The sequence below is a fragment of the Arthrobacter sp. GCM10027362 genome, from assembly GCF_042679445.1.
Taxonomy (GTDB): domain Bacteria; phylum Actinomycetota; class Actinomycetes; order Actinomycetales; family Micrococcaceae; genus Crystallibacter.
Window position 1 is genome coordinate 1 of the sequence record NZ_JBHTML010000013.1, and the last position, 45,359, is coordinate 45,359.

Annotated in this window: 42 protein-coding genes, 3 tRNA genes and 2 pseudogenes; 25 read left to right on the forward strand and 22 right to left on the reverse strand. The window is 68.4% G+C overall.

What is annotated here, in order from left to right; genetic code table 11:
* Window positions 1-6: 6 nt before the first annotated feature.
* Genes ACFQ36_RS04105 through ACFQ36_RS04115 form a run of 3 tightly spaced genes read left to right on the forward strand, consistent with a single transcriptional unit; the run spans window position 7 to window position 2,177 of the window.
* Complete coding sequence (locus ACFQ36_RS04105) at window positions 7-141, forward strand: hypothetical protein (protein ID WP_377010988.1); 135 nt, start codon at window positions 7-9, stop codon at window positions 139-141.
* Window positions 141-1,019, forward strand: coding sequence for a carboxylating nicotinate-nucleotide diphosphorylase (nadC, locus tag ACFQ36_RS04110; RefSeq protein ID WP_377010911.1), 879 nt, complete (start codon window positions 141-143; stop codon window positions 1,017-1,019). The genes ACFQ36_RS04105 and nadC overlap by 1 nt, the downstream gene beginning before the upstream one ends.
* A 15-nt stretch (window positions 1,020-1,034) precedes the next feature.
* Window positions 1,035-2,177 (forward strand): cysteine desulfurase family protein, encoded by a 1,143-nt coding sequence (locus ACFQ36_RS04115; protein WP_377010913.1) that lies wholly within the window; start codon window positions 1,035-1,037, stop codon window positions 2,175-2,177.
* A 15-nt stretch (window positions 2,178-2,192) separates the two neighbouring features.
* Here ACFQ36_RS04115 and ACFQ36_RS04120 read toward each other — a convergent pair whose 3' ends face one another.
* Window positions 2,193-2,768, reverse strand: coding sequence for a TetR/AcrR family transcriptional regulator (locus ACFQ36_RS04120; protein ID WP_377010915.1), 576 nt, complete (start codon window positions 2,766-2,768; stop codon window positions 2,193-2,195).
* A gap of 285 nt (window positions 2,769-3,053) precedes the next feature.
* Between ACFQ36_RS04120 and ACFQ36_RS04125 the strand changes: the two genes are divergently transcribed.
* Window positions 3,054-3,860, forward strand: coding sequence for a transglutaminase family protein (locus ACFQ36_RS04125; protein WP_377010917.1), 807 nt, complete (start codon window positions 3,054-3,056; stop codon window positions 3,858-3,860).
* A 40-nt stretch (window positions 3,861-3,900) separates the two neighbouring features.
* Here the strand turns inward: ACFQ36_RS04125 and ACFQ36_RS04130 are convergent, their stop codons facing one another.
* The 6 genes from ACFQ36_RS04130 to ACFQ36_RS04155 all read right to left on the reverse strand — a co-directional run bounded on the left by ACFQ36_RS04130 (window position 3,901) and on the right by ACFQ36_RS04155 (window position 13,194).
* Complete coding sequence (locus ACFQ36_RS04130; protein ID WP_377010919.1) at window positions 3,901-4,365, reverse strand: MarR family winged helix-turn-helix transcriptional regulator; 465 nt, start codon at window positions 4,363-4,365, stop codon at window positions 3,901-3,903.
* Window positions 4,358-5,467 carry an LLM class flavin-dependent oxidoreductase gene (locus ACFQ36_RS04135; RefSeq protein ID WP_377010921.1) on the reverse strand — a complete coding sequence of 370 codons (1,110 nt, stop codon included), beginning with the start codon at window positions 5,465-5,467 and terminating at the stop codon, window positions 4,358-4,360. The genes ACFQ36_RS04130 and ACFQ36_RS04135 overlap by 8 nt, the downstream gene beginning before the upstream one ends.
* Before the next feature lie 87 nt (window positions 5,468-5,554).
* On the reverse strand, window positions 5,555-6,679 hold the full coding sequence (locus ACFQ36_RS04140) for an FUSC family protein (RefSeq protein WP_377010923.1): 1,125 nt from the start codon (window positions 6,677-6,679) through the stop codon (window positions 5,555-5,557).
* Window positions 6,680-6,739: 60 nt separating this feature from the next.
* Entirely contained in the window at window positions 6,740-9,868 is a 3,129-nt protein-coding gene (locus ACFQ36_RS04145; RefSeq protein WP_377010925.1) for an efflux RND transporter permease subunit, read from the reverse strand.
* A 16-nt stretch (window positions 9,869-9,884) separates the two neighbouring features.
* Complete coding sequence (locus tag ACFQ36_RS04150) at window positions 9,885-11,381, reverse strand: malate:quinone oxidoreductase (protein ID WP_377010927.1); 1,497 nt, start codon at window positions 11,379-11,381, stop codon at window positions 9,885-9,887.
* Window positions 11,382-11,520: 139 nt separating this feature from the next.
* On the reverse strand, window positions 11,521-13,194 hold the full coding sequence (locus ACFQ36_RS04155) for an ABC transporter substrate-binding protein (protein WP_377010929.1): 1,674 nt from the start codon (window positions 13,192-13,194) through the stop codon (window positions 11,521-11,523).
* A gap of 409 nt (window positions 13,195-13,603) precedes the next feature.
* On the opposite strand from ACFQ36_RS04155, the gene ACFQ36_RS04160 reads away from it, so the two are divergent.
* The gene (locus ACFQ36_RS04160; RefSeq protein ID WP_377010931.1) at window positions 13,604-13,747 is read left to right on the forward strand and encodes a hypothetical protein; all 144 of its coding nucleotides are present in this window, start codon (window positions 13,604-13,606) and stop codon (window positions 13,745-13,747) included.
* Window positions 13,748-13,816: 69 nt separating this feature from the next.
* The gene (locus ACFQ36_RS04165; protein ID WP_377010933.1) at window positions 13,817-14,074 is read left to right on the forward strand and encodes a hypothetical protein; all 258 of its coding nucleotides are present in this window, start codon (window positions 13,817-13,819) and stop codon (window positions 14,072-14,074) included.
* A 4-nt stretch (window positions 14,075-14,078) separates the two neighbouring features.
* On the opposite strand, the pseudogene ACFQ36_RS04170 reads toward ACFQ36_RS04165, so the two are convergent.
* Window positions 14,079-14,277: pseudogene (locus tag ACFQ36_RS04170) on the reverse strand (hypothetical protein); the annotation flags it as partial.
* Between the two features lie 149 nt (window positions 14,278-14,426).
* Window positions 14,427-14,511: transfer RNA gene (locus tag ACFQ36_RS04175), tRNA-Leu, on the reverse strand.
* 126 nt (window positions 14,512-14,637) lie between these two features.
* Between ACFQ36_RS04175 and ACFQ36_RS04180 the strand changes: the two genes are divergently transcribed.
* The gene (locus ACFQ36_RS04180; protein WP_377010935.1) at window positions 14,638-14,925 is read left to right on the forward strand and encodes a MerR family DNA-binding transcriptional regulator; all 288 of its coding nucleotides are present in this window, start codon (window positions 14,638-14,640) and stop codon (window positions 14,923-14,925) included.
* Window positions 14,926-15,140: 215 nt separating this feature from the next.
* Here ACFQ36_RS04180 and bcp read toward each other — a convergent pair whose 3' ends face one another.
* On the reverse strand, window positions 15,141-15,608 hold the full coding sequence (bcp, locus tag ACFQ36_RS04185) for a thioredoxin-dependent thiol peroxidase (protein WP_377010937.1): 468 nt from the start codon (window positions 15,606-15,608) through the stop codon (window positions 15,141-15,143).
* 153 nt (window positions 15,609-15,761) lie between these two features.
* Here bcp and ACFQ36_RS04190 point away from each other — a divergent pair, with 153 nt between their 5' ends.
* Both ACFQ36_RS04190 and ACFQ36_RS04195 read left to right on the forward strand, forming a co-directional pair.
* Entirely contained in the window at window positions 15,762-16,154 is a 393-nt protein-coding gene (locus ACFQ36_RS04190) for a MarR family winged helix-turn-helix transcriptional regulator (RefSeq protein ID WP_377010939.1), read from the forward strand.
* Window positions 16,155-16,190: 36 nt separating this feature from the next.
* Window positions 16,191-16,641: pseudogene (locus tag ACFQ36_RS04195) on the forward strand (DUF6596 domain-containing protein); the annotation flags it as partial.
* A gap of 165 nt (window positions 16,642-16,806) precedes the next feature.
* Here the strand turns inward: ACFQ36_RS04195 and ACFQ36_RS04200 are convergent.
* The 5 genes from ACFQ36_RS04200 to ACFQ36_RS04220 form a co-directional block, all read right to left on the reverse strand.
* Window positions 16,807-16,932 carry a hypothetical protein gene (locus ACFQ36_RS04200; RefSeq protein WP_377010989.1) on the reverse strand — a complete coding sequence of 42 codons (126 nt, stop codon included), beginning with the start codon at window positions 16,930-16,932 and terminating at the stop codon, window positions 16,807-16,809.
* Window positions 16,933-17,059: 127 nt separating this feature from the next.
* Window positions 17,060-17,132 (reverse strand) — tRNA-Lys (locus ACFQ36_RS04205).
* Between the two features lie 124 nt (window positions 17,133-17,256).
* Window positions 17,257-17,332 (reverse strand) — tRNA-Lys (locus tag ACFQ36_RS04210).
* Window positions 17,333-17,446: 114 nt separating this feature from the next.
* Window positions 17,447-18,526, reverse strand: a complete 1,080-nt coding sequence (locus ACFQ36_RS04215) for a PQQ-dependent sugar dehydrogenase (RefSeq protein WP_377010941.1) — start codon at window positions 18,524-18,526, stop codon at window positions 17,447-17,449.
* Window positions 18,523-19,137 carry a hypothetical protein gene (locus ACFQ36_RS04220; RefSeq protein WP_377010943.1) on the reverse strand — a complete coding sequence of 205 codons (615 nt, stop codon included), beginning with the start codon at window positions 19,135-19,137 and terminating at the stop codon, window positions 18,523-18,525. The genes ACFQ36_RS04215 and ACFQ36_RS04220 overlap by 4 nt, the downstream gene beginning before the upstream one ends.
* A gap of 142 nt (window positions 19,138-19,279) precedes the next feature.
* Here ACFQ36_RS04220 and ACFQ36_RS04225 point away from each other — a divergent pair, with 142 nt between their 5' ends.
* Entirely contained in the window at window positions 19,280-20,224 is a 945-nt protein-coding gene (locus ACFQ36_RS04225) for a 2-hydroxyacid dehydrogenase (RefSeq protein WP_377010945.1), read from the forward strand.
* A gap of 113 nt (window positions 20,225-20,337) precedes the next feature.
* On the opposite strand, the gene ACFQ36_RS04230 is transcribed toward ACFQ36_RS04225, so the two are convergent.
* Together ACFQ36_RS04230 and ACFQ36_RS04235 are read right to left on the reverse strand one after the other, a co-directional pair.
* The gene (locus ACFQ36_RS04230) at window positions 20,338-20,790 is read right to left on the reverse strand and encodes a hypothetical protein (RefSeq protein WP_377010947.1); all 453 of its coding nucleotides are present in this window, start codon (window positions 20,788-20,790) and stop codon (window positions 20,338-20,340) included.
* A gap of 4 nt (window positions 20,791-20,794) precedes the next feature.
* A complete protein-coding gene (locus ACFQ36_RS04235; RefSeq protein ID WP_377010949.1) occupies window positions 20,795-20,959 on the reverse strand; it encodes a hypothetical protein in 165 nt (54 codons plus the stop codon).
* A 285-nt stretch (window positions 20,960-21,244) separates the two neighbouring features.
* On the opposite strand from ACFQ36_RS04235, the gene ilvD reads away from it, so the two are divergent.
* From ilvD to metG, 8 genes are all read left to right on the forward strand, one after another.
* Window positions 21,245-22,948: a dihydroxy-acid dehydratase gene (ilvD, locus tag ACFQ36_RS04240; protein ID WP_377010951.1), complete on the forward strand. Its 1,704-nt coding sequence runs from the start codon at window positions 21,245-21,247 to the stop codon at window positions 22,946-22,948.
* A 334-nt stretch (window positions 22,949-23,282) separates the two neighbouring features.
* Complete coding sequence (locus ACFQ36_RS04245; RefSeq protein WP_377010953.1) at window positions 23,283-25,187, forward strand: acetolactate synthase large subunit; 1,905 nt, start codon at window positions 23,283-23,285, stop codon at window positions 25,185-25,187.
* 2 nt (window positions 25,188-25,189) lie between these two features.
* The gene (gene ilvN, locus ACFQ36_RS04250) at window positions 25,190-25,702 is read left to right on the forward strand and encodes an acetolactate synthase small subunit (RefSeq protein ID WP_377010955.1); all 513 of its coding nucleotides are present in this window, start codon (window positions 25,190-25,192) and stop codon (window positions 25,700-25,702) included.
* Window positions 25,703-25,748: 46 nt separating this feature from the next.
* The gene (ilvC, locus tag ACFQ36_RS04255) at window positions 25,749-26,774 is read left to right on the forward strand and encodes a ketol-acid reductoisomerase (RefSeq protein WP_377010957.1); all 1,026 of its coding nucleotides are present in this window, start codon (window positions 25,749-25,751) and stop codon (window positions 26,772-26,774) included.
* A gap of 118 nt (window positions 26,775-26,892) precedes the next feature.
* Window positions 26,893-28,482, forward strand: coding sequence for a phosphoglycerate dehydrogenase (serA, locus tag ACFQ36_RS04260; protein ID WP_377010958.1), 1,590 nt, complete (start codon window positions 26,893-26,895; stop codon window positions 28,480-28,482).
* Window positions 28,483-28,687: 205 nt separating this feature from the next.
* On the forward strand, window positions 28,688-31,450 hold the full coding sequence (locus ACFQ36_RS04265) for an FtsX-like permease family protein (protein ID WP_377010960.1): 2,763 nt from the start codon (window positions 28,688-28,690) through the stop codon (window positions 31,448-31,450).
* Window positions 31,447-32,187, forward strand: coding sequence for an ABC transporter ATP-binding protein (locus ACFQ36_RS04270; RefSeq protein ID WP_377010962.1), 741 nt, complete (start codon window positions 31,447-31,449; stop codon window positions 32,185-32,187). The genes ACFQ36_RS04265 and ACFQ36_RS04270 overlap by 4 nt, the downstream gene beginning before the upstream one ends.
* Window positions 32,188-32,498: 311 nt before the next feature.
* Window positions 32,499-34,055: a methionine--tRNA ligase gene (gene metG / locus ACFQ36_RS04275; protein WP_377010964.1), complete on the forward strand. Its 1,557-nt coding sequence runs from the start codon at window positions 32,499-32,501 to the stop codon at window positions 34,053-34,055.
* A gap of 54 nt (window positions 34,056-34,109) precedes the next feature.
* On the opposite strand, the gene ACFQ36_RS04280 is transcribed toward metG, so the two are convergent.
* Complete coding sequence (locus ACFQ36_RS04280) at window positions 34,110-34,625, reverse strand: hypothetical protein (RefSeq protein ID WP_377010966.1); 516 nt, start codon at window positions 34,623-34,625, stop codon at window positions 34,110-34,112.
* 410 nt (window positions 34,626-35,035) lie between these two features.
* Here ACFQ36_RS04280 and ACFQ36_RS04285 point away from each other — a divergent pair, with 410 nt between their 5' ends.
* Complete coding sequence (locus ACFQ36_RS04285; RefSeq protein WP_377010968.1) at window positions 35,036-36,607, forward strand: GAF domain-containing sensor histidine kinase; 1,572 nt, start codon at window positions 35,036-35,038, stop codon at window positions 36,605-36,607.
* Window positions 36,608-36,616: 9 nt separating this feature from the next.
* Here the strand turns inward: ACFQ36_RS04285 and ACFQ36_RS04290 are convergent, their stop codons facing one another.
* Window positions 36,617-37,315, reverse strand: a complete 699-nt coding sequence (locus ACFQ36_RS04290) for a response regulator (protein ID WP_377010971.1) — start codon at window positions 37,313-37,315, stop codon at window positions 36,617-36,619.
* A gap of 335 nt (window positions 37,316-37,650) precedes the next feature.
* On the opposite strand from ACFQ36_RS04290, the gene ACFQ36_RS04295 reads away from it, so the two are divergent.
* The 3 genes from ACFQ36_RS04295 (at window position 37,651) to ACFQ36_RS04305 (ending at window position 40,436) form a co-directional block, all read left to right on the forward strand.
* Entirely contained in the window at window positions 37,651-38,067 is a 417-nt protein-coding gene (locus ACFQ36_RS04295) for a hypothetical protein (protein ID WP_377010973.1), read from the forward strand.
* A 108-nt stretch (window positions 38,068-38,175) separates the two neighbouring features.
* A complete protein-coding gene (locus ACFQ36_RS04300) occupies window positions 38,176-39,240 on the forward strand; it encodes a 3-isopropylmalate dehydrogenase (RefSeq protein WP_377010974.1) in 1,065 nt (354 codons plus the stop codon).
* A gap of 92 nt (window positions 39,241-39,332) precedes the next feature.
* Window positions 39,333-40,436, forward strand: coding sequence for a branched-chain amino acid aminotransferase (locus ACFQ36_RS04305; protein WP_377010976.1), 1,104 nt, complete (start codon window positions 39,333-39,335; stop codon window positions 40,434-40,436).
* Window positions 40,437-40,523: 87 nt separating this feature from the next.
* Here ACFQ36_RS04305 and ACFQ36_RS04310 read toward each other — a convergent pair whose 3' ends face one another.
* The 3 genes from ACFQ36_RS04310 to ACFQ36_RS04320 form a co-directional block, all read right to left on the reverse strand.
* Window positions 40,524-40,742 carry a hypothetical protein gene (locus tag ACFQ36_RS04310; RefSeq protein WP_377010978.1) on the reverse strand — a complete coding sequence of 73 codons (219 nt, stop codon included), beginning with the start codon at window positions 40,740-40,742 and terminating at the stop codon, window positions 40,524-40,526.
* A 3-nt stretch (window positions 40,743-40,745) separates the two neighbouring features.
* Window positions 40,746-42,179, reverse strand: coding sequence for a glycosyltransferase (locus ACFQ36_RS04315; RefSeq protein WP_377010980.1), 1,434 nt, complete (start codon window positions 42,177-42,179; stop codon window positions 40,746-40,748).
* A 195-nt stretch (window positions 42,180-42,374) separates the two neighbouring features.
* Window positions 42,375-43,058, reverse strand: coding sequence for a BTAD domain-containing putative transcriptional regulator (locus ACFQ36_RS04320; protein ID WP_377010981.1), 684 nt, complete (start codon window positions 43,056-43,058; stop codon window positions 42,375-42,377).
* Window positions 43,059-43,319: 261 nt separating this feature from the next.
* Here ACFQ36_RS04320 and ACFQ36_RS04325 point away from each other — a divergent pair, with 261 nt between their 5' ends.
* The 3 genes from ACFQ36_RS04325 to ACFQ36_RS04335 all read left to right on the forward strand — a co-directional run.
* A complete protein-coding gene (locus ACFQ36_RS04325) occupies window positions 43,320-44,102 on the forward strand; it encodes an MBL fold metallo-hydrolase (RefSeq protein WP_377010983.1) in 783 nt (260 codons plus the stop codon).
* A 42-nt stretch (window positions 44,103-44,144) separates the two neighbouring features.
* Complete coding sequence (locus tag ACFQ36_RS04330; RefSeq protein ID WP_377010986.1) at window positions 44,145-44,915, forward strand: fumarylacetoacetate hydrolase family protein; 771 nt, start codon at window positions 44,145-44,147, stop codon at window positions 44,913-44,915.
* A gap of 37 nt (window positions 44,916-44,952) precedes the next feature.
* The coding region (locus ACFQ36_RS04335) for a hypothetical protein (RefSeq protein ID WP_377010987.1) at window positions 44,953-45,359 on the forward strand (407 nt) is incomplete at its 3' end.

Consider the following 45,359-nt stretch of genomic DNA (forward strand, 5'->3'; position numbering starts at 1 on the left):
GGCCTGCTGACCGCCGCCCGGCTGGTCACCGCCGCGGCCGCCGCCCGGGCGAACTCGGTGGGCGCGCACTACCGCACCGACCATCCCCGGCCGCCCGCCACCCGGGACCGGCTCAGCTTCGTCAAGGAACAGGAACACTGATGGCCCCCATCCAGCCCGCCCACCAGCCCGCCGTGGAGCGGATCGTTGCCGCCGCCCTGGCCGAGGATGCGCCGTGGGGGGACGTGACCTCCGAGGCGCTGATCCCCGCCGAGGCCACGGCCACCGCCGAGCTGACCGCCCGCGAGCCCGGTGTCTTCGCCGGTGCCGAGGTGCTGCGCACGGTCTTCCGCCAGGTCGACGCGGGCGTGGACGTGGTCCTGAAGGTAGCCGACGGCGAGGCCTTCGAGGCCGGCCAGGTGCTGGCCGTGATCAGCGGCGGCGCACGGGCCGTCCTGCTCGGCGAGCGGGTGGGGCTGAACCTGCTCCAGCGCCTGAGTGGCATCGCCACCCAGACGGCCGCCTTCGTGCGGGAAACCGCCGGCACCAGGGCCCGGATCGCCGACACCCGCAAGACCACTCCGGGACTGCGCGCCCTGGAGCGCTTCGCCGTGCGCTGCGGCGGCGGCCACAACCACCGGTACTCGCTCTCGGACGCGGTGATGGCCAAGGACAACCACCTGGCAGTGCTCACCCGCGGGGGCACCCGGAACCTGACCGAGGCGCTGGCGCAGGCCAAGGCCTCGCTGCCGCACACCGTGCACTTCGAAGTGGAAGTGGACTCGCCGGAGCAGATCGAGCCGGTACTGGCCGCCGGGGTGGACACCATCATGCTGGACAACTTCAGCATCGAGCAGCTGCGGGCCGGCGTCGAACAGGTGGCTGGCCGCGCCACCGTGGAGGCCAGTGGCAACGTCCGGCTCGAAACCGTGGCGCAGATTGCCGCCACCGGGGTGGACGTGATCTCTTCGGGGGCGCTGACCCACAGCGTGCGGTCCCTGGACCTGGGCCTGGACATCCGCATCGGCGGGAACGCCTGAGGGGAGGGACGGCGGATGATCTACCTGGATTCGGCGGCAACGGTCCCGGTGCGCCGCGAGGTGCTCGAGGCGATGTGGCCCGCACTGACCCAGGACTTCGGCAATCCCTCGAGCCACCACACGGTGGGGGAAGCGGCGTCCCGGGCGCTGGAGTACGCCCGAGGCAAGGCGGCGGGGGTCCTCGGCTGCCGGCCCGGGGAAATCGTCTTCACCTCCGGCGGGACCGAAGCCAACAACCTGGCCGTGAAGGGCATTGCCCTGGCCCGCCCGCGCGGCCGGCACCTGGTGACCAGCGCGGTTGAACACCCCTCGGTGCAGGAAGCAGCGGAGTACCTGGAGCGCTTCCACGGCTTCCGCACCACGCGGATCCCGGTGGACGGGACCGGGACGGTGGACCTGGCCGCGCTGGAGGCCGCGCTGACTGCCGAGACCACGCTGTGTTCGGTGATGTACGCCAACAACGAGGTGGGCACCGTCCAGCCGGTCGCCGAAATCGGCAGGCTCTGCAAGGCGGCGGGCGTCCCGTTCCATGTCGACGCGGTCCAGGCTGCCGGCTGGCTGCCGCTGGATGTGGCCGGACTCGGCGCGGACGCCCTGAGCCTTTCCGGGCACAAGCTCGGCGCCCCCAAGGGCAGCGGATTGCTCTACCTGGCCGGCAGGCTCCCGCTGGAGCCGTTGGTCCACGGCGGCGGCCAGGAACGCGGCCGGCGCTCCGGCACCGAAAACGTGGCCGGCGCCGTCGGCACCGCCACTGCCCTGGCACTGGCCGAGGCCGAACGGGCCGAGGCTGCGCCCCGGCTGGCCCGTTACCGCGACGATCTGGTGCGGCAGGTGCTGGACGCCCTGCCGGAGGCAGTGCTCACCGGGCACCCGCAGGATCGGCTGCCGGGCAGCGCCTCGTTCTGTTTCCCCGGCACCTCCGGCGAGGCGGTGCTGCTGGAACTGGAGCGCCGCGGGATCGTCTGCTCCTCCGGCTCGGCCTGCCATGCCGGCTCGGACGAGCCCTCTGCGGTGCTGCTGGCGATGGGCATCGATCCCGCCGTCGCGCAGACGGCGGTCCGGCTGACCCTGCCCGCCTCCGTCCAGGAGGCCGAGGTGGCCCTGGCCGCCCGCTCCGTCGTTGCCGCCGTCCGGCAGGTGCAGGCACTGATCCGCTGAGCGGCGCCCGGGCCGTCAGCGGATCAGGTACGGGCCGAGCAGTTCGGCCACCCGGGCCCGGACGCCGGCCTCGGCCGAGCCGGATTCCAGCAGGCGCGAGGCGGTGAAGACGACGGCGTTGATCATTTCCGCGGTCATGGCCGGATCCGGGGCCCCGAGCTCGCCCAGGGCCACGATCACCGGTTCCAGCAGCTGCGCATGCAACCGGGCCCTGTGCTCATGCACGGCGGTGCCGGGGGCGGCGGCGGCCAGGGCGCGGCCGACGGCGTGTTCGCCTTCCTGGATCAGGTCCAGGTTGGCCATCACATAGGCCATGACCTTGCGCCCGGGATCCGGCTCCGCCCCCATCGCGCCGGTGATCCGCCGGGACCAGCGCGGGAAGGTGTCCGCCACCAGGGCGGCAAAGAGGTCCTCCCGCGACCTGTAGTACTGGTAGACGCTCGGCCGGGCCAAACCGGCCTGCCTGGCGATATCGGCCAGGGACGGAACGTGTTCCGGGTCGGCGGCGAGCAGCGCCCGCGCCGCGGCCAGCAGCGCACGCTGCTGCGTCGCCCGGTGCTCGGCGACGGTCGGGGCACTGATCCGCGGCATCCGGGCCCTCCTTCCGTATTTGCCGGACGATTTCCGGACCCGGCCAGCCGGCGGCAAAGGGACGTGACGTCATGGCCGCCGGTCACCACAACTTTGACATCCTCCCTTCCCCGGAGGGAAGGCATTCACGGCACGGCTGTCGGGGTGGTTCCTGTGGTGCCCGCTCCGCCGGGCGCCCCACCGCGAGCCGGGCCGGCGCCGTGTTTGCCTCGAGGGGGCACGGTGGGCCCATAATTGGGACGGCCCGGATGCGGGCCGCAGGGAGTTATTTGAACAGGAGCATTCATGCGTCGAGCCGTTTCGGCCCGGATTTCCGCCAAGACCACCGCCAACACCTCCATGGTCTTCGCCGTGGCGGCGGCACGGAACCCCGGCTTCGCCAGCTTCGACGAACAGCTGACGGTGCTGGTGAACTCGGAGCCGGCCCAGGTGCGGGAGGCGGAGGACGTGCACGGTGGCCGCCTGCACCTGCTCAAAGTGGCCGACCCCTCAACAGTGGAGCTGGAGTATTCGGCCACCGTGACCGGCAAGGCCGTGCCGGAGGATTCCGACGAGGTGGAGCTGGTGCGGTACGTCCGGCCCAGCAGGTACTGCGAGTCCGACCAGCTGCTGCCCACTTCCTACGCCGAATTCGGCAGCCTGCAGGGCACCGAGCTGCTGGCTGCCGTGCGCAGGTGGGTGGGCAAGGAACTCAGCTACGTCAGCGGCTCCTCGCGCCCCACCGACGGGGCGGTGCATACCCTGCTGGCCCGGCGCGGGGTGTGCCGGGACTACGCGCACCTGGCGGTGTCGCTGCTGCGCGCCAAGGACGTTCCGGCCCGGCTGGCAGCCGTCTACGCGCCGGGCCTGGCCCCGATGGATTTCCACGCCGTGGCCGAGGCCTATATCGACGGCGCCTGGCAGGTGGTCGACGCCACCGGCCTGGCCTCCCGCCACAGCCTGCTGCGGATCGCCACCGGGCGCGACGCCTCCGATACGGCCTTCCTGTCCACAGTGGGGGGAAGCCTGTCCCTGACGGAGCTCAAGGTCACGGCCGAGATCGACGAACCCGTGCCGGATCCTGACCCCACGGCGCTGGTGCAGCTGGGCTGACCCCTCTCCCGCTTGCTGTGCCGGGGTGGCTGCCGGTGCGTCAGCGGCCCTGCTTCAGGCCCGCCCGCAGCTTGTCCGTGAGCGTTTGGAGCTGGCCGAATTCCTGCGCGGAGAGCGCCGGGGCGATCATCTCGTGCAGGTGGCGCACATGCTCCCGGCCGATGGCCCGCTGCAGCTCGCGCCCGGTGTCGGTGAGCGAGATCTCGATGCCGCGCTGGTCCTGCTCGGCGGTGCGCCTCCGGACCATGCCCTTGGCCTCCAGCCGGTCCACCATCCGGCTCAGGCTCGGCTGGCTGATCAGCAGTCCCTCGTTCAGTTCGTTGAGCCGGGTCCAGCCGCCGGGGCAGCGGCTGAGGTTGAACAGCACGTCGTACTCGCGGATGGACAGCTTCCTGAACTCCGGCAGCGCCTGCAGGCGCCGCATCACCGCCACCTGGGCACGGAACAGCGATTCCCACGCCTGCGCGGTGGTGCGCACATCCGGCAGCCGTTCCTGCTCAGGCACGGGCGCCTGCCTGCTGGGCGGCCCGCCTCGCCTGCAGTGCCGCCTTGCGGCTGGCATGCGTGGGGGTCTCGGGCACGTGGGCCGGCTTGCGGGCGGCGAATTCCTTCTTCAGTACCGGCAGGACCTCCTCGCCGAACAGGTCCAGCTGCTCCAGCACCGTCTTCAGCGGCAGGCCCGCATGGTCGATCAGGAACAGCTGGCGCTGATAGTCGCCGAAGTAGTCCGCGAAGCTGAGGGTCTTCTCGATGACCTCCTGCGGGCTGCCGACGGTCAGCGGGGTCTGCGCGGTGAAATCCTCCAGCGACGGGCCGTGGCCGTACACCGGGGCGTTGTCGAAGTACGGGCGGAACTCGTTGACGGCGTCCTGGGAGTTCTTCCGCATGAAGAACTGCCCGCCCAGGCCCACGATCGCCTGGTCCGCGGAGCCGTGCCCGTAGTGGGCGTAGCGTTCGCGGTACAGGCTGATCAGGCGCATGTAGTGCTCCTTGGGCCAGAAGATGTTGTTGGCAAAGAAGCCGTCGCCGTAGTAGGCGGCCAGCTCGGCAATCTGCGGGGTGCGGATGGAGCCGTGCCAGACGAAGGGCGGAACGCCGTCGAGCGGGCGGGGCGTGGAGGTGAAGTTCTGCAGCGGCGTGCGGTACTTGCCCTGCCAGTTGACCACTTCCTCGTCCCAGAGCTTGCGCAGCAGCGCGTAGTTCTCCACCGTCAGCGGCAACCCGTCCTGGATGTTCTTGCCGAACCACGGGTACACCGGTGCGGTGTTGCCCCGGCCCAGCACCAGGTCCACCCGGCCGTCGGCGAGCTGCTGGAGCATGGCGTAGTCCTCGGCCAGCTTCACCGGGTCATTGGTGGTGATCAGCGTGGTGGCGGTGGAGAGGGTGATGCGCTCGGTCTGGGCGGCGATGTAGCCGAGCAGGGTGGTGGGGGAGCTGGAGAAGAACGGCGGGTTGTGGTGCTCGCCGATGGCGAAGACATCCATGCCGATCTCCTCGACCTTCCGGGCGATGGCGACCATGGCTTTGATCCGCTCGCGCTCGGTGGGCATGCGCCCGTTGGTGGGGTCCTGGGTAATGTCGCTGACGCTGAATACGCCGATTTCCATGGCGGGTCCTCTCTCGAAAGCGGCCGGTCGGCCGCCGCCAGTTTACATGCAATTGCATCTACTGAGCCAACAGCCGGCGGCGACGATTCATTCCCGCCCCGGATCGCCGCTTTTTTCCAGGGCCGTTAGGATCCGGCTCAGGCTCACCGACAGGGAGCCGGCGGCGGCGGCCGGATTCTCCAGCGAGGCCCGCAGGTCCAGTTCCCGCATCAGGTCCCGGTGCCTGCCGGACGCCTCGTTCAGCAGCTGCCCCGGGTCATCGTCGTCCATGCCCCGGATGGCAGCGGCCGCGGCGGCCATGGCCTCGGCGAGCGGGTCGACCAGCCGCGGGGGAATCCGCAGGCGTTCTTCCCAGATGACCGCGGCGAGCACATCCGTCATGTCCCGGATCTGGAAGACCATGTCCTCCAGCGCGCGCAGCCGCCGCTGGTCGGCGTCCAGATTGCGCGGATGCAGCCGCCGGCGCGGGTTGCCTTTGCTGCTTTGGGCCGCCTGCTCGACCGCCGTCCGGACCCGCGAGCTCCGCAGTGCCAGGTCCTCGCTGCGGCCGGACCAATCCCGGTGGTCGGGCGGCCACGGTTCGAGCAGGGCCGCGGTCATCTGGTCCAGCTGATCCGCCAGATCCTGCCGGAGCTGGTCCAGCTGGTCGGCGGCGGCGTTGAAATGCAGCGGCGGGAAGACCAGGAAGTTGACGGTGATCCCTACCGCCGCACCCAAGGCGGTCTGGACCAGGTAGCCGGTGGAATAGTCCCCGGCGTCGGACCCGCCCACGAGCAGCACGAACAAGGCGGCCATCGGCACCCAGTCCTTGCCTGCGCCCAGCCGCGGAATGCCGGCCAGCAGTACGCCGAGGCAGACCAGCAGTCCCACGGACAGGGCATTGGGTGCGGCCCAGATCATCAGCAGCCAGGCCAGCCCGATACCCAGCAGCAGGCCGGCCAGCGTCTGGGCCGCCGTCTTCACCGAGCCGGCCACCGTGGGGTACATGCTCAGCAGGGCCCCCACCGGAGCATAGTAGGGATATTCCTGGGCCGTGCCCGGAACGGCCAGCGCGACGGTCCAGGCCAGGCCCGCGGCCAGCGCGGCCTTCAGGGCGAGCTGGAGCCGGGGCCAGCGCAGGACGGACCGCAGGGTGCGCCGGAGCGCGCCCTGCGGGCGCAGCGAAGCAGTGGAACCGGGATCGGACTGGCGGCCTGGGCGGGCGGTAGCCATGATTCGATTCTTGCAGCAGGGTGCCCGGGCAAGTCAAAAGGCAGCGCCGCCCGCTGTAGGTCAGTGGACCGGGGCGCCGACCGCTTCCGCATCCGGATCCGGCTCCGTGGCCGGTGCCGCACGGCGCTCGTGCCGGCCTTCCACCAGTCGGTAGAGCACCGGCACCAGCACCAGCGTCAGCGCCGTCGAGGACACCAGGCCGCCGATGACGACGACGGCAAGCGGCTGGGAGATGAACCCGCCCTCTCCGGTGAGCCCCAGGGCCATGGGTGTCAGGGCGAAGACGGTTGCCAGCGCCGTCATCAGGATCGGGCGCAGGCGCTGCCGGGCGCCGTGCCGGATCGCGTCAGCCGCGCTCATGCCCGGGCGGCCCGGCGTGCCGCGGCGGTACTGGTTGATCAGGTCGATCAGCACGATGGCGTTGGTCACCACGATGCCGACCAGCATCAGCATGCCGATCAGCGAGGGCAGGCCGAGCGGGATCTGCGTGATGACCAGCAGGGCGATGGCGCCGGTGGCCGCAAACGGCACGGAGACCAGCAGGATCAGCGGCTGGACCAGGCTCTTGAAGGTGGCCACCATGATCACGTACACGATCGCGATGGCCGCCAGCAGGGCCAGGCCCAGCTGCTGGAAGGACTCGGCCTGCTGCGTGGCCGCGCCGCCGAGGGTGGCGGTGACTCCGGCCGGCAGGGCGGTGGCGTCCAGCCGGGCCCGGACCTCGGCGCTGAGCGCGCCGAGGTTGTCCCCGTCCGGGGTCACGGCGACGACGGCGGTCCGTTCCCCGCCGGAGGTGGTGATCGTGGTGGGGACCCGTTCTTCGCTGACCGTCGCCAGGTCCGTCAGCGGGATGCGGCCGGCCGAGGTGGGAAGGCGGACACCGCGCAGTTCGTCGACGCTGGTGAACTGCCGGCCCGTGCCGATCCGGACCGGGTAGTCGGTGGCCCCGATCCGCACGGTGCCGCCCGGCAGCGGGCTGATGGCAGCGGCCAGCAGGCCGGACACCTCCTGCTCGCTCAGGCCGGCCGCCACGGCCTTGGCCCTGTCGATCCGGACCCTGACTACCGGTTCCTCGGCGGCGAGGTTGCTGGCGGCCTCGGCCGCGCCCGGGACCTGCGCCAGTTCCTTGGCCAGGGCATCGGAGGCGGCCTTCAGGTCCTCCGGATCCGCCGCGGACAGGGTCACATCCACCGTGCTGGAGGTGCCAAAACCGCCGCCCTGGGTGCCCAGGGTAATGGCCCCGGCCCGGGGCAGGGCCTGGACGGCGGTGCGCACGGATTCGCGCAGCGCCTCCTGGTCCGCGCCCTCTTCGGTGATGACGGTGAACTGGGCGACATTGGTGCCCGCGGAGAGGAACCCGCCGAGTCCGGCAGTGGAGTTGCCGAGGGTGACCTGGACGTCCTGGATGCCATCGGTGGAATCGAGCAGGTTCTCCACCTTCTGCGCCGCGGCGTTGGTGGCGGCCAGGCTGCTGCCGGCGGGCATTTCCTGCCTGAGGCTGAAGCTGTTCTGCCCGGAATCTCCCAGCAGGTTGGTCTGCATCAGCGGCACCATCGCCGCCGTGCCGGCCAGCATCAGCACCGCCGCCACCAGCGTCACCACCGGATGGTGCTGGGTGCCGGCCAACACCGGCAGGTAGCTGCGCTGCAGCTTGGATGCATGTTCCGTTGCGGCGGCGGCTGCGCGCACCTGGTCCGGGTCCAGCCGGGCCTCCGGGGACTTCACGAACCAGTAGGCCAGCACCGGCACGATGGTCAGGGACACCGCCAGCGAAGCCAGCAGGGCCAGCGCGGTGGTAACCGCGAAGGGCCGGAACAGCTCGCCGGCGAGGTTGCCCACGAAGGCGATGGGGGCGAACACGGCCACCGTGGTCAGCGTGGAGGCCGTGATGGCGCCGGCCACTTCGCGCACGGCGGTGAGGATGGCAGTGCGCTTGGCCTCGCCGTAGCCGAGGTGGCGCTTGATGTTCTCCACCACCACGATCGAGTCATCCACCACCCGGCCGATCGCGATGGTCAGCGCGCTCAGGGTCAGGATGTTCAGCGAGTAGTCCAGCGCGGCCAGGGCGATGAAGGTGGCCAGCAGCGACAGCGGGATGGAGATGGCCGTGATCACCGTGGCCCTGGCCGAGAGCAGGAAAACCAGGATGACCAGCACCGCAAAGCCCAGGCCCAGCAGGCCCTCGGTGGTGAGGTCCTTGATGGACTTTTCGATGAAGGGCGCCTGGTCGAACACCGTGGTGATCTTCGCGCCATGGCCGAGCTCGGCCTCCAATTCGGGCACGATCGCGCTGATCGCCTTCGAAATGCCCACGGTGTCGCCGTCGGGGGTCTTGGTGACGGCCAGGGCAAGGGTTTCGGCGCCGTTCGTTCGGGTGATGGAGGTGCGTTCGTCGTCGGCGATCCTGACGCCGGCCACGTCGCCGATGGTGGCCGGCCCGGCCGCTGCCCGGGCGGCCAGCGGCAGGTTCCGGATTGCCTTCAGGCTGTCCAGCGGACTGCCGATCTGCACCGAGAGGGATTTGCCCTCCTGTTCGACGGCGCCGGCGGGCACCAGTCCGCCGCTGTTCTCCAGGCTGTCCGCGATTGCGGACGCGGTCAGGCCGCGGGCCCTGAGTTCGTCCTGGTCCGGCAGGATCGCGATGTGCCGGCGCGCGCCGCCGCTGACCTCGGCCCCGCGCACGCCGTCGAGCTTTTGCAGCTTCGGCACGGTCAGCCGCTGCAGCTCGGTGTTCAGTTCGCCCAGCGGCAGGTCGGAGGAGACGGCCATGAAGACCACCGGGAAGTCGCTGATGCTGCCCGCGAGCGACTGCGGGGACACATCCTCCGGCAACAGCTGGCGGGCATTGGAGATGGCCCGGTCCACCTGGCTGCGCGCCCGGTCCAGGTTGGTGCCGTAGACGAACGTCAGGTTGACCGTGGACATGCCGGTGCGCGAACTTGCGGTGGAGGACTCAAGGCCCTCCACCGCGTTCAGCGCACGTTCCAGCGGCTCACTGACCTGCTTGTCCACCACTTCCGGCGAAGCCCCGGGCATGGAGGTCAGCACGGTGACCCGCGGAAATTCGAGCGAGGGGATGAGTTCCTGTTTCAGGGAACCCATGGTGATAACCCCGAAGACGGCCACGAAAACCGTGATGAGGGCGATCAGCGCCCGGTTCGCCAGGGACAGCGTGGCCAGCTTATGCATGGGAGGCGGCCGGGCGTCAGCCCAGCTGCAGCACGCGGTTGGTGTCGGCAGTGATCTCCGCCAGCAGGGACGGGTTGTCGTTCAGCTTCACGCCGTAGCCCGGGATCATTTCCTTCAGCCGCGGTTCCCAGTTCCTGAACTCGGTGGGGAAACAGCGCTCGAGCACCTGGACCATGATGGGCGCGGCCGTGGAGGCACCCGGGGAGGCGCCCAGCAGGCCGGAGATGCTGCCGTCGGCGGAGGTGATGACCTCGGTGCCGAACTGCAGCACGCCGCCCTTCTTGGGGTCCTTCTTGATCACCTGGACGCGCTGGCCCGCGGTGATCAGCTCCCACTGGTCCCCGTCGGCTTGCGGGACGAACTCGCGCAGGGCCTGGTTCTTGCCTTCGCGGGTCTTCAGCACCTCGGTGACCAGGTACTTGACCAGGCCCAGGTTGTCCTTGGCCACGGCGAGCATCGGAACCAGGTTGGACGGCCGGACGGACAGCGGCAGGTCCAGGAAGGATCCCGTCTTGAGGAACTTGGGGGAGAAACCGCCGTACGGGCCGAACAGCAGCGAGCGCTGGCCGTCGACGAAGCGGGTGTCCAGGTGCGGCACGGACATTGGCGGAGCACCGACGGCCGCCTGGCCGTAGACCTTGGCCGCATGGCGGGCGATCACCGAACCGTCGGTGCAGCGCAGGAACTGGCCGGAGACGGGGAAGCCGCCGTAGCCCTTGGCCTCGGGGATGCCGGAACGCTGGAGCAGGTGCAGGGCGCCGCCGCCGGCACCGACGAAGACGAAGCGGGCGCGGACTGTCTTCTGCTGCCCGGTCGCCTTATCCCTGACCTTCAGTTTCCAGCGGCCGTCCGTGTCGCGGGCGATGTCGGTGACCCGGTGTTCGTAGTTGATCCCGGCTCCGTTGCCGGCCAGGTAGGCGGCGAGCTTGCGGCTGAGCGCGCCGAAGTCCACGTCCGTGCCGCCGACCACGCGGGAGGCGGCCACGTGCTGGCGCGGGTCGCGGCCGGCCATGACCAGCGGAGCCCATTCGGCCAGCTGTGCCGGATCTTCGGTGAACTGGATCTGCTCGAACACCGGCTCGGCCTTGAACGCCTCGTAGCGGCGCTTCAGATATTCGGCGTGTGCATCGCCCCAGACGAAGCTCATGTGCGGGATCGGGTTGATGAATTCCTTCGGGGATCCGATGTGCCCGCTGCTGATCATGTGGGACCAGAACTGGCGGGAGACATGGAACTGTTCGTTGATGCCCACGGCCTTGCCGGTGGCCACCGAACCGTCCGCCCCGGCGGGGGAGTAGTTCAGCTCGCACAGCGCCGCGTGGCCGGTGCCCGCATTGTTCCAGGGATCGGAGCTTTCCAGTCCGGCCTGGCCCAGATTCTCGAAGAGGCTGATGCTCCACTCCGGCTGCAGCTGCTTGATGAAGGAACCGAGCGTGGTGCTCATGATTCCGCCACCGACCAGGGCAACGTCGATATCTGAGGTAGTTGTTCCCGAAGGGGTGTTTGCAGTCAACTTCAATCTCCCGTAGCAGCTTTGCCAGCGTATTGAGGTTACCCCCAGCGTGTGGCCGGACCGAAATTTCCCACCGGATTTGTGATCTGGTAGACAGCCGCATCCGCGCCGGTCGTGGTACGGTTGCCGGCCCCGGTCCTCAGCCGGACTGCAGCCGCACGAGGTTGTAGACCTCGTCCAGCATCGAGCTGGCGGGATAACTCTGGACCCTCGGGCCCATGGCCAGCGCGGAAATCGGGAAGGCCAGCGGCAGGGCGGGCAGGCGCCTGGCCAGCAGGTCGTTGATGTCCAGATACGCCTGGGTGCGTTCCGGACCGTTCGGCAGCGCCTTGGCCCGGGCGATCCGGCTGAAAATCACGGCGCTCTTGAAGCCGAACTCGGCGCTGGGCGCGCCGAAGAGCGTGCCCACGAAGTTGTCCGGATCGCGGTAGCTGCCGCTGAGGCCGGCCAGGTGCAGGGCGTGCTTGTCCGTGCCCTGCACACGTTGCAGATAGCCCTCGTCCCAGGCCAGCGGCATCGGCTTGATGTTGATGCCCACGGCGGTCAGTTGGCGGCTGAGCTCTGCATACACCTTTTCCGGGGTGGGCAGGTACGCACGGGTGACGTTGAGCGGGTAGTGGAAGGTCAGCGGCTCGCCGTCGTACCCCGCCGCCTTCAGCAGCGACTGGGACTGCTCCGGATCGTACCCATAGTAGGTGATGTCCTCGTTGTTGACGCCGAGGCTGGGCGGAATGAACTGGCGGGCCTCGTTGGTGCCCTTGAGGAAGAAGCTGTCAATGACGGCACGGCGGTCGACGGCGTGGGCAATGGCCTGGCGCATGCGGATGTCGGCCAGCGGGCCGGAGGACTGGTTCATGCCCAGGTACAGCACGGCGAACGGGTCCCGCTGCAGCACCTGCATGCCGTTGCGGGCGAGGTCCGCGTAGGTCCCGGGGGTGACCAGGTCATAGCCGTCGATCTCCCCGGCCAGCAGTTCCCGGACCCGGGTTGCCGGGTGGGGCAGCACCTTGAACGCAACCGTCGAAACCTGGCTGGCCGCACCCCAGTAGCCGTCGAAGGCGGAGAGCATCACAGCGTCGCCCTCCCAGCTGGCCAGCTTGAAGGGACCCGTGCCGACCGGATGCAGCGCGTAGGCTGAGACTTTGGCGCCGTTGCGCTCTTCGGTCAGCTCGTCCGCCTTGCCCTTGGCCAGCGCCGCGGGGGAGGAGATGCCGAAGGCCGGCGAGGACAGGGCCGCCACCAGCCCGGTGTACGGCCGGCTCAGGTCCAGCTGGACCTCGAGCGGGCCCAGGACTTTGCAGTCCACATACAGCGAATCCCCCGGGCTGTCCGCAAAGCCGCCGAACACCGCCTCGAACGGCAACCGGCCCTCGGCCGGGCGGATCTTCTTCGGCAGGTTGAACCAGCGTTGGAAGTTAACCCGGACGGCCTCGGCGTTGAAGGCGGTGCCATCGTGGAAGGTGACCCCGGAGCGGAGCGTGAACCTGTAGGAGCGCCGGTTGTCGAGCTCCTCCCACCCGGTGGCCAGCCGCGGCGCCGGCACGCCGGTGTCCGGGTCGACCCCGATGAGCGTTTCCAGGATCTGCCGGGTCACCCGGAAGGACTCGCTGTCCCTGACCAGGGCGGCATCCAGGCCTGCCGGGCTGGCCGCTGTACCCATGGTGAAGCTCAGCTTTTCCGGGGTGGCCGACGGGGCCGGGGAGGTGCCGGTGGAGGCAGGGGACGACGGGGTGGAGGTGCAGCCCGTCAACAGCACCGCCGCGGCCGCGGCACCGGCCTTCAGGACAGTGCGGCGCGCGGGGGATGTGCTCAAGCTGGTGCTCCTGGGGCTGGCGGGTGGATGGATTCCCAGTTTAGCCGCCGAGGGCCCCGCCCCGAGCCTGCGAGGGGCGGGAGGCGGGTAAACGTTAGCCGCCGAGGGCCCCGCCCCGAGCCTGCGAGGGGCGGGAGGCGGGTAAACGCTAGCCGCCGAGGGCCCCGCCCCGGGCCTGCGGACCATCGGTGTTCCAAAATCCGTATTCGTCGCTGGACCCACGTTCACCATCGCCCGGATCCTCGATGAGCCGCTGCGCGCCTGCCGGCGGGCAATGCCCGGGTACGGGCCGCCCGGGTACGGGCCGCCTGGGTACGGGAACTGATGGACCGGGTCGCCCCGCCGCACGAGCTGCCTCTTCATCTCGCACGACCTCGCGGTGGTGCGGCTGGTTTCGGACTACGCGTGTGTGATGAAGGGCGGAGAGTTGGTGGGGGCCGCCTTTTCAGAGAAGGTCTTCACCAATCCGCGGCACCCGTACACGTGGCGCCTGCTGGTCCCGGTCATGGGCGATGGGATGGTGACCGGTGAAGATCCGGACATCCTCTCCTGACCGGCACGAACCGGATGTACCGCTGCCAATGCGGCTGCTAATTCGGCGCAGTTGCGCGAAGATGGTGTTGTGACGTCCGCATTCAATGAAGACCACCGTCCCGAAGGCTTCGGCTTCCGGACCGGCATGCGCAGCGAGGCCGTCGCCATCGGCTTTGCCGTCTTCGTCCTGGTGCTTGGATCGCTGTTCGTGGTCCTCGGCATGGTCCTGGCCGTGGGCGAAGGCCTGTGGGGCTGGGTACTGGCGCTGGCAGTATTCGAGCTGGCTTTCGTCGCCGGGTTCGCCGCGATGATGCACATGGCCCGGCAGCGCCGCCGCCTGCGCTGACCGGTTACGTTCTCCGGGCCTTCGGATCCGGGGCTTCCCGCATGGATTCGCCCGGCAGGGTGAAGCCCAGCGCGGTGACGTCAGTGCACGTACCCGGCAGGAAGGCGAGCCGGGGTGCTGTCCCGAGTTCGGTCTGTGCTTAAGTGGGCATCCGGCGCTTAAGTGGGCATCCGGCCCCATTCGGCGGTTTCCGGCCTGCCGCCGTTGCCCCGCCTGGACCTGGGCATAGACTGTGCCGGTTCCTAAGAGAAACGGCAGGGCCCGTCCTGGGCTGAAGGACTGGGAGCCGTTGAACGCCTGCTGCAGGCCGGTGGAGACCGGTTGCCTGGAGACGCGGCTGCGGAATCACTCCTGGTGCGCAAGGCGGGACTTGAACCCGCACGTCCGAAGACACTGGAACCTAAATCCAGCGCGTCTGCCAATTTCGCCACTCGCGCATGCAAGTGCCGGCCTTGCGGTCCGGCACTTGACAATTGTACCCACAGCGCCAGCGGGCAGAACGCTTGAGCCTGCCGCGGCGTCAGGTTCGAGCATGGCTCCGTGGATCGGATCAGCATGGCTCCGTGGATCGGATTCGGAACGGCACGCGGCGCCGGAGCATTGACGAACTGGCGCGGGCCACAGGTATCACGGTGCGTACGCTGCACCACTATGACGCCATCGGCCTGCTGGCCGCCGGCGAACGCCTGCCGAGGATCCCGGCGTGCAGGAGCTGGTGGCCGGCTGGGACGCACTGGGGGTCCGCTTCAACGTCGGCGACGATGCCCTGGCCGGCGGACCAGCTGCGGGACCTCGTCAACCACCGGCACAAGGCCTGCGAGGCCGCTTGGCGTTTTGGCCGCAAAGGTTGACCGGTTCCGGATAGGTGACGGTCTGATGATATGGCTGACCGTGTGTGGTGTGCGGGCCGACCCCGGGGGAGGGGCACGATGATCCCGGCCTCGGCCGGAGGCGATCCGGTGCCGCCGTGCGGCCGGTCCACCCTGGCCAACTCCAACTACCCGAGCCACAAGCACCACCGGTGGGGCCGCGACGTCGCCGCACTAGCTGGAGTGGGACGACCCAATCACAGGCCCAGGTCCCGCCGCAGCTTGGCCACATGGCCGGTGGCGCGGACGTTGTACTGGGCCAGTGCCACCTTGCCGTCAGGATCCACCACCAGGGTGGATCGGATCAGGCCCTCGTAGACCTTGCCGTAGTTCTTTTTCTCGCCCCAGGCACCGTATGCCTCGGCCACGGCATGGTCCGGATCGGACAGCAGCGGGAAATTCAGGGATTCCTTCTCGGCAAACCTGGCCAGCTTCGGCAGGGGGTCCGGAGAAATGCCGACGACGTCGTAGCCGGCTCCCTGCAGCGAGGCGATGTTGTCGCGGAAGTCGCAGGCCTGCTTGGTGCAGCCAGGCGTCGAGGCAGCGGGGTAGAAATAAACCACCACGTTGCGTCCGCGGAAGTCTGCGAGTGACACTTCCCGGCCTTCGAAATCCTGCAGGGTGAAATCCGGTGCGGCGTCGCCGGCGGTCAGTCGTTCAGCCATGGGCTGGCTCCTCAATTGAAGGGGCGGAAGGGGGCGGCAATGTCGCATCAGCTTAGCGAAGGGTTTCCTTATGCCCGGCCGACTTATAATTATAGGGTGCCCGATTTAAACAGCTGGCCTACGCCGCGTCTGCTTTCGACAGCCGCTCGCCTGGTGGAACATGCCTGGAATGAAAAACTTGCCGACCTGGGGCTGACCCATGCCGGGGTCATTGCCTTGGAAGTGCTGGAGTCGGAAGGCCCCATGGCACAGACGCTGCTGGCCGCCCGCGCCCGGGTCCAAGCCCAGACCATGGGCAAGACCTTGTCCCGGCTGGAGGCTCATGGGCATGTTGTGCGCACCCGCAGCGAGACGGACCGGCGGGCCCACCGGGTGTCCATCTCCGAGCTGGGCAAATCGGCCCTGGCCCGCTCCCGCGAGCTTGAACGTACCTTGGGCGGGGATTCGGAGCAGGCCACGGAAGAACTGCAGGAGCTGCTGCGCGGGATCATCCGGCGGCTGGGCAGCAGCCGCTGGAGCATGGCCGGACCGCCGCAGGCCGGCTGATCCGCCCAGGACTGAAGCGGTTCCGGCTGGCACGCCCACCCGTCGCTGACGCCGTCGTCCGCGGTCGCGCTCACGCTGCGCGCCGTCGGCGGGTTGACCACCCGCCAGATCGCGCAGGCCTGCCTGGTGCCCGAGGCGACCATGGCGCAGCGCATCAGCCGGCCAAGCGCACCGTCTCCGGCGTGCGTTTCGATCAGCCCGGCGACGTCGACCTCGCAGCCGAGGCCATACGGCTCACCCGGCAGCTTGCGGCCGCGGTCGACCACCCCGAAGTGGCGGGGCTGCTCGCGCTCATGCTGCTCCACCACGCCCGGCGCGACGCCCGGACCGCCCCCGACGGCAGCCTGGTGCCTCTCACCGAGCAGGACCGTGGCCGGTGGGATACCGGGTTGATCGCCGAGGGCGCCGAAATCCTGCAGGCGATTCCGCCCGCGACCGGCTGGGCGAGTTCCAGGCCCAGGCCGCCATGGCGGCACTCCACGCCGACGGCCAAGGCGGTCGGCTCACAGTGAGCAGGTGGGTCGAGACCGGCTGCACGACGCGTTGCCGGCGGGGAAGCTTAGCGACAACAGGCACGCGGGAGGACCCTGCCGCGGTTCCCTGCTTTAGCGGGTGGCTTCCGCGTGCTCGTTCGGCTCGCAGCCGGTCATGGTCAGGTCTTCCACATCCTGTTGCCGTTATGGCCGAGGTTCTTCATCCGCTCCACTTCGGACTCGGTCAGATTCTGGCCCTGGCCCAGGCCCAGGCCCCGGCCGCAGGACGCTGGTAGGGCATCCAAGTGTATTTCGCGGGTTGGGTCTCGCCGGCCGCGCTGCACCACTTGTAGGTGGATCACATTCCCGTACCGAGGCATAAAAGAAGCCCGCCGGACCAGTCGTGTCGCCTGGTCCGGCGGGTTTCGGAAGTGCGCCCCCCGGGACTCGAACCCGGAACCCATTGATTAAGAGTCAATTGCTCTGCCAGTTGAGCTAGAGGCGCAGTGCTGCGTTCGCCCCTGGAAGCATGCTCCGCCGGGAGTGTTCCATGGCGATCTGCCCGTTTCCGGGCAAAAAGAGAACCGCCACCGGCCGGACATACTGTCTGGCCGAAGCCGGTTCGCTTCTGGTGCGCCCCCCGGGACTCGAACCCGGAACCCATTGATTAAGAGTCAATTGCTCTGCCAGTTGAGCTAGAGGCGCAGTTGTGTTTTCGGGGATTTCCCGCTCGGAATTTTCCTCGCGTTTTCCCTCGCAACGACATGAAACACTACACGATTCACGGGTGAAAGTGAAATCGGCCAAGGCCGCTGAGGGCTACTTCACACGCAGCGCCAGCATCCGGTCCGGCTTGGCATCATTGGTCAGGATCCAGAGCCTGCCGTCCGGGGCCTCGGTGACGTCGCGCAGCCTGCCGTATTCCTGGACCAGGCTGTCGCTCACATCCCCGTCCCTGATCGTCCGGCCCAGCCGGACCTCCCAGAGCCGCTGCCCGCGCAGCGCGGCAAGCCACGCGACATCGTCGACAATGGCCAGGCCGCTGGGCGAGGCCACCGCCGTTGACGGCCAGACATAGGCGGCATCGATAAACCGGGAGTCCCCGGGTGCACCGGTGACCGAAGGCCAGCCATAGTTGCCGCCGGCCTTGATCCGGTTCAGCTCATCATCACGGTCCGGGCCGAACTCGCTGGCCCACAGCTGGCCGGAGGAATCCCAGGCAAGTCCTTGGACGTTGCGGTGTCCGTAGCTGTAGACGGGGCTGTGGCCGAATGGATTCCCCGGGGCCGGGGCGCCGTCCCTGGTGACCCGGAGGATCTTCCCGGCCAGGGAGTCGCGGTCCTGCGCCGAGCGCGGGTTCATGGCGTCGCCGGTGCCGATGTACAGGTAGCCGTCGGGACCGAACTTCAGCCGTCCCCCGTTGTGCACGCGCGCCTTGGGGATGCCGGAGAGGATCACCCGCGCGTCCGTCAGCTGTTCGTCCTGCCAGCGGTAGCTGAGCACCCGGTTGTCCTGCCTGGTGGTCAGGTAGGCGTACACCCTCCGGTCCTTGGCGAAGCCGGGACTCAGCGCCAATCCGAGCAGGCCGCCCTCGCCCGCGGGGTCCGGTGCCGGCCGCACCGGCGCCGCTGCCACGGTCACACCGTCGGAAATATGTTTGATCAGGCCGGAATCGTTTTCCGAGACCAGGGCGCTGCCGTCGGGCAGGACGGCGATGGACCACGGCAAATCCAGCCCGGTGGCCACGGTGGCCACGGGTCCGACGACGGCGCCGGGTGCGGACCCGCTGGCGCCGGTACTGCCGGGCGCCGTGCAGGCCCCCAGCAGCAGCACGGCGCCGGCCGCCAGCATCGTTCCGGTGGGAAGCCGGCTGTGCAGCCTGCGGCCGTCGCGCTTCATTGGCCGCGCGGGCCAGCTTCGCCGGCTTCCGGATCGACGAGGCGCTCACTGTCGTCGCCGGCCCATTCGCTTTCGTCGTACAGGGTGTCCTGGTGCAGCCCGGGTTCGTCGGCCGCGGTGCCTTCGCTGCTGGTCCTGTCCTGCATATCGGTTCCTTTTGTCGGTGCGGTCTCCGGCCGCCGCCGGCGTGCCGGGGGCTCGGCCGGAGATGCCGGGGTGGTCATCCGGATCAGCCAGGGGGATGGCTCCGAGCCCGGATCGAGGGGCGTGGCGTGCGGGGCCACGGAGATGTCCTCAATGTACTGGTCTTCCACCGGCGGCTCCGACGCCGCCGTGTCCGCAGCGCTCTGCGTCCAGCCGTCGATCGGTTCCTCCTCGGCGGGTGCCGCGGCTGCGCCGGCCGGACGCGGAACGGCCTCCAGTAAGGAAGTGCTGCCTGAAGAAGCGCCGTTTAAGGGGGTGCCGCCCGCGGTCACTGCGGCCGGCGTGCCCCCCGGTCCCGGAGCCGCTGCGCCGGGAGCACCCGCAGCCGTACTGTCGGCGGACCGGTGGGTCAGCCGCCAAATCAGCGCCGCACCCGCGGCAATGGCCAGTGTCCAGATGAGTGCCATGGCGCTGCCTTCCCGGAGAAACTTCCCACGCCGTTTGATGCGTACGTTACGACCACGGCCGGGACCTGTCCATAGTCCGTGCGGACGGCCTCGGACGGGCCGGGCGGGTTCGCTGCCGGGCCTATCCGCTAGTGTTCACCTCATGGTTCAGGCGATCACTACCATTACCTTCCCGGACCCGGCGCTGCTGGAGGCGCTCGCACCGCTGCCGGCCGGGTTGACCGCCGGGCTGTGGGATCTTCGCGGAGATCCGGAAGGAGTGCGGGCACAGGATATCGACGCCGTGGTCCTGCCGTATGTGGCAGGCAACGATTGGCGCGTGCTTGGCACACTGCCGCAGCTCAAGCTCGTGCAGACCCAGACCACCGGCTATGAGGGCATAGCCGAGTTGGTCGGTCCGCAGGTCGCCATTGCCAGTGCCGCCGGCGTCCATGCGGCCTCCACTGCCGAACTCGCCGTCGGCCTGGCTCTGGCATCGCTGCGCGGCATCGACCAGATGGTCCGGGACCAGTCCGCCGGGATATGGAATTCCGTGCGCCGCCGGTCCCTGGCGGACAGCCGGGTCCTGCTGGTTGGCGTTGGCGGTATCGGACGGGAAATCGCCCGCCGGCTGGAGCCGTTCGAAGTCGAACTGGCCCGCGTGGGGCGCACGGCCCGGGACGACGACGCCGGGCGGGTGCATGGGACGGACGAACTGGTGGCGCTGGCCGGCCGCTGCGACGTGATGATTGTGGCCACTCCGCTGGATGAAACCACGTACCATCTGGTGGATGCCGAGGTGCTCGAGGCCATGCCGGACGGGGCCCTGCTGGTCAACGTGGGCCGCGGGGCAGTGGTGGACTCGGCGGCGCTGACCGCCCAAGTGCTGGCCGGGAGGCTGAAGGCCGCGGTGGATGTCTTCGACCCGGAGCCGGTTCCGGCCGGTCATCCGCTGTGGCAATGCGAAGACATCATCATTTCCCCACACGTAGGTGGCAATACGACCGCTTTCGGTCCACGGATGGTGAAGCTGCTGCGCGGCCAGCTGGTGCGCCTGGCGCAGGGGGAGAAACCGGACAACCTGGTCCAGCCCGGTTCCTTCGCCTGACTCAGCGTGCGGAGTGGCCGCGAACGGGCACGCCAGCGACACTGGGGGAGCGCCAGGGAAGCGGCAGGGGTCCCCGTCCCGAGCATGCGAGGGACGGGGCAGCCGCTGAATGCTCAGGCCATGCTGATAAGCGAGGCCATGAAGTTGTGGAAGTCTTCGGCATCCCCCGCCTGGTCAATGCTGCCGCTGCCGGGGAGCAGGCCTTCGGCGGCCACGCCGAAGCGGAAGATCCGCCCGGTGGTGTTGCCGACTTCATACTCTTTTTCCGCCCAGCCCTTGTCCGCGGCGTGCCTTTCGGCCCGCCGGACGGCGTGGGAGAGGTTGGTCATGTTGATGGTGACCGGCGTGCTGCCGGCGGTCAGCGAGGCCGCGTCGACCGGGGCAATCACCAGCTCGTGCGGCCTCCAGCGGTAGCCCAGCACGTAGCAGCGCGGCGGGCGGCCCAGTGCGGCCGCGCGCAGGCCCGGCCGGGCGCTGGCAAGGACGAGGTTGTAGTCCCCGTGGTTGGGGATCTGCGCATCGAAGATGCCGCTGAGAGTCTCCTTGAGTTCGTCGCTCCCGGGCATGCGGTCAGAACGCGTTCAGGGACTTCGCCGGGAGGGCAAAGTAGTCCGTTTCCCGTGCTTGCCAGGCATGGCTGCGGGGGACCGGCCCACGGTCCGGGTAGATGACGACGGCGAGCCTGGCCGCCACGGCAGCAACGGCGAAGACGGACAGGGCGGCTGCAATTATCACGGCGCAATTATTTCCGGAACCAAAGTGAAGATCAATCCAGCGATTCTTATCCCGAAACGTAGGATTCCCAAACCGGGGTCGTGCTCGCCGAAAAGTCCGGCTTCGGGGAAACGTTCCTGCCCCGGTTTGCTGTACCGCCCGCAGGGCGCGGAGGTCTTCGGAAAGCGCGGCATCGCCGTGCTCGGGCTGCTGGATGGGCCGCCGCGGCATCGTGCCGCTGGTCTGCAGGCCGGCGCGCCGTAACATGGCCGGGCAGGCCTCAAGCTGGTCATAGAATCAATAACTATGAGCCCCGAAGCAACTCCCGATATCAAACCGCGCAGCCGTGTTGTCACCGACGGCATCCATGCGGCGCCTGCACGCGGAATGTTCCGAGCCGTGGGGATGGGGGACGACGATTTCGCAAAGCCGCAGATCGGTGTCGCCAGTTCCTGGAATGAAATCACCCCCTGCAACCTGTCGCTGAACCGCCTGGCCCAGGCCGCCAAGGAAGGCGTCTTTGCCGGCGGCGGCTTCCCGATGCAGTTCGGCACCATTTCCGTCTCCGACGGCATCTCGATGGGCCACGAGGGGATGCACTTCTCGCTGGTTTCCCGGGAGGTCATCGCCGACTCCGTGGAGACCGTGATGCAGGCCGAGCGCCTGGACGGCTCGGTGCTGCTGGCCGGCTGCGACAAGTCGCTGCCCGGCATGCTCATGGCAGCGGCCCGCCTGAACCTGTCCTCGGTCTTCCTCTACGCCGGCTCGATCATGCCCGGCTTTGCCAAGCTTGAGGACGGTTCGGAGAAGGAAGTCACGCTCATCGATGCCTTCGAGGCCGTGGGCGCCTGTGCTGCCGGAAAGATGAGCCTGAAGGACCTCGATTCCATCGAACGGGCCATCTGCCCGGGTGAGGGGGCCTGCGGCGGCATGTACACGGCGAACACCATGGCCTGCATCGGCGAGGCCCTGGGCATGTCGCTGCCCGGCTCCGCCGCCCCGCCCTCGGCCGACCGCCGCCGCGACATGTTCGCGCACAAGTCCGGCGAGGCCGTGGTGGAGCTGCTGCGCCAGGGCATCCGCGCCCGCGACATCATGACCAAGAAGGCCTTCGAGAACGCCATCGCCGTCACCATGGCCTTCGGCGGCTCCACCAACGCGGTGCTGCACCTGCTGGCCATCGCCCGCGAGGCCCAGGTGGACCTGACCCTCGACGACTTCAACCGCATCGGCGACAGGATCCCGCACCTGGGCGACCTGAAGCCGTTCGGCCGCTACGTGATGTTCGACGTGGACAAGATCGGCGGCGTGCCGGTGATCATGAAGGCGCTGCTCGACGCCGGCCTGCTGCACGGGGACTGCCTGACCGTCACCGGCAAGACCGTGGCCGAGAACCTGGCCGCGATCAATCCGCCGGACCCGGACGGCAAGGTGCTGCGCGCCATCGACAACCCGATCCACAAGACCGGCGGCATCACCATCCTGCACGGTTCGCTGGCGCCTGAAGGCGCCGTGGTCAAGAGCGCCGGCTTCGACGCCGACGTCTTCGAGGGCACCGCCCGCGTCTTCGAGCGCGAGCAGGGCGCCCTGGATGCCCTGGACAACGGGCAGATCAAGCCCGGCGACGTCGTCGTGATCCGTTACGAGGGCCCCAAGGGCGGCCCGGGCATGCGCGAGATGCTCGCCATCACCGGTGCCATCAAGGGTGCAGGCCTGGGCAAGGACGTGCTGCTGCTGACCGACGGCCGTTTCTCCGGCGGCACCACCGGCCTGTGCATCGGCCACGTTGCCCCCGAGGCCGTCGATGGCGGCCCCATCGCCTTCGTCAGGGACGGCGACCGGATCCGGGTGGACATCGCCGCCCGCAGCTTCGACCTGCTGGTTGAGCCGGCCGAGCTCGAGGCCCGCAAGGAAGGCTGGGAGCCGCTGCCGGCCAAGTTCACCTCCGGAGTGCTGGCCAAGTACGCCAAGCTGGTCAATTCCGCCTCCACCGGCGCCTACTGCGGGTGATGCCCGCCGGCCGGTGCGGCCTGAGTGCCGCACCGGCAGCCGGGTCCGATAATTGGACACTGCGTCCACATAATGAGATGGGCGGTTCGTTGTTTGACACCGGTATCCGCGGAACGCCTAGACTGAGTGCCATGCAGATCGAAACCGTCGTAGTCGTTATCAAGCGCGTGGCCTAGGCCCGGCTGGACAAGCTACGTCACGCGCGGAACCCCATCGCAGCCAGCCGGCTCGGCGGGGTTTTTTATTTGCATGAAGAGCACAGAGCCGCTTGCCCTTGCCGGGCTGGCGGCCAGCACATCAACCAACAACAGAAGATCCGTAAAGGAAGAGCCCGATGACTAAGGGATCGCCCATCAGCCCTTCGCTGATGGCCAACAAGGCGCCGGCCAAGGCCGGTGACACTGTCAGGACCAAAGATGTAGCTGCCTCTGTCTCTTCCACCGTGGACGCGGTCAATCCCGTACAGGGACCAAACACCATCGTGCCGCCCACAGAAATGACCGGCTCACAAGCCGTTGTCCGTTCACTGGAAGAATTGGGCGTCACCGACGTCTTCGGGTTGCCGGGCGGGGCCATCCTCCCCACCTACGACCCGCTCATGGATTCCACCCGGATTAACCACATCCTGGTGCGCCATGAACAGGGAGCAGGCCATGCCGCCCAGGGCTACGCCATGGTAACGGGCAAGGCCGGCGTGTGCATTGCCACCTCCGGCCCCGGTGCCACGAACCTGGTGACCCCCATCGCCGATGCCCACATGGACTCCGTGCCCATGGTCGCCATCACCGGACAGGTGAGCAGCGCCGTCATTGGTTCGGATGCCTTCCAGGAGGCGGACATCGTCGGCATCACCATGCCGATCACCAAGCATTCGTACCTGGTCACCAAGGCTGCGGACATTCCCCGCGTGCTGGCGGAGGCCTTCTACATCGCCACCACCGGCCGCCCCGGCCCGGTGCTGGTGGACATCACCAAGGACGCGCAGCAGGCCACCACCATGTTCTCGTGGCCGCCGCGCATCGACATTCCCGGCTACCGCACCGTGGTCCGGGGCCACTCCAAGCAGGTCCGCGAGGCCGCCAGGCTGATCGCCGCCGCGAAGCGCCCGGTGTTCTACGTCGGCGGCGGCGTGGTCAAGGCCCATGCCGCCGCCGAGCTGCGCGAACTGGCTGAGCTGGTCGGGGCCCCGGTCACCACCACGCTGATGGCCCGGGGCGTCTTCCCGGACTCGCACCCGCAGCACGTGGGCATGCCGGGCATGCACGGCTCGGTCACCGCCGTGACGGCGTTGCAGCAGGCGGACCTGCTGATCACCCTGGGCGCCCGCTTCGACGACCGCGTCACCGGCGTGCTCAGCACCTTCGCCCCGGAGGCCAAGGTAATCCACGCGGACATCGACCCGGCGGAAATTTCCAAGAACCGCGCGGCGGACGTGCCAATCGTGGGATCGGTCAAGGAGATCATTCCCGAGCTGACCGAGGCCTGCCGCGAGCTGTTTGCCGCCGAAGGCGCGCCGGAGCTGGAGGAGTGGTGGGCGATGCTGGACAAGCTGCGCCAGACCTATCCGCTGGGCTTCACCGAGCCCGAGGACGGGCTGATGGCCCCGCAGCGGGTCATCCAGCGCATCGGCGAGCTGACCGGGCCCGAGGGCGTGTATGTGGCCGGTGTCGGCCAGCACCAGATGTGGAGCGCCCAGTTCATCAAGTACGAGCGTCCGCATGCCTGGCTGAACTCGGGCGGCCTGGGCACCATGGGCTACTCCGTTCCCGCGGCGATGGGCGCCAAGGTCGGCAACCCCGACCGGGTGGTCTGGGCCATCGACGGGGACGGCTGCTTCCAGATGACCAACCAGGAACTGGCGACCTGCACGCTGAACAACATCCCGATCAAGGTCGCGGTGATCAACAACTCCTCGCTGGGCATGGTCCGCCAGTGGCAGACCCTGTTCTACGACGGCCGTTACTCCAACACCGACCTGCACACCGGCCACGAGACGGTGCGTGTCCCGGACTTCGTCAAGCTGGCCGACGCCTACGGCTGTGTGGGACTGCGTTGCGAACGCGCCGAGGACATTGACGCGACCATCCGCAAGGCCCTGGAGATCAACGACCGGCCCGTGGTCATCGACTTCGTGGTCAGCCCCAATGCCATGGTGTGGCCGATGGTCCCCGCCGGCGTGAGCAACGACGACATCCAGATTGCCCGCGGCATGACCCCGGCCTGGGAAGAGGAGGACTAGCAATGGCCCGTCACACACTCTCGGTCCTGGTCGAGGACGTCCCGGGCGTGCTCACCCGGGTGGCCAGCCTGTTTGCCCGCCGGGCATTCAACATCAATTCTTTGGCAGTGGGCCCCACGGAGGCTTCCGGGTACTCCCGGATCACCGTGGTGGTCGACGCCGAAGGTGACCTGCTGGAGCAGGTCACCAAACAGCTGAACAAGCTCGTCAATGTCATCAAGATTGTCGAGCTTGTTCCGGATTCCTCCGTGCAACGCGACCACATCCTGGTCAAGGTTCGTGCGGATGCCGCAACACGGCTGCAGGTAACCCAGGCAGCAGATCTGTTCCGTGCCTCAGTGGTTGACGTGTCTACCGATTCGCTGGTCATCGAGGCCACCGGCACCGCCGAAAAGCTCTCCGCGCTGCTGTCAGTGCTGGAGCCGTTTGGCATCCGCGAAATTGTCCAGTCCGGAACCCTGGCCATCGGCCGCGGTTCCCGGTCGATGAGCGACCGGGCCCTGCGTTCGGCCTGATTTCCGCCCCCGTCTACAGACAACAATCCAACAGGAGAAACACAAAGTGACTGAGCTCTACTACGACGACGACGCCGACCTCTCGATCATCCAGGGCCGCAAGGTCGCGGTCATCGGCTACGGCAGCCAGGGCCACGCCCATGCCTTGAGCCTGCGCGACTCCGGCGTCGACGTCCGCGTGGGCCTGGCCGAGGGCTCCAAGTCCAAGGCCAAGGCGGAGGCCGAAGGCCTGCGCGTGCTGCCGGTGGCCGAGGCTGCCGCCGAAGCGGACCTGATCATGATCCTCACCCCGGACCAGGTCCAGGCCAAGGTCTACGCCGAGTCCATCGCGGACAACCTCAAGACCGGCGACGCGCTGTTCTTCGGCCACGGCTTCAACATCCGCTTCGGCTTCATCAAGCCCCCGGCCGACGTCGACGTCGCCCTGGTGGCCCCGAAGGGCCCGGGCCACATCGTCCGCCGCGAGTTCGAAGCCGGCCGCGGCGTGCCGGACCTGATCGCCGTCGAGCAGGACTACACCGGCAAGGCCAAGGACCTGGCCCTGTCCTACGCCAAGGCCATCGGCGGCACCCGTGCCGGTGTCATCGAGACCACCTTCACCGAGGAGACCGAGACCGACCTGTTCGGCGAGCAGGCCGTGCTCTGCGGCGGCGCCTCCCAGCTGATCATGTACGGCTTCGAAACCCTGACCGAGGCCGGTTACAAGCCCGAGGTCGCCTACTTCGAGGTGCTGCATGAGCTGAAGCTGATCGTTGACCTGATGGTCGAGGGCGGCATCGCCAAGCAGCGCTGGTCCGTTTCCGACACCGCCGAATACGGCGACTACGTCTCCGGCCCGCGCGTGATCGACGAGCACGTGAAGGAGAACATGAAGGCCGTGCTGGCCGACATCCAGTCCGGCGCGTTCGCCAAGCGCTTCATGGACGACCAGGCTGCCGGTGCTCCGGAGTTCAAGGAGCTGCGCCGGAAGGGCGAGCAGCACCCGATCGAGTCCACCGGCCGCGAGCTGCGCAAGCTGTTCTCCTGGATCAAGTCCGACGACGACTACACCGAGGGCTCCGTCGCCCGCTGATCCGGACGGCAGACTATGGCCGGATTCACAATGTGACCCATGGGTAACAGTGTGAGTCCGGCCATTTGTCGTCCTAAACTGAACTCACCCCCGATTGCATCGCAGAAGGAACATCCCTGTGGAAAAACCAGTAGTTCTCCTTGCCGAGGAACTGTCACCTGCCACCATCGACGCCCTCGGCCCCGACTTCGAGATTCGCCAGACGGATGGAGCCGACCGGTCCCAGCTGCTTTCTGCGATTGCGGACGTGGACGCCATCCTGGTCCGTTCCGCCACCAAGGTTGATGCGGAGGCCATTGCCGCCGCCAAGAAGCTCAAGGTCATCGCCCGCGCCGGCGTCGGCTTGGACAACGTGGACATCAAGGCTGCTACCCAGGCCGGCGTCATGGTCGTGAACGCGCCGACCTCGAACGTCGTTTCCGCCGCGGAGCTGACCATCGGCCACATCCTGGGCCTGGCGCGCAACATCCCGGCCGCCAACGCCGCGCTGAAGGCCGGGGAGTGGAAGCGCTCCAAGTACACCGGCACCGAGCTGTACGAGAAGAAGATCGGCATCATCGGCCTCGGCCGCATCGGCGCGCTGATCGCCGCCCGCCTCCAGGCCTTCGAGACCCAGATCCTGGCCTACGATCCCTACGTGACCAGCGCCCGCGCCGCCCAGCTGAACGTCAGGCTGGTCAGCCTCGACGAGCTGCTCGAGCAGTCGGACTTCATCACCATCCACATGCCCAAGACCCCGGAGACGGTGGGCATGATCGGCGCCGAAGCCTTCGACAAGATGAAGGACACCGCCTATGTGGTCAACGTGGCCCGCGGCGGCCTGATCGACGAGGACGCGCTCTACCATGCGCTGAAGGAAGGCAAGATCGCCGGCGCCGCCATCGACGTCTTCGTCCAGGAGCCCAGCACCGACCTGCCGTTCTTCGCCTTCGACAACGTTGTGGTCACCCCGCACCTGGGCGCCTCCACCGGCGAAGCGCAGGAAAAGGCCGGCATTTCCGTGGCCAAGTCCGTGCGCCTGGCCTTGGCCGGCGAGCTGGTCCCGGACGCCGTGAACGTGGCCGGCGGCATCATCGACCCGGTGGTCCGCCCGGGCATCCCGCTGATCGAGAAGCTCGGCCGCATCTTCACCGCGCTGACGCACACGTCCGTGACTCAGATCGACATCGAGGTGGCCGGCGAGATCGCCGAGCTGGACGTGAAGGCGCTGGAGCTTGCCGCGCTCAAGGGTGTCTTCAAGGACGTCGTCTCCGAACAGGTCTCCTACGTCAACGCCCCGGTCCTGGCCGAGCAGCGGGGGATCAACACCCGGCTGATCACCACCCCGGAGTCGGAGGAGTACCGCAATGTGCTCACCATCCGTGGTGCCCTCTCGGACGGCGCGCAGATCTCGGTGTCCGGCACCCTGACCGGCCCGAAGCAGATCCAGAAGCTGGTGGGCGTGAACGGCTACGAGGTGGAAATCCCGATCAGCGAGCACCTCGTGGTCTTCACCTACGAGGACCGTCCCGGCGTGATCGGTGCCCTGGGCCGGCTGCTGGGCGAGTCCAACATCAACATCGCCGGCATGCAGGTCTCCCGCAACGAGGACAGCAAGCAGGCCCTGGCCCTGCTGACCGTGGACAGTTCCGTCCCGCAGGAGGTCATGGACCAGCTGCGCCGGACGGTCGGGGCCAGCGTGGCCCGCGTCGTGGACCTCGCGGACTAAGGGCCCCGGCAAACCTGTCATAATTGAGCGAAGGCCCGTTGACTCAACGCTGTTGGGGCGGCGGGCCTTCGTTTGTTCCGGGCCGGTGCCAAGGATTTTTCTAATTGATGCGCAGAGACGATTTGACGAAGACCAACGAGATTTGTGAGGACAGACGATGAACCCCGCGGCGCGATTCCTACGTAGCCGTTCGCTGGTAGTGACCGTGGTGGTATTGATCGCTTCGATGGTCCTGTCCGTGTTCATCCAGGAGCGGGCCCAGGTGGCCATCAACGACGTGGTGGACAAGAATGCCCGCGGCGTCTATGACATCCTGGTCCTGCCGAAGGACACCACGGACACCCCGGGCACGCTGCGGCAGCCGGATGTCCTGACCGGCATCGGCGGCATCACCGCCGCCGAACTGCAGAAGGTCCGGGAGGTTTCCGGCGTCGCCGTCGCCGCCCCGATCTCGCTGGTCTCCAAGGTGGTCCAGGACGCGCAGGTGCCGCAGCTGAAGGCCACCGACTACGTCGGCTACAACCAGAACACCGAGGCCTTCATCTCCCAGCAGGGCATCTCCGACGCCGTGCCCAAGGCACAGTGGCCCGCCCCGGATTCGGTGCTCAGCGCCACCCCGAAGCGCTACCGGATCACGGCCAAGGCCGAATCCTCGGACGGCAGGAACACCACGGTCCTCTTCGAGAACAGTGCGCAGGGCACCCTCGGCCAGGCCAAGGTGGTTACCGAGAAGGTGCCCGGCGGCACCAGCGTGCGCACGGTCGCACCCGAGGGCGAGACCGGGATCAAGTTCCCGGATCCCGCCGGCGGCACCTTCCACGGCAACTTCGACGTCTCCATCGCCCTGCCCACCCTGCCGCAGATCTCCGAGACCGTAGTCGCCGTCGACCCGGTGGCCGAGCAGGCCCTGCTCGGCGACGCCGGTTCCTTCCTGGCCCCCCTGGCCAAGGCTCCGGATGCCTCCGGCCGCAACGCCGAGGAGGTCGGCACCCGGTTCATGGACCGCATGAGCCAGGGCTTCTCCGCCGAGGACGTCAAGTCCGGCATCTACCACGAGGGCCTGCCGTTCAAGTACTGGAGCCCGTTCCTGTTCCAGTACCAGTCCGCCAAGGAGGCCGGCAGCCTGGCCAAGGACTCGCAGGTCATCCCGATGGTGGTCCGCGCCGGCACCGAAGTGGACCTGAAATACACGGTCACCATCGAGGAGATCGACGACGCCGGCAACACCGTTGCCACGGTGGGCTCGGTCAGCAGGAACCTCGGCGACGACTACCTGCCCTTCGCCACCAGCAAGCCGTTCGAGCTGCGCTGGCCCGGCGGCAAGGACTACAACTACCTGCTCGGCTCCGGCGGCATCCAGGTGGCCTCCGGCCTTTACCAGCCGGCCCAGTGGTCCACCGACTTCGTCTCCAGCCCGGAATATTCCGCCGGCGAGGCCAAGGACAATGGCGCCGTGGACCAGACCGTCATCCCGCAGGGCTGGGTCCAGGTCAACCAGCTGCCGCAGAAGACGCTCTCCTGGCAGACGGAAGCGGACCAGGACCAGCGCGCGCCGGTCGAGGAGCAGTCCTACCGCCAAAGCCTCAAGGGCGCCGGCGGCGCTTCGACCCCGCTGCCGTTCGTCTTCGGCACCTTCGACGCCGATAAGGTCCGGGCCGCTGCCGGCAACATCAACTACCTGCCGCTGGGCGGCTATGATCCAACCCCGCTGACCCTGACCAAGGACGCCCAGGGCAAGGACGTGGATCCGGTCGAGCTGAGCCCGGGCCTGAGCGGGGCCGGGCTGGCCACCCAGTCGGCCGGCGCCATCACCGACTACACCGGCCTGGCCGCGGTGCGCGGTACCTCGGCCGACGACGCGGTGATCGACGCCGTGCGCGTCCGGGTGAACGCGGCCGGCAGCTGGCAGAGCACCCGGGAGGAAATCGCCGCCGTCGCCGCGGACATTGCCGACCTCGGCCTGCACACCGAAATCGTGGCCGGCTCTGCCCGCGAGGACGTGTCCATCAACGTGCCCGATTACCGCAAGGACAACCTGGGCACTGTCTCGGACCTCGGCACCGTCACCCAGTCCTGGGTACGCCAGGGATCGGCCACCGGCGTGCAGAACGCCCTGAGCTCCTCCAGCGTGGCGCTGCTCATGCTGACGGTGGGCGGCGCGGCGCTGGTCACGGCCGCCAGCACGGTGACCTTCACGCGGAACCGGCGGGCCGAAGCCGTGACGCTCCGGGCCATGGGCTGGACCCGCCGCAAGGTCCGCTCCTGGTTCCTGGGCGAGTTGCTGGTCGGCGGCGTGGCCATCCTGGCGGTGGCCGCCGTGGTGGTGGCGTTGAGCCGCAACTGGGTGACCGCCGTGGTCTCCGCCGCGGCGCTGGCCATCTATCTGGCGGCATCCTTCACCTCCGCCGCGCTGCTGAAGCCGCATCCGCGGCAGGAACCGGCCCCGTCCGGCGGCGACGATGTCGCGCTGGTGGACAACGCCAAGCACTATGCGACCCGCCAGCTGCTGGCCAACCGCTTCAATTCCGCCGCCGTCGCCGTCTCGGTCGGCGTGCTGGGAGCGGCGGCCGGAGCCCTGGTGGCCGTGCTCGTGGACTTGCCCCGCGCCGTCGGAAGCTCGGCGCTGAGCGTGCTGGCAGTCAACCAGCTCAGCGGCCTGAACCTGGCCCTGGCGCTGCTGGGCGTGCTGGCCTCGCTGATGCTGACGCTGATCACCGGCCGGTTCGACCTGCCGCGCAAGCGGGAGCAGTGGCAGATCCTGTCCGCCATGGGCTGGGGGCCGGCACTGCTGCTGCAGCTGCGCCGCTGGGAAGCCGGCATCCTCGGGGTGCTCGCGCTGCCGGTGGCCGTCCTCGGCTCGGTGGCCATCACCCTGGTCATCGCCCCGCATGCCGTCCTGCGGGCGGCGCTGGCCAGCGTGCTGGCCGTACTCATCTGGTTTATCGTGACGACAAGGACGCGGAAATGATTGACGAGCCGACCAACAACGCAACCGACAGCGCCGGGGAGGAAGTCCAGACCCGCTCGAACACTATCGTGCGCGCCGCGGACCACGAGATGCCGCTGGAACTGCGCAACGTCACCATCCGGTACGAGGGCGGGGGAGCTGACCCGCTGACCATCGTGGAGAACTTCAACCTCGGGCTCGAGGCCGGCACCATGCATTGCCTGGCCGGCCGCAGCGGTTCGGGTAAGACCAGCATCCTGACGGTGGCCGCCGGGCTGACCCTGCCCACCGCCGGGGAGGTGCTCTGGGAGGGCGAGTCCCTGGACACGATGGACGACGACGAGATTTCGGACCGCCGCCGCGCGCTGATCGGCTACGTGGACCAGGGCGGGGCACTGATCGACGGGATGAGCGCGCTCGAAAACGTGCTGCTGCCGGCGGTGCCGGACGGCCAGGTTGCCGTGCGCACCGAAATGGCCAAGAACCTGCTGGGCCTGGTGGGCCTGGCCCGGCGCATGCACCACCGGCCCGCCCAGCTCTCCGGCGGCGAGCGGCAGCGCGTGGCCATTGCCCGCGCGCTGATCCTGGGCACCAAGGTGCTGGTGGTGGACGAGCCCACGGCGAGCCTGGACCGCGAGCACGCGAACCAGATCATCGGCATCCTGAAGGACACCACGCGGGACGGGATCGCCGTGCTGGTGGCCACCCACGACCAGGAGCTCATCAACGTGGCGGACAGCCGCACGTACATGAACTAGCCCGCGGTTTTCCGCGGAGCCTAAGAGATCAGCCAGGGGTCCCCGTGCGCGAAGCGTGCGGGGCAGCGCGCCGCGCCTGCCCCGCCGCTCGCGGCGGGGCAGGCGCTGGCTGCTCTGGGGCACCTGCCGCCGTGCGTGGTTAATCGCGTTTAATCCCGGCGGGGCACGGCATGGACTTCTCCGGCTCCGCCGCGGAGGTCTGCGGGCCGGTATCCGTCGGATGGGAAGTCCGGATCACGTCGCAGCTGCGGCTGCGGCGGTGCCCGGCGCTGTTTCGACAACGCCGGAGCCGAGGCGGTAATTTCTATAGGGTGACCTCTCCGAAGCCCCCGTTCTACATCACCACGGCCATTTCCTACCCCAACGGCGTCCCGCACATCGGCCATGCCTATGAATTCATTGCCACCGATGCCATGGCCCGGTTCAAGCGGCTGGACGGGTATGACGTGTTCTTTCTGACGGGAACCGACGAGCACGGCCAGAAGATGCTGCACACCGCGCAGAAGGAAGGGATCACACCGCTGGCCCTGGCCAAGCGCAACTCGGATTTGTTCCAAGCCACCCAGGACGGCCTGGACATCAGCTACGACCGCTTCATCCGCACCACCGAGGCCGATCACCACGTGGCGGCGCAGGCCATTTGGAAGCGGATGGAAGAAGCCGGGGACATCTATCTGGACAAGTACGAGGGCTGGTACTCCGTCCGCGACGAGGCGTACTACGCCGAAGACGAAACCGTCGTCCGCGAGGACGGTAAGCGCTACTCCATCGAGACCGACACCGAGGTGACGTGGACCGAGGAGGAATCCTACTTCTTCCGGCTCTCGGCCTATCAGGACAAACTCCTGAAGCTCTACGAGGAACAGCCGGAATTTGCGGCCCCGCGGACCCGGTTCAACGAGGTGATCAGCTTCGTCAAGAGCGGGCTGACGGACCTGTCCGTCAGCCGCACCACGTTCGACTGGGGCGTGCCGGTGCCGGGCAACCCCAAGCATGTCATGTACGTCTGGGTGGATGCCCTCACCAACTACCTGACCGGCGTTGGCTTTCCGGACATGGAGTCCGAGGCCTACCGGAAGTGGTGGCCGGCCGATGTGCACGTGATCGGCAAGGACATCTCGCGCTTCCACGCCATCTACTGGCCGGCCTTCCTGATGAGCGCCGGACTGCCGCTGCCCAAGCGGGTAATGATCCACGGCCATCTGTACAACCAGGGCGTCAAGATGTCCAAGTCCCTGGGCAACGTGGTCGCTCCGGCGGACTGGGTGCGGCAGTACGGCCTGGACCAGATGCGGTTTTTCCTGCTGCGCGAGGTGCCCTTTGGTGCGGACGGGTCCTATAGCCATGAGGCGGTTGTGGGCCGGATGAACGCGGACCTGGCCAACAACCTGGGCAACCTGGCCCAGCGCTCGCTGTCCATGGTGGCCAAGAACTGCGGCGGCCAGGTGCCGCAGCCGGCCACGCTGGCCGCCGAGGACCACGAACTGCTGGCCAGGGCCGAGCGGCTGCTGGAGAAGTCCCGCGCGGCCTACAACGTGCAGGACTTCCACGGTTCGCTCGAGGCCATCTGGACCGTGCTGGGAGACACCAACGCGTACTTTGCCGAGCAGGCGCCGTGGGTGCTGCGCAAGACGGACGTGGAGCGGATGAACACGGTGCTCTACGTCACCCTTGAGGTGCTGCGGATTGTCTCGATCCTGGTCCAGCCGGTCATGCCGGCGTCCGCTTCCCGCCTGCTTAAGGCGCTCGGCCAGCCGGAAGGCGCGGACCGGGACTTCGCCGCGATCGGCACGGCCCTGGTGCCCGGCACTCCACTGCCCGCCCCGCAGCCGATCTTCCCCAAGTACGAGGAGCCCTCGGCCGGTTAGCATCGGGGCCCCGCCGCAGCCCGGCATTGCCAGTGCAATGCCGGGCTGCGGCGGTTACCTGATGAACCTCTCCGGAACGGTGCGCTGCATGATCTCCGCCACCGTGTCCTGCTGCCGGCGCGCGGTGTCCACCAGTTCGGAGAGCCTGCGCCGGTCCAGCTTTGGTTGTGCCTGGACCAGTTCCAGCAGCGTGCGCCACAGGCACTCCTTGCCCCTGAGCGCGGACTGCAGCAGTTCCAGCTCCAGCTGGCCGGTGGCCCCGCCGCCGCTGCGTGTGGGATTGACTGGATTCAGCCTGCCCAGCACGGCTCCGGCCCGGGCCGCCGCGGCCTTGAACAGGCTGCGGCGGTAACCCAGGGTGCGCATGAGCTGTTTGAGCTCCCGCCGTTCGGAGGCCACCTCCTGCTCAATCCTGGCCAGGTCGGCGCCGGCGTCGGTACCCTTCCAGGTCCTCTTCGCGGCGTTGAACATCCGCACGCCCGTCGAGGAACCGATCAGATGGCTGTCCAAATAGGCGGCCAACGCCTTGTCCTCCAGCCGGACCGCAGGGATTTTTTGGTTGCGCAGCATGGTGCCCCCTCGTCGTCGCCGGTACATGGGTTGGTGCCTGCCATCTTTGCAGATTCGGCCTGTGTTGTCGCCAGCCCATCGACCGGGGACAGCCGGGCGGCGCGGCGGGCCGGCAGCACGGAGGCCGGCAGCCTGCCGGTCAGGTCGCCCTTGGCAGGATTGGCCTGGAGCCAGCCGTCGAGTTTGTGGCGCAGCCGCATGAACATCGACTCCACGTGGTGTAAAGCGGGCCTGGCCTCATCCCCGGGGGTGAATTGCCGGGCCCGTGCCGGGGGTAGCGGGTTCGGACGCTTCCCCTTGCGGCCCGGCAGTGGAAGGCTACGATGAAAGGCCCCGGGCGGCCGCTTGCGGCACGGATCGGGGGCCGGCGTCAAGGTTCTGCGGATGGGAGGAACCGTGAACACTGCAGCATGTATCCTCCGCCAGTGTGGCAAAGCGGGCTGAAGGTGGTGGACACCGACCCCGAGGGGAATATCAGGGCAATGCTGGCGGCCTTGGCATCGTTGGCCGAGGATCTCAGCCTGGAGACGGTGCTCGACCGGGTGGCGGAAGCCGCCTGCCGCTTGGCCGGCGCCCGCCGCGGAGAAATCGCGCTGGCCGGCGGCCTGAACCGTCCGGGCAGCATCGTGACGATCGAAATCAAGCAGGGCCGTGCCCGGCGGGTTCCGGACAGGCTCGGCAGGCCGGACGGGCTTTCCCGGCCGGGCGCCGGGGCCTTCCTCACGGTTCCGATCCGGGTCCGGGGGGCCTCGCTGGGTCAACTCCATCTGGCGGACAAGGCGGGGGCGGCCGGCTTCTCGCCCGAAGATGAGGAACGCACGGCAGCATTGGCCGCCTTGGCAGGTGCCGCCATCGAAAACGCCATGCTGTCGCAGAATGCTGCCGCCAGCCGGCAATGGCTGGAGGCAAGCATGGAGCTGGCCGGGACAATCCTGGGCACCATGGGGCAACACGGCAACGACGCGCTGAAACTGATAGCGGAGCGGGCCGTGCGCGAATCGGGTTCGGCGGTGGTCGCCGTGGGCCTGCCGGACCTGGAATCCGGTGCGGTCCGCTGGCTGCTGGCCACCGGCCCCGGGGTGGCGGCTGTGGCAGGGAGCACCGTGGGGGAGGCCTCGCCGATCCTGTCGCTGCTGGAGTCCGACACGCCCCGGTCCCTGGCCGAAGCCGCGCAGGTACTGGGTCCGGCAGCGCGCGGCCTGCTGGGCCCCGGCCTGCTGGTTGCCCTCGGTCCCCGGGGTAAGGACCGGCGCGTCCTGCTGCTGGCCCGCGGGCCGGGTGAGGTCGGGTATCCGCCGTGGGACGTGGAGATGATCGGCGTATTTGCTTCGCACGTCTCGTTGGCCTTGGAGCTGGCGGAATCCTACAAGGTGAGGGAGCAGCATCTGCTCTTCGTTGACCGGGAGCGCATCGCCCGTGACCTGCATGACCGCGTGATCCAGCGGCTCTTTGCGGCCGGGCTGAATCTGCAGGGAATGCGCCGGTTCAGCGCCGAACCCGGCCAGCTCGAACGCATCAGGGACATCACCTCGGAGCTGGATCAGATTATCCGGGACCTGCGCGACACCATCTACTCCCTGCGGGAGCCTGCGGAGGGTCCGGAGCTGCTCAGCAGCCGGGTGATGGCAGCAGTGCGCGAAGGTACTGCTTCCCTTGACTACACGCCGCAGCTGAAAATATCGGGGCCGGTCGATGACGTGCCGCCGTCGGTCGCCGAGCACGTGATGGCAGTGGTCATGGAAGGGCTCAGCAACGCGGTCAGGCATTCAGGCGCGGACAAGATCTGGATTTCGCTTATCGCGGACGATCACCACCGGCTGGAATTGGCCATCGCCGACAACGGCCGGGGGATTCCCGCTGCCGCCCCGCGCAGTGGCCTGGCCAATATCGAAAGCCGGGCCCGGCTTTTGGACGGCACCTTCAAAATCGAGTCGGCTCCGGGAAGGGGAACAAAGCTGATCTGGAACGTGCCGCTGCCGTAGCAGTGCCGCCTAGGCGTCGGGCAGGGGATCTGCGGGGTTCTCCGCAGCGATGAACACCGCCGCCTGGGTCCTGGACTTAAAGCCGAGCTTGGCCAACAGGGACGAGACATAGTTTTTGACCGTCTTCTCGGCCAGATGCAGTTCCTGCCCGATCTGCCGGTTGGTCATGCCTTGGCCGATCAGGGTCAGGACCCGCTGCTCCTGTGGGCTCAGCGCGGCCACCCGGGAGTCCGCCACCTGCGAGCCGGCCATGCCGCCGATGATCCTTGACTTGAGCTCCGGGTCGAACAAGGACTCGCCCCGGGCCGTCCGGCGCAGGGCGGCCAGCAGATCCGTTCCGCCGACCTGCTTCAGGACATATCCGGTGGCCCCGGCCAGCACGGCACCGCGCAGGGCCTGCTCGTCGTCATAGCTGGTGAGGATCAGGCAATGCAGGGACGGATCAACCGAACGGACATCCCGGCATACCTCGATGCCGGTGCCGTCCGGCAGCCGGCCGTCCAACACCGCCACGTCGGGGTGCAGTGCCGGTATCAGCCTCGTCGCCTCAGCCGCGGAGTCGGTCTCGCCCACCACCTCGAAGCCTTCGTCCTCGAGCAGTTCGCGCAGGCCGCGCCGGACCAGTTCGTGGTCATCCAAAATGAAGACACGGAACGGCGGGGGAACCGCCGGGTCCACGTTCGGTTGCGGTGACTGCTCCTTGTGCACGCTTCCTCCTGCCTGGCTGCGGGGCTTCGCCGTCCTGGTCGGGACCGGTGCTCCTGCCTCAAGTTTTCCAGCGTCGGAGGGAGCGCGCCAGAAAAACAGGGACTTTCGGCCCTAACGGCGGGGACATACCGGACGCCATGCTGGAGAAGTACCTGCGGGCCGGCTTGGGGGACCGCAGGTACGCGGTGCAGGGGCGTGCCTTCTGGCCGGGGAGGATCCGTGCTGCAGCCCGGATCCTCCCCGCATGGGCCGATCCGGCCTGCGCAGCGTTGGACAGAAGGCAACGACCGGCCTTGGAGCCAGCGATTCCGGGGGAGGGAAGGAGCGAAATGGCAATGAGCAGCATGCACCTTGGTGCCGGCCGCAGGAACAGCACCGCCACCCCGCCAGGGGGTGTCCGGGAACGCCGCCAGGCGGACTCCGTCCGTCGGCGCGCCATGCTGGATCATCCGGCCGGCGGCGCCAGAAAGCTGCGCGTGCTGGTCAAGCTCGATACGGACCTGGCCTCGGCCCGGATCCATGTCGAGGGAACGCTCACGCAGGCGAACATCCACGCGCTGTATTCCGTCGCCGCCCGAACCAACGCCCTGCTGTCCGGCATGGAGATCATCATCGACCTCACCGGGGCACGGGCGGTGGATGAAGCGCTGCAGGACCTGCTCGGGGCGGCCCGGGAGGCAAGGCTGCCGGAAGCTGCCGTCCCCGAGAACGCGGCCTGCAGGCTCCGCGTGCTCGAGCCCCTCGCAGCATAGGGACCGGCGCTCCCGGCCGGCCTGGACAACGGGGTCCGGACCCGCCGGGAGCGTCCGGCATGTGAGATGACTTGTTCGGGATTTGGAATCCGCCCATAAACTGGGGGCATGAGTGCGGATTCCCAGGTAATTTCCCTTGCAGTCATTCCGGGCGATGGCATTGGCCCTGAAGTAATCGCCGAAGCGGTCAAAGTGCTTCGCGCCGCCACTGCCAATGAGCCCGCCAGCTTCGAATTGACGGAGTACAAGCTCGGTGCCGAGCACTGGCTGGCCACCGGGGAGACCCTCTCGGAAGAAACCCTGGCGAAGCTGCGCACTCATGACGCCATCCTGTTCGGGGCCGTGGGGGCCGCGCCGGGGGACACCCGCATTCCTTCCGGCATCATCGAGCGCGAAATGCTGCTGAAACTGCGCTTCAGCCTGGACCACTACGTCAACCTGCGCCCGGCCAAGCTGTTCCCGGGCGTGCCCAGTCCGCTGGCCAATCCGGGCGAGATCGACTTCGTCGTCGTCCGCGAGGGAACCGAGGGACCCTACGTGGGCAACGGCGGTGCCCTGCGCGTGGGCACCCCGCATGAAATCGCCACCGAGGTATCCGTCAACACCGCCCACGGCGTCGAGCGCGTGGTCCGCGACGCCTTCCGCCGCGCCCAGGCGCGCCGCCGGAAGCTGACCCTGGTCCACAAGCACAATGTGCTGGTCCACGCCGGGCACCTGTGGCGGCGCACCGTCGAGGCCGTCGGCCGGGAGTTCCCGGATGTGTCCGTGGACTACCTGCACATCGACGCGGCCACCATCTTCATGGTCACGGACCCGGCCCGCTTCGACGTCATCGTCACCGACAACCTGTTCGGCGACATCATCACCGACCTGGCTGCCGCCGTGACCGGAGGCATCGGCCTGGCCGCCTCCGGCAACATCAACATGGACCGCACGGCGCCGTCGATGTTCGAGCCCGTCCATGGTTCCGCCCCGGACATTGCCGGACGGCAGAAGGCCGATCCCACGGCCGCGATCCTGTCCGTGGCGCTGATGCTGGACCATCTCGGCCTGGCCGGGGCTGCCGTCCGCGTGCAGGATGCGGTGGAGAAGGATATCGCCGGCCGCGGCACCGCCGTGCGGACGACGTCGGAGATCGGCGATGCCATCGCCTCCCTTTTGGCAGTAGGCTAGTTAGCGGTTGTTAACTTGAACAACACGGAGCAACCGCGACATCAACTGAGCAGACGGCGGGCACAACGGGGTGCACTCACCGTGGAGGAACCATGACTGAAACACTGCAATTTACCCGGCAGCTCTCCGACCACCCGGTCAGCGCCGAGCGCCGCGCGGCGATCCTCGCCGATCCGGGCTTCGGCAACTACTTCACCGACCACACCGTTGTGGTTGACTACAAGGTGGACACGGCCGGCATCGGCGGCTGGAGCAATGCCCGGGTGGAGCCGTACGGGCCCATCCTGATGGACCCGGCCGCCGCGGTGCTGCACTATGGCCAGGAGGTCTTCGAGGGCATGAAGGCCTACCGGCACGCGGACGGTTCGGTCTGGACCTTCCGTCCGGAGGCCAATGCGGTGCGCTTCAACAAGTCCGCGGTGCGCCTGGCCCTGCCGGAGCTGCCCGAAGGTGTGTTCGTGGACTCGTTGCGCGAGCTGGTGGCCGTGGACAAGGACTGGATTCCCAGCGGCGATGGTGCAGCCCTGTACCTGCGCCCGTTCATGATCGCCACCGAGGCCTTCCTGGGCGTGCGCCCGGCGCGCGAGGTGTCCTACCGGGTGATCGCCTCGCCCGCCGGGAACTACTTCGGGGGCGCGCTGAAGCCGGTGCCCATCTGGCTCTCCACCAAGTACGCACGCGCCGGGCACGGCGGTACCGGCGAGGCCAAGTGCGGCGGCAACTACGCCGCGTCCCTGGCCGCCCAGCTGGAGGCCGAGGCCCACGGCTGCAAGCAGGTGCTCTTCCTGGACCCGACCAATGACAATGCCGTCGAAGAGCTCGGCGGCATGAACATCTTCTTCGTTTTCAAGGACGGCACCCTGGTCACCCCGGAGCTGAACGGCAACATCCTGCACGGTGTCACCCGATCCTCGGTGATCCAGCTGGCCAGGGACCGCGGCCTCTCGGTCGAGGAACGCAAGATCACCATCGATGAGTGGCGTCAGCGTGCCGCCGCCGGCGAGTTGGCGGAGGTCTTCGCCTGCGGCACCGCCGCGGTCATCACCCCGATCAGCGAACTGAAGACCGTCGACGGCGACATCGTATCCCCGGACCTGGGCGCGGACGCGGTATGCATGTCCATCCGCGCGCAGCTGCTGGGTATCCAGACCGGCACGGTGGAGGATACCCACGGCTGGCTGACCCGGCTGGCGTAGTCCGCAGGATTCCAACAGTCTCACCAGGCAGGGCCCCGGGTTTCCGGGGCCCTGCCTCATTAAGGGCGGCCACCGCCGGCCGAATTTTCAGTGCGGTGCGTCCGGGTGGATGCTGCGGGTTTCGGAGCGTTGGTTGTGCCTGCGGATCCAGCCGGCCGGGTACAGCTTCGGCAGGATCTTGGCGACTGCCAGCGCGGCATACATCACCGTGTTGATGGCTACGAAGGCGGCCAGGACGGCGAACAGTTCGGAGTGCAGGATCGACTCGGGAAGCAGGATTCCGGCCGGAAGCACGATGCCGGTCATCGGTCAGGCCGCCTTCGGGGCTGGGAGCGGATTCTTCTGGGTGACGTGTTTCCAGGTGGCCTGCCGGCCCAGGGAAAGGTCGATGATCCCCTTGATGTAGACGGCGTTGAGGAACATGTCGAAGAACAGCTCGGGGAAGAGCGCGAGGGCCAGCAGGCGTGCCCGCCAGCCGCCCCTCCACACGGTGACCACCCGTTCCAGGGCGAACACGGCGCCGAGCTCCAGCCAGAACGGGAACCAGATCCACGTGTCCAGCGCGGACACCGTCAGGAAGAGAAACAGCAGGTAGGAACCCAGCGCAATCACGCCGTAGCCGATGCCGAGCTGCTGCGCCCAGTAGCGCATCGTCTGCGGGGTGATGCCGTAGGCGCCGATATTCTCCACCGCCCCCCGCTGCCAGCGCAGGCGCTGGGCCCACAAGGTCCGCCAGGACGGCATAAGCTCGGTCACCACGGTGCATTCTGCCGGGGAGATCATCAGGCCGCCGAGGGACTTCAGCGCAATCGTCAGCTCATTGTCCTCGGTCAGGGCGGCGGTGTCGTACACGTCTCCGGGCGTACCCGGAATCGACCGGCCGCGGCTCTCCGCTACCGTGCGCAAGGCGGCGGGACGGAACATCGAGGCGGTCCCGGTGAGCACAAAGACCCGGCCGCGCCGGCGCCGCATCTCCCGCGCGTAGCGGATGTATTCGTTGCGCTGGAACTGGCCGAGCAGCCCGTGGCCTTCCTCGCCGTAGAAAATACCCCCGACGGCCATCAGCGCCCGGTCGTCCGTGAAGCGCCTGACCGCGGCTTCCAGGAATCCGTCATTGAGCCGGGTGTCGGCATCCATCACCATGACGACGTCATTATCGCCTTGTTCCGGGAGCAGCCACCTCAGTGCCTGGTTGAGCGCCCCGGCCTTCTTCTGCGAATTGCCCGCCGATTCAAACACCTCGACACCTGCGGTGCGGGCCAGCGCCACGGTGGAGTCGGTGCAGTTGTCGGCCACCACAACGATCCGCTTCGGCCGGTGGGACTGGGCCTGCAGGGAAGCGATCGTCCCGGGCAGGGAGACCTCCTCATTGTGCGCGGGGATCAGGACGGTCACCGTGACCGGACCGGCATAGACGCCGCGTGTCGACGCCATCACGAGCTGGGGTGCCAGCGGAGTCGCCGGATCCGCGGAACGGCGCGACCTGTGCGCAACGCGGCGTTCGAGCAGCGCAATGCCGGCGGCTAGCAGCAGGGCCACGGCCACGGCCGCGAGAATGATCCGCGGCGAGGGCGCTTCCGTGTCGTAGAGGACCCTCCATACCCCGAACACGATGCCCTCGGTCGGCGCCTCGGCGGCTGCCGGGCTTCCTGCGGCGACGGCGAACCACAGCAATCCGGCCGCGCCCGCCGCCATTCCCGTCAGGACGAGCCCGACCGCCCGCTCGAATTTCCCCCGGCCCACCGGCCCACTCCTGCCTGATTAAACGATTTAACACGGAATGGTACTGGCTCCCCGACCGTGCGGATACTTCCGGGATTGCGCCGCCCGTGCCGGGGCAGGGCCGGCCGCGGCACGGGAAGAGAGGCGGCTGGGCCGGCCGCCGTCCCGGGGATGAGATGCGGCAGGCGCCGCGTCCGGACTTCGGCTCGGCCGACCTCAGGTGCCGAGCCGGCGGATGAGCTCGGTCAGCTCGGCCGAGGGTTCCACGCCCAGCTCCCGCGTGACCTTGGCCGAAAACCGCCGGTAGCTCTGCGCCGCGGAGGCGCGGTTGCCCGCCAGCAAATGCGCCTGGATGATCAGCCGGTGGGCATTCTCCCGGAACGGGTCGAGGCTTGCCGCCACGCTGGCTGCTTCGACGGCGCGGTCATAGGCCTGCTCCCGGAGGAACTGCTCCGCTGCCCTTTCCAAGGCATGGACCCGGAGCTGGTCCATGCGGTCCCGCTGCGGGAACACCCAGTCGTCGTACCAGCCCTGCAGGAGTTCCACGGGGGCCTCCAGCACGACGGAGGTGTGGTCCGCGGAGGCATTCAGCCCGGCGGCGCAGGCCTCCACCTCGTGCACGTCGACCCGGACGCTGCCGCTCAACTCCAAGGGGTCCCGGGTTCCTGCCAGCAGGTTCGGCAAGTTATGCATAATCGACCACAGGCTCACGCGCAGGCTTTCCAGCGCCAGGGAGCGGCTGCTGTCCGGCCACAACAGGTCCGCCAGGAAGGCCCGCGGACTCCGGCCGTACAGGGCCAGCGCTGCGATGACGCGTTGCTCGCGGTGGCTGACCGTGACTTCCTCGCCGTTTCGCTGCAGCCTCCAATTTCCGAACAAACTAAGCTGCCAATGCGCCATCAATGCCCCCTGCACCGTGATGGATTAGCCTCCGGTCTCCTAGCCTTGGCGAGCCTGCCGGATTAGGCAAGAGCAGGCAGGCGCATCGGGCCGGCGGGAGGCAAATCGCCGCGGGAGGGGGCCTGCAGCCATCCCGGTCCTGCACCCGGCGCCCGGACGGCTCCGGCGACAGCCCGACCGGGGAGGCATGGTGGCGCGGCGGCCGCACCGGTCCTTGCAAGAAACCCCGGGCCGCGGAACAACACGTGGCAGGATAGGCACGTGAGCGCACATCCTAACCCGGGCCTCGTCCGCAGCAGCCCGCTGACCCGTTTCCGGCTGGCCCCCAACCCCGGGCCGATGAGCCTGGACGGCACCAATTCGTACCTGATCGGCGCCTCCGGCTCCGCCGGCGTCGTCGTGGTGGATCCCGGACCCCTGGACGAGCCGCACCTGCAGGTGCTGGCGTCCGCCGGCGCCGTCGAACAGGTGCTCATTACGCACCACCACATCGACCACACCGAGGCCAGCGCGCGCTTCCATGAGCTGACCGGCGCGCCGGTGCGGGCCCTGGACCCGGCGTTCTGCCACGGCGGCGCGCCGCTGGCCGACGGTGAGGAGATTGACGCCGCGGGCGTGCGGATCCGGGTCCTGGCCACGCCCGGCCATACGGCGGACTCGGTCTGCCTGCACCTGCCCGACGACGGCCCGGCCGGCTCCGTGCTCACCGGCGACACCATCCTGGGCCGCGGCACCACGATCATCGCCTATCCGGACGGGCGGCTGGGCCCGTACCTGAAGTCGCTCAGGCGGCTGGCGGCGCTGGGTCCTGCCACGGTGCTGCCGGCCCACGGCCCGGTGCTGCCCTCCCTGGCCGACATCTGCCGGAAGTACCTGGCGCACCGCCATGAGCGGTTGGAACAGGTCCGTGCCGCGCTGCAGCGACTCGGCGAGGACGCCACCGTCCAGGCCGTGACGGACTACGTCTATACCGACGTCGACCCGTCCGTGCGCGGGGCGGCCGAGTCCTCGGTGGCGGCGCAGCTGGATTTCCTGCGCAGCTGAAACGGTGCCCGGCCGGTGCCGGGCGGCGGCTAAGCTAGCCGCATGCGTATAGCCCGATTTGTAGTCGATTCCGAACCGATGTACGGCGTGGTCGAGGGGGAGGAAGGAAGCGAGGAGGTCGCCGTGATCAGCGGCGACCCGTTCTTCGCCGGTGTCCATCCCACCGGCGTCCGCCACAAGCTGGCGGACGTGCGCCTGGTGGCCCCGATCATCCCGCGCAGCAAGCTGGTAGGCATCGGCCGCAACTATGCCGCGCACGTCGAGGAAATGGGCAACGAGACCCCGGCCGCCCCGCTGATGTTCTTCAAGCCGAACACCGCGGTGATCGGCCCCAACGAGCCGATGGTGCTGCCCTCGTTCTCCGACGAAGTCTCCTACGAGGCCGAACTGTGCGTGGTGATCGGGCGCATCTGCAAGGACGTCCCGGTTGAACGGGTGGACGAGGTGATCTTCGGATACACCTGCGGCAACGACCTCACCGCCCGCGATGCCCAGCGCACGGACAACCAGTGGGCCCGGGCCAAGGGCTTCGACGGTTCGGCACCGCTGGGACCGTGGATCGAGACCGAGTTGGATCCGGAGAACCTGGCCATCCGCGGCTGGCTGGACGGCGAGCTGAAGCAGGACGGCAACACCTCGCAGATGATCTGGGGCGTGCGGGAGCTGGTGGCCTACGCCTCCCAGGCCTTCACGCTGCTGCCCGGGGACGTGATCATGACCGGCACGCCCGCCGGCGTGGGCACGATCGAGCCGGGCCAGCGCTTCGAGGTGGAGATCGAGGGCATTGGCCGGCTGGCCAACATCGCCCGCTGACGGGCCCGGCAAAGGAGCGACGACGGCGCCCCTCCGCGTGCGCGCGGCCCGCACCATTGCGGCGGTGCTTTCGCCCGCCATCGTCTGGGCGGCGGTGCTGGTGCCGGCTCCGTTCACCGAACCCGGGACGGATCGTCCGTTGGCGTGGGGTGCCGGCGCCGCCCTGCTGGTCTGCGCGGTGCCCTGGATAATCGTGACCTGGCTGGACCGGCGCGGCGATCTGCGCCGGGGCGTCGGCCGGGTCGGCGCGGCGCCGCTGACGGTCTGCACCGGCGTGCTGATGTATGGCGCCCTGCGGGTGATCCGCTGGTGGCACGGGCCGCTGAGCCTGGCGGCGGTGCTCTTCGCCGTCTTCGGCGGCTACGCCGTGGTCCTGCTGGCCCGCCGGCGCCGGCCGCTTGACTGGCCGGCCATGACCTGCGGGGCGGCCGCTGCCGTCTTTCC

Excerpts from the sequence above, each read along its gene's own strand:
- nadC (WP_377010911.1), top strand. The coding sequence starts at position 141 with ATGGCCCCCATCCAGCCCGCCCACCAGCCCGCCGTGGAGCGGATCGTT.
- ACFQ36_RS04115 (WP_377010913.1), top strand. The coding sequence starts at position 1,035 with ATGATCTACCTGGATTCGGCGGCAACGGTCCCGGTGCGCCGCGAGGTG.
- ACFQ36_RS04120 (WP_377010915.1), bottom strand. The coding sequence starts at position 2,768 with ATGCCGCGGATCAGTGCCCCGACCGTCGCCGAGCACCGGGCGACGCAG.
- ACFQ36_RS04125 (WP_377010917.1), top strand. The coding sequence starts at position 3,054 with ATGCGTCGAGCCGTTTCGGCCCGGATTTCCGCCAAGACCACCGCCAAC.
- ACFQ36_RS04135 (WP_377010921.1), bottom strand. The coding sequence starts at position 5,467 with ATGGAAATCGGCGTATTCAGCGTCAGCGACATTACCCAGGACCCCACC.
- ACFQ36_RS04140 (WP_377010923.1), bottom strand. The coding sequence starts at position 6,679 with ATGGCTACCGCCCGCCCAGGCCGCCAGTCCGATCCCGGTTCCACTGCT.
- ACFQ36_RS04145 (WP_377010925.1), bottom strand. The coding sequence starts at position 9,868 with ATGCATAAGCTGGCCACGCTGTCCCTGGCGAACCGGGCGCTGATCGCC.
- bcp (WP_377010937.1), bottom strand. The coding sequence starts at position 15,608 with ATGGCTGAACGACTGACCGCCGGCGACGCCGCACCGGATTTCACCCTG.
- ACFQ36_RS04215 (WP_377010941.1), bottom strand. The coding sequence starts at position 18,526 with ATGAAGCGCGACGGCCGCAGGCTGCACAGCCGGCTTCCCACCGGAACG.
- ACFQ36_RS04220 (WP_377010943.1), bottom strand. The coding sequence starts at position 19,137 with ATGGCACTCATCTGGACACTGGCCATTGCCGCGGGTGCGGCGCTGATT.
- ACFQ36_RS04225 (WP_377010945.1), top strand. The coding sequence starts at position 19,280 with ATGGTTCAGGCGATCACTACCATTACCTTCCCGGACCCGGCGCTGCTG.
- ACFQ36_RS04230 (WP_377010947.1), bottom strand. The coding sequence starts at position 20,790 with ATGCCCGGGAGCGACGAACTCAAGGAGACTCTCAGCGGCATCTTCGAT.
- ilvD (WP_377010951.1), top strand. The coding sequence starts at position 21,245 with ATGAGCCCCGAAGCAACTCCCGATATCAAACCGCGCAGCCGTGTTGTC.
- ACFQ36_RS04245 (WP_377010953.1), top strand. The coding sequence starts at position 23,283 with ATGACTAAGGGATCGCCCATCAGCCCTTCGCTGATGGCCAACAAGGCG.
- ilvN (WP_377010955.1), top strand. The coding sequence starts at position 25,190 with ATGGCCCGTCACACACTCTCGGTCCTGGTCGAGGACGTCCCGGGCGTG.
- ACFQ36_RS04270 (WP_377010962.1), top strand. The coding sequence starts at position 31,447 with ATGATTGACGAGCCGACCAACAACGCAACCGACAGCGCCGGGGAGGAA.
- ACFQ36_RS04280 (WP_377010966.1), bottom strand. The coding sequence starts at position 34,625 with ATGCTGCGCAACCAAAAAATCCCTGCGGTCCGGCTGGAGGACAAGGCG.
- ACFQ36_RS04285 (WP_377010968.1), top strand. The coding sequence starts at position 35,036 with ATGTATCCTCCGCCAGTGTGGCAAAGCGGGCTGAAGGTGGTGGACACC.
- ACFQ36_RS04295 (WP_377010973.1), top strand. The coding sequence starts at position 37,651 with ATGAGCAGCATGCACCTTGGTGCCGGCCGCAGGAACAGCACCGCCACC.
- ACFQ36_RS04300 (WP_377010974.1), top strand. The coding sequence starts at position 38,176 with ATGAGTGCGGATTCCCAGGTAATTTCCCTTGCAGTCATTCCGGGCGAT.
- ACFQ36_RS04305 (WP_377010976.1), top strand. The coding sequence starts at position 39,333 with ATGACTGAAACACTGCAATTTACCCGGCAGCTCTCCGACCACCCGGTC.
- ACFQ36_RS04310 (WP_377010978.1), bottom strand. The coding sequence starts at position 40,742 with ATGACCGGCATCGTGCTTCCGGCCGGAATCCTGCTTCCCGAGTCGATC.
- ACFQ36_RS04320 (WP_377010981.1), bottom strand. The coding sequence starts at position 43,058 with ATGGCGCATTGGCAGCTTAGTTTGTTCGGAAATTGGAGGCTGCAGCGA.
- ACFQ36_RS04330 (WP_377010986.1), top strand. The coding sequence starts at position 44,145 with ATGCGTATAGCCCGATTTGTAGTCGATTCCGAACCGATGTACGGCGTG.